57 protein-coding genes and 2 pseudogenes (1 of these 59 cut by a window edge) are annotated in these 56,137 nt (G+C 71.0%); 37 read left to right on the top strand and 22 right to left on the bottom strand.

Translation table 11 applies throughout. The annotated features are described in order from the left end of the window. The 8 genes from rapZ to IF46_RS0129005 form a co-directional block, all read left to right on the top strand. Positions 1-460: the 3' portion of an RNase adapter RapZ gene (gene rapZ / locus IF46_RS0129040; protein WP_051724249.1), read on the top strand. Its footprint begins 443 nt before the window's first position; 460 of the gene's 903 nt are visible here — the last part of the coding sequence; its start codon lies beyond the left edge, outside the window; it ends in the stop codon at positions 458-460. Next, positions 457-1,446 carry a gluconeogenesis factor YvcK family protein gene (locus IF46_RS0129035; protein WP_030491584.1) on the top strand — a complete coding sequence of 330 codons (990 nt, stop codon included), beginning with the start codon at positions 457-459 and terminating at the stop codon, positions 1,444-1,446. Before rapZ ends, IF46_RS0129035 begins: the two co-directional genes overlap by 4 nt. A 54-nt stretch (positions 1,447-1,500) precedes the next feature. Then, complete coding sequence (whiA, locus tag IF46_RS0129030) at positions 1,501-2,481, top strand: DNA-binding protein WhiA (protein WP_030491583.1); 981 nt, start codon at positions 1,501-1,503, stop codon at positions 2,479-2,481. Positions 2,482-2,746: 265 nt separating this feature from the next. Then, the gene (gap, locus tag IF46_RS0129025; protein WP_030491582.1) at positions 2,747-3,751 is read left to right on the top strand and encodes a type I glyceraldehyde-3-phosphate dehydrogenase; all 1,005 of its coding nucleotides are present in this window, start codon (positions 2,747-2,749) and stop codon (positions 3,749-3,751) included. Continuing rightward, a complete protein-coding gene (locus IF46_RS0129020) occupies positions 3,748-4,947 on the top strand; it encodes a phosphoglycerate kinase (protein WP_030491581.1) in 1,200 nt (399 codons plus the stop codon). The genes gap and IF46_RS0129020 overlap by 4 nt, the downstream gene beginning before the upstream one ends. After that, positions 4,948-5,739 carry a triose-phosphate isomerase gene (tpiA, locus tag IF46_RS0129015; protein WP_030491580.1) on the top strand — a complete coding sequence of 264 codons (792 nt, stop codon included), beginning with the start codon at positions 4,948-4,950 and terminating at the stop codon, positions 5,737-5,739. It begins immediately after the preceding gene. A gap of 96 nt (positions 5,740-5,835) precedes the next feature. Beyond that, a complete protein-coding gene (secG, locus tag IF46_RS0129010) occupies positions 5,836-6,096 on the top strand; it encodes a preprotein translocase subunit SecG (protein WP_030491579.1) in 261 nt (86 codons plus the stop codon). 140 nt (positions 6,097-6,236) lie between these two features. Then, positions 6,237-6,578 carry an RNA polymerase-binding protein RbpA gene (locus tag IF46_RS0129005; RefSeq protein WP_030491578.1) on the top strand — a complete coding sequence of 114 codons (342 nt, stop codon included), beginning with the start codon at positions 6,237-6,239 and terminating at the stop codon, positions 6,576-6,578. Between the two features lie 17 nt (positions 6,579-6,595). On the opposite strand, the gene pgl is transcribed toward IF46_RS0129005, so the two are convergent. The 6 genes from pgl to tkt form a co-directional block, all read right to left on the bottom strand. Next, a complete protein-coding gene (pgl, locus tag IF46_RS0129000) occupies positions 6,596-7,366 on the bottom strand; it encodes a 6-phosphogluconolactonase (RefSeq protein WP_030491577.1) in 771 nt (256 codons plus the stop codon). Positions 7,367-7,511: 145 nt separating this feature from the next. Continuing rightward, positions 7,512-8,528, bottom strand: a complete 1,017-nt coding sequence (locus IF46_RS0128995) for a glucose-6-phosphate dehydrogenase assembly protein OpcA (protein WP_030491576.1) — start codon at positions 8,526-8,528, stop codon at positions 7,512-7,514. Further along, positions 8,525-10,078: a glucose-6-phosphate dehydrogenase gene (gene zwf, locus IF46_RS0128990; protein WP_030491575.1), complete on the bottom strand. Its 1,554-nt coding sequence runs from the start codon at positions 10,076-10,078 to the stop codon at positions 8,525-8,527. Before zwf ends, IF46_RS0128995 begins: the two co-directional genes overlap by 4 nt. A 2-nt stretch (positions 10,079-10,080) precedes the next feature. After that, entirely contained in the window at positions 10,081-11,730 is a 1,650-nt protein-coding gene (locus IF46_RS0128985) for a glucose-6-phosphate isomerase (RefSeq protein ID WP_030491574.1), read from the bottom strand. Between the two features lie 76 nt (positions 11,731-11,806). Continuing rightward, on the bottom strand, positions 11,807-12,985 hold the full coding sequence (gene tal / locus IF46_RS0128980) for a transaldolase (RefSeq protein ID WP_030491573.1): 1,179 nt from the start codon (positions 12,983-12,985) through the stop codon (positions 11,807-11,809). A 15-nt stretch (positions 12,986-13,000) separates the two neighbouring features. Then, positions 13,001-15,139 carry a transketolase gene (tkt, locus tag IF46_RS0128975; protein ID WP_030491572.1) on the bottom strand — a complete coding sequence of 713 codons (2,139 nt, stop codon included), beginning with the start codon at positions 15,137-15,139 and terminating at the stop codon, positions 13,001-13,003. Between the two features lie 265 nt (positions 15,140-15,404). Here tkt and IF46_RS0128970 point away from each other — a divergent pair, with 265 nt between their 5' ends. Both IF46_RS0128970 and IF46_RS0128965 read left to right on the top strand, forming a co-directional pair. Then, positions 15,405-16,358 carry a heme o synthase gene (locus tag IF46_RS0128970; RefSeq protein ID WP_030491571.1) on the top strand — a complete coding sequence of 318 codons (954 nt, stop codon included), beginning with the start codon at positions 15,405-15,407 and terminating at the stop codon, positions 16,356-16,358. Between the two features lie 392 nt (positions 16,359-16,750). Beyond that, a complete protein-coding gene (locus IF46_RS0128965; RefSeq protein WP_030491570.1) occupies positions 16,751-17,086 on the top strand; it encodes a hypothetical protein in 336 nt (111 codons plus the stop codon). 259 nt (positions 17,087-17,345) lie between these two features. On the opposite strand, the gene IF46_RS0128960 is transcribed toward IF46_RS0128965, so the two are convergent. Then, positions 17,346-18,311, bottom strand: coding sequence for a COX15/CtaA family protein (locus IF46_RS0128960; protein ID WP_157563622.1), 966 nt, complete (start codon positions 18,309-18,311; stop codon positions 17,346-17,348). A gap of 98 nt (positions 18,312-18,409) precedes the next feature. Here IF46_RS0128960 and IF46_RS0128955 point away from each other — a divergent pair, with 98 nt between their 5' ends. The 12 genes from IF46_RS0128955 (at position 18,410) to IF46_RS0128900 (ending at position 28,003) form a co-directional block, all read left to right on the top strand. After that, positions 18,410-19,210 (top strand): helix-turn-helix transcriptional regulator, encoded by an 801-nt coding sequence (locus tag IF46_RS0128955; RefSeq protein ID WP_420063602.1) that lies wholly within the window; start codon positions 18,410-18,412, stop codon positions 19,208-19,210. Next, positions 19,207-20,637 (top strand): Fe-S cluster assembly protein SufB, encoded by a 1,431-nt coding sequence (gene sufB, locus IF46_RS0128950; RefSeq protein ID WP_030491567.1) that lies wholly within the window; start codon positions 19,207-19,209, stop codon positions 20,635-20,637. Before IF46_RS0128955 ends, sufB begins: the two co-directional genes overlap by 4 nt. A gap of 91 nt (positions 20,638-20,728) precedes the next feature. Further along, positions 20,729-21,871 (top strand): Fe-S cluster assembly protein SufD, encoded by a 1,143-nt coding sequence (sufD, locus tag IF46_RS0128945; protein ID WP_030491566.1) that lies wholly within the window; start codon positions 20,729-20,731, stop codon positions 21,869-21,871. After that, positions 21,871-22,197, top strand: a complete 327-nt coding sequence (locus tag IF46_RS0128940) for a non-heme iron oxygenase ferredoxin subunit (RefSeq protein ID WP_030491565.1) — start codon at positions 21,871-21,873, stop codon at positions 22,195-22,197. Before sufD ends, IF46_RS0128940 begins: the two co-directional genes overlap by 1 nt. Beyond that, a complete protein-coding gene (sufC, locus tag IF46_RS0128935) occupies positions 22,197-22,970 on the top strand; it encodes a Fe-S cluster assembly ATPase SufC (RefSeq protein ID WP_030491564.1) in 774 nt (257 codons plus the stop codon). The genes IF46_RS0128940 and sufC overlap by 1 nt, the downstream gene beginning before the upstream one ends. Positions 22,971-22,990: 20 nt before the next feature. Further along, the gene (locus tag IF46_RS0128930; RefSeq protein WP_030491563.1) at positions 22,991-24,295 is read left to right on the top strand and encodes a cysteine desulfurase; all 1,305 of its coding nucleotides are present in this window, start codon (positions 22,991-22,993) and stop codon (positions 24,293-24,295) included. Then, positions 24,295-24,768: a Fe-S cluster assembly sulfur transfer protein SufU gene (sufU, locus tag IF46_RS0128925; protein WP_030491562.1), complete on the top strand. Its 474-nt coding sequence runs from the start codon at positions 24,295-24,297 to the stop codon at positions 24,766-24,768. The genes IF46_RS0128930 and sufU overlap by 1 nt, the downstream gene beginning before the upstream one ends. Beyond that, complete coding sequence (locus IF46_RS0128920) at positions 24,765-25,202, top strand: metal-sulfur cluster assembly factor (RefSeq protein WP_030491561.1); 438 nt, start codon at positions 24,765-24,767, stop codon at positions 25,200-25,202. The genes sufU and IF46_RS0128920 overlap by 4 nt, the downstream gene beginning before the upstream one ends. Before the next feature lie 187 nt (positions 25,203-25,389). Further along, positions 25,390-25,989 carry a TIGR03086 family metal-binding protein gene (locus IF46_RS0128915; RefSeq protein ID WP_030491560.1) on the top strand — a complete coding sequence of 200 codons (600 nt, stop codon included), beginning with the start codon at positions 25,390-25,392 and terminating at the stop codon, positions 25,987-25,989. Between the two features lie 207 nt (positions 25,990-26,196). Beyond that, a complete protein-coding gene (locus IF46_RS0128910) occupies positions 26,197-26,829 on the top strand; it encodes a LysE family transporter (RefSeq protein WP_030491559.1) in 633 nt (210 codons plus the stop codon). Positions 26,830-26,875: 46 nt separating this feature from the next. Continuing rightward, positions 26,876-27,529 (top strand): acVLRF1 family peptidyl-tRNA hydrolase, encoded by a 654-nt coding sequence (locus tag IF46_RS0128905; RefSeq protein WP_030491558.1) that lies wholly within the window; start codon positions 26,876-26,878, stop codon positions 27,527-27,529. A gap of 114 nt (positions 27,530-27,643) precedes the next feature. After that, positions 27,644-28,003, top strand: a complete 360-nt coding sequence (locus IF46_RS0128900) for a YybH family protein (RefSeq protein ID WP_030491557.1) — start codon at positions 27,644-27,646, stop codon at positions 28,001-28,003. Between the two features lie 141 nt (positions 28,004-28,144). Here the strand turns inward: IF46_RS0128900 and IF46_RS0128895 are convergent, their stop codons facing one another. Continuing rightward, complete coding sequence (locus tag IF46_RS0128895; RefSeq protein ID WP_030491556.1) at positions 28,145-29,065, bottom strand: neutral zinc metallopeptidase; 921 nt, start codon at positions 29,063-29,065, stop codon at positions 28,145-28,147. 264 nt (positions 29,066-29,329) lie between these two features. Here IF46_RS0128895 and IF46_RS0128890 point away from each other — a divergent pair, with 264 nt between their 5' ends. Further along, positions 29,330-30,934, top strand: a complete 1,605-nt coding sequence (locus IF46_RS0128890; protein WP_030491555.1) for an ABC-F family ATP-binding cassette domain-containing protein — start codon at positions 29,330-29,332, stop codon at positions 30,932-30,934. A gap of 39 nt (positions 30,935-30,973) precedes the next feature. On the opposite strand, the gene IF46_RS0128885 is transcribed toward IF46_RS0128890, so the two are convergent. After that, positions 30,974-31,573 (bottom strand): cadmium resistance transporter, encoded by a 600-nt coding sequence (locus IF46_RS0128885; RefSeq protein ID WP_198041563.1) that lies wholly within the window; start codon positions 31,571-31,573, stop codon positions 30,974-30,976. Positions 31,574-31,789: 216 nt separating this feature from the next. On the opposite strand from IF46_RS0128885, the gene IF46_RS0128880 reads away from it, so the two are divergent. The 3 genes from IF46_RS0128880 to IF46_RS0128870 all read left to right on the top strand — a co-directional run bounded on the left by IF46_RS0128880 (position 31,790) and on the right by IF46_RS0128870 (position 34,922). Continuing rightward, entirely contained in the window at positions 31,790-32,017 is a 228-nt protein-coding gene (locus IF46_RS0128880) for a helix-turn-helix domain-containing protein (RefSeq protein ID WP_007462679.1), read from the top strand. A gap of 46 nt (positions 32,018-32,063) precedes the next feature. Beyond that, entirely contained in the window at positions 32,064-32,831 is a 768-nt protein-coding gene (locus IF46_RS0128875) for an enoyl-CoA hydratase/isomerase family protein (protein WP_030491553.1), read from the top strand. Positions 32,832-32,945: 114 nt separating this feature from the next. Further along, positions 32,946-34,922, top strand: coding sequence for an ABC transporter ATP-binding protein (locus tag IF46_RS0128870; RefSeq protein ID WP_030491552.1), 1,977 nt, complete (start codon positions 32,946-32,948; stop codon positions 34,920-34,922). Positions 34,923-34,943: 21 nt separating this feature from the next. Here the strand turns inward: IF46_RS0128870 and mug are convergent, their stop codons facing one another. The 6 genes from mug to IF46_RS0128840 all read right to left on the bottom strand — a co-directional run bounded on the left by mug (position 34,944) and on the right by IF46_RS0128840 (position 39,233). Next, entirely contained in the window at positions 34,944-35,528 is a 585-nt protein-coding gene (mug, locus tag IF46_RS0128865; protein ID WP_420063601.1) for a G/U mismatch-specific DNA glycosylase, read from the bottom strand. Between the two features lie 20 nt (positions 35,529-35,548). After that, positions 35,549-36,310: an SDR family oxidoreductase gene (locus IF46_RS0128860; protein ID WP_030491550.1), complete on the bottom strand. Its 762-nt coding sequence runs from the start codon at positions 36,308-36,310 to the stop codon at positions 35,549-35,551. Continuing rightward, positions 36,295-36,843 (bottom strand): hypothetical protein, encoded by a 549-nt coding sequence (locus IF46_RS0128855; RefSeq protein WP_232234208.1) that lies wholly within the window; start codon positions 36,841-36,843, stop codon positions 36,295-36,297. The genes IF46_RS0128860 and IF46_RS0128855 overlap by 16 nt, the downstream gene beginning before the upstream one ends. Further along, on the bottom strand, positions 36,840-37,658 hold the full coding sequence (locus IF46_RS0128850) for a DUF692 domain-containing protein (RefSeq protein WP_030491548.1): 819 nt from the start codon (positions 37,656-37,658) through the stop codon (positions 36,840-36,842). The genes IF46_RS0128855 and IF46_RS0128850 overlap by 4 nt, the downstream gene beginning before the upstream one ends. Next, positions 37,655-38,578 (bottom strand): TIGR04222 domain-containing membrane protein, encoded by a 924-nt coding sequence (locus IF46_RS0128845; protein ID WP_030491547.1) that lies wholly within the window; start codon positions 38,576-38,578, stop codon positions 37,655-37,657. The genes IF46_RS0128850 and IF46_RS0128845 overlap by 4 nt, the downstream gene beginning before the upstream one ends. 82 nt (positions 38,579-38,660) lie before the next feature. Next, on the bottom strand, positions 38,661-39,233 hold the full coding sequence (locus IF46_RS0128840; RefSeq protein WP_030491546.1) for a TetR/AcrR family transcriptional regulator: 573 nt from the start codon (positions 39,231-39,233) through the stop codon (positions 38,661-38,663). Positions 39,234-39,310: 77 nt separating this feature from the next. On the opposite strand from IF46_RS0128840, the gene IF46_RS0128835 reads away from it, so the two are divergent. The 3 genes from IF46_RS0128835 to IF46_RS0128825 all read left to right on the top strand — a co-directional run bounded on the left by IF46_RS0128835 (position 39,311) and on the right by IF46_RS0128825 (position 41,994). After that, complete coding sequence (locus IF46_RS0128835) at positions 39,311-40,171, top strand: carbon-nitrogen hydrolase family protein (protein ID WP_030491545.1); 861 nt, start codon at positions 39,311-39,313, stop codon at positions 40,169-40,171. 65 nt (positions 40,172-40,236) lie between these two features. Beyond that, entirely contained in the window at positions 40,237-40,881 is a 645-nt protein-coding gene (locus tag IF46_RS0128830; RefSeq protein WP_030491544.1) for an HAD family hydrolase, read from the top strand. 180 nt (positions 40,882-41,061) lie between these two features. After that, positions 41,062-41,994, top strand: a complete 933-nt coding sequence (locus IF46_RS0128825) for a serine protein kinase RIO (protein ID WP_030491543.1) — start codon at positions 41,062-41,064, stop codon at positions 41,992-41,994. 45 nt (positions 41,995-42,039) lie between these two features. On the opposite strand, the gene IF46_RS0128820 is transcribed toward IF46_RS0128825, so the two are convergent. Next, entirely contained in the window at positions 42,040-42,288 is a 249-nt protein-coding gene (locus IF46_RS0128820) for a DUF2630 family protein (RefSeq protein ID WP_030491542.1), read from the bottom strand. Between the two features lie 311 nt (positions 42,289-42,599). On the opposite strand from IF46_RS0128820, the gene IF46_RS0128815 reads away from it, so the two are divergent. The 7 genes from IF46_RS0128815 (at position 42,600) to IF46_RS0128785 (ending at position 50,645) form a co-directional block, all read left to right on the top strand. Next, positions 42,600-43,937, top strand: coding sequence for a cytochrome P450 (locus IF46_RS0128815; protein WP_030491541.1), 1,338 nt, complete (start codon positions 42,600-42,602; stop codon positions 43,935-43,937). Further along, positions 43,934-44,851: a terpene synthase family protein gene (locus IF46_RS0128810; RefSeq protein ID WP_030491540.1), complete on the top strand. Its 918-nt coding sequence runs from the start codon at positions 43,934-43,936 to the stop codon at positions 44,849-44,851. The genes IF46_RS0128815 and IF46_RS0128810 overlap by 4 nt, the downstream gene beginning before the upstream one ends. Continuing rightward, complete coding sequence (locus IF46_RS0128805; protein ID WP_051724245.1) at positions 44,844-46,466, top strand: prenyltransferase/squalene oxidase repeat-containing protein; 1,623 nt, start codon at positions 44,844-44,846, stop codon at positions 46,464-46,466. The genes IF46_RS0128810 and IF46_RS0128805 overlap by 8 nt, the downstream gene beginning before the upstream one ends. Before the next feature lie 124 nt (positions 46,467-46,590). After that, a complete protein-coding gene (locus IF46_RS0128800; protein WP_030491538.1) occupies positions 46,591-49,146 on the top strand; it encodes a nitrate- and nitrite sensing domain-containing protein in 2,556 nt (851 codons plus the stop codon). An 89-nt stretch (positions 49,147-49,235) separates the two neighbouring features. Beyond that, entirely contained in the window at positions 49,236-49,658 is a 423-nt protein-coding gene (locus IF46_RS0128795; protein WP_030491537.1) for a roadblock/LC7 domain-containing protein, read from the top strand. Between the two features lie 8 nt (positions 49,659-49,666). Beyond that, the gene (locus tag IF46_RS0128790) at positions 49,667-50,053 is read left to right on the top strand and encodes a DUF742 domain-containing protein (RefSeq protein WP_030491536.1); all 387 of its coding nucleotides are present in this window, start codon (positions 49,667-49,669) and stop codon (positions 50,051-50,053) included. Then, a complete protein-coding gene (locus tag IF46_RS0128785) occupies positions 50,034-50,645 on the top strand; it encodes a GTP-binding protein (RefSeq protein WP_030491535.1) in 612 nt (203 codons plus the stop codon). Before IF46_RS0128790 ends, IF46_RS0128785 begins: the two co-directional genes overlap by 20 nt. A 59-nt stretch (positions 50,646-50,704) precedes the next feature. Here IF46_RS0128785 and IF46_RS0128780 read toward each other — a convergent pair whose 3' ends face one another. The 5 genes and pseudogenes from IF46_RS0128780 to IF46_RS0128760 all read right to left on the bottom strand — a co-directional run bounded on the left by IF46_RS0128780 (position 50,705) and on the right by IF46_RS0128760 (position 55,045). After that, a complete protein-coding gene (locus IF46_RS0128780; protein ID WP_030491534.1) occupies positions 50,705-50,896 on the bottom strand; it encodes a DUF397 domain-containing protein in 192 nt (63 codons plus the stop codon). Further along, positions 50,887-51,432: pseudogene (locus IF46_RS0128775) on the bottom strand (DUF5753 domain-containing protein); the annotation flags it as partial. The gene IF46_RS0128780 and the pseudogene IF46_RS0128775, both read right to left, overlap by 10 nt. Positions 51,433-51,447: 15 nt before the next feature. Continuing rightward, on the bottom strand, positions 51,448-51,822 hold the full coding sequence (locus tag IF46_RS0128770) for a type II toxin-antitoxin system VapC family toxin (RefSeq protein ID WP_030491532.1): 375 nt from the start codon (positions 51,820-51,822) through the stop codon (positions 51,448-51,450). Next, positions 51,819-52,073 carry a type II toxin-antitoxin system Phd/YefM family antitoxin gene (locus tag IF46_RS0128765; protein ID WP_030491531.1) on the bottom strand — a complete coding sequence of 85 codons (255 nt, stop codon included), beginning with the start codon at positions 52,071-52,073 and terminating at the stop codon, positions 51,819-51,821. Before IF46_RS0128765 ends, IF46_RS0128770 begins: the two co-directional genes overlap by 4 nt. 119 nt (positions 52,074-52,192) lie before the next feature. Beyond that, positions 52,193-55,045, bottom strand: coding sequence for an aconitate hydratase (locus tag IF46_RS0128760; RefSeq protein WP_030491530.1), 2,853 nt, complete (start codon positions 55,043-55,045; stop codon positions 52,193-52,195). 253 nt (positions 55,046-55,298) lie between these two features. On the opposite strand from IF46_RS0128760, the gene IF46_RS0128755 reads away from it, so the two are divergent. Continuing rightward, complete coding sequence (locus tag IF46_RS0128755; RefSeq protein ID WP_051724243.1) at positions 55,299-55,982, top strand: DedA family protein; 684 nt, start codon at positions 55,299-55,301, stop codon at positions 55,980-55,982. A gap of 61 nt (positions 55,983-56,043) precedes the next feature. On the opposite strand, the pseudogene IF46_RS34605 reads toward IF46_RS0128755, so the two are convergent. Continuing rightward, a pseudogene (locus IF46_RS34605) lies at positions 56,044-56,137 on the bottom strand (phytochelatin synthase); the annotation flags it as partial.

The following is a 56,137-nucleotide window of genomic DNA, read 5'->3' as shown; positions in this document are numbered from 1 at the left end:
CGACGTGATCATCGACACCAGCCACCTGAACGTCAACCAGCTCCGGCGGCGCATCGAGGAGCTGTTCGGCGGCGAGGACGCCCGCCGGCTGCGGGTGACCGTGCTGTCGTTCGGCTTCAAGTACGGCCTGCCGCCGGACGCCGATTTCGTGCTGGACGCCCGCTTCCTGCCCAACCCGTACTGGGTGCCGGAGCTGCGTGAGCACACCGGGCGGGAGGAGGCGGTCAGCGCGTACGTGCTGGGCCAGGAGGGCGCGGACGCCTTCGTCGCCTCGTACGCCGACCTGGTCAACGCCACCACGACCGGCTTCGAGCGGGAGGGCAAGCGGTACCTGACCGTCGCCGTGGGCTGCACCGGCGGCAAGCACCGCAGTGTGGCCATCTCCGAGGAGTTGGCCAGCCGACTGCGCCACTCCGGGCTGGCGGCGAACGCCCAGCACCGCGATCTGGGGCGGGAATGACGGCCCGGCGGGTGGTGGCGTTCGGAGGCGGGCACGGCCTCTCCGCCTCGCTGCGCGCGCTGCGCCACTGCGCTCCGGAACTCGACCTCGACATCACCGCAGTGGTGACGGTGGGTGACGACGGGGGCTCCAGTGGTCGACTGCGAGCTGAGCGGGGTGGCCTGCCCCCGGGGGATCTACGTCAGGCGCTGGTGGCGTTGGCCGGGGATCACCCGGCCACCCGGCGTAGCGCCGCGCTGTTCCAACATCGCTTCGCCGACGCCCGGCGCGGCACCGACGGGGCGTCAGCCGGCGTCGACGGTCTGACCGGGCACGCGGTGGGCAACCTGGTGCTCTGCGGTCTCATGGAGCTGCTCGGTGACCCGGTGGCCGCGCTGGAGCACGCCGGCGCGATGCTCGGCACGGTGGGCCGGGTGTTGCCGATGTCCCGCCAGCCGGTCGGCATCGAGGCGCGGGTACGCGGTGTCGACCCGGCCGCCCCCGACGAGGTGCGCACGGTGAGTGGCCAGCACCAGGTGGCCGTCACCACCGGGCGGGTCGAGTCGCTGCGCCTCACCCCGGGCGCCCCGCCGGCCTGCGCCGAGGCCATCGAGGCGATCCGGGCGGCCGATTGGTTGATCTTCGGGCCGGGCAGCTGGTACACCAGCGTGCTGCCGCACCTGCTGGTGCCGCAGTTGGCCGACGCGATCGTGTCCACCTCGGCTCGGCGGCTGGTCACGTTGAACCTCGCCGCCGAGAAGGAGACCCTCGGGCTCTCCGTGGCCGACCATCTCGCGGCTCTGCACTGGTACCTGCCCGAGCTCAAGGTGGATCTTGTGCTCGCCGATGCCAAGGCGGTGGGTGACCCCGAACCGGTCGAACGTGCGGCAGAATCGCTGGGTGCCCGCCTGGTCCTCGCCCCCGTCGCCGTCGTCGACGGCACTCCCCGCCATGATCCGGCTGCCCTGGGCGCCGCGCTGGTGCCTGTCCTGGGCTCCGATCGTTAGACACGTACGTAATCTCCGGCGACACGCCGGAACAGGTCCGTGAGGGGACGCACAATGGCGATGACGGCCGCGGTCAAGGACGAGCTGAGTCGGGTCGACGTGCCCAAGCCCTGCTGTCGGCGGGCGGAGATGGCCGCGCTGCTGCGCTTCGCTGGTGGGCTGCACATCGTCTCCGGCCGCGTGGTGGTGGAGGCCGAACTGGACACCGGGGCGGTGGCCCGGCGGTTGCGCCGGGAGATCGCCGAGGTCTACGGGTACCCCAGCGAGATCCACGTGCTGGCCTCCGGCGGGCTGCGCAAGGGCAGCCACTTCATCGTGCGCGTGGTCAAGGACGGCGAGGCCCTCGCGCGGCAGACCGGCCTGCTCGACGTGCGGGGCCGCCCGGTGCGGGGGCTGCCCCCGCACGTGGTGGCGGCCAACGTCTGCTGCGCGGTCTCCGCGTGGCGGGGCGCGTTCATGGCGCACGGCTCGCTCACCGAGCCCGGCCGCTCCAGCGCCCTGGAGATCACCTGCCCGGGGCCGGAGTCGGCGCTGGCGCTGGTCGGCGCGGCCCGGCGCATCGGCATCACCGCCAAGAACCGCGAGGTACGCGGGGTGGACCGGGTGGTCGTCAAGGACGGCGACGCGATCGCCGCGCTGCTCACCCGGATCGGCGCGCACTCCAGCGTGCTGGCGTGGGAGGAGCGTCGGGTACGCCGCGAGGTGCGGGCCACCGCCAACCGGCTCGCCAACTTCGACGACGCCAACCTGCGCCGCTCGGCGCGCGCGGCGGTCGCCGCCGCCGCCCGGGTCACCCGTGCGCTGGAGATCCTCGCCGAGGAGGCGCCCAACCACCTGACCGACGCCGGGCGGCTGCGCCTGGAGCACCGGCAGGCGTCGTTGGAGGAGTTGGGCGCGCTGGCCGACCCCCCGCTGACCAAGGACGCCATCGCCGGCCGGATCCGCCGACTGCTGGCGTTGGCCGACAAGCGAGCCCGCGACCTCGGCATCCCGGATACGGAAGCGGCAGTCACGCCCGACATGCTCGTGGTCTGATAGGACGGTGGGGCCGCACGGTGCGTCCGGGGCACGACCCGGCGCGGCGTGGTCTCGCACGCTCGGATATGGTCGCTGAGTACGGCAAGGGGGCCGACACCGGCACTTCTCGTCGTGCCCACCGCCTCGGGCGGTCAGGTCCTCAGACCGCGCGGCGGGGTGGCCGAGATGAACCGTCGACGGCCGGCTCCAACGGTCGGCGCACACCATTCCCGCCGGCCCGTTGTCTGAAGCCGGCGGACCAGAACGCGAGGAGATGGGACCTGTGACCATCCGGGTTGGCATCAACGGCTTTGGCCGAATCGGCCGTAACTTCTTCCGGGCAGTGCTGGCGTCTGACGCCGACATCGAGGTCGTGGCGGTGAACGACCTGACCGACAACGCCACGCTCGCCCACCTGCTCAAGTACGACAGCATCCTCGGTCGCCTGCCGTACGAGGTCAAGGCCACCGCCGACGAGATCACCGTCGGTGGCAAGACCATCAAGGCGTACGCCGAGAAGGACCCGTCGAAGCTGCCGTGGGGCGAGGTCGGCGCCGACGTCGTCATCGAGTCGACCGGCTTCTTCACCGACGCCACCAAGGCCAAGGCGCACGTCGACGGCGGGGCCAAGAAGGTCATCATCTCCGCCCCGGCGAAGAACGAGGACGTCACCGTCGTAATGGGTGTCAACCACGACACCTACGACCCGGCGAAGCACACCATCATCTCCAACGCTTCGTGCACCACCAACTGCCTCGCCCCGATGGCGAAGGTTCTGCACGACACGTTCGGCATCCAGCACGGTCTGATGACGACGATCCACGCGTACACCCAGGACCAGAACCTGCAGGACGCGCCGCACTCGGATCTGCGTCGGGCCCGCGCCGCCGCGCTGAACATCGTGCCGACCTCGACCGGTGCCGCCAAGGCGATCGGCCTGGTCCTGCCGGACCTCAAGGGCAAGCTCGACGGGTACGCCCTGCGGGTGCCGATCCCGACCGGCTCGGTCACCGACCTCACCGTGAACGTGGCTCGTGAGACCACCGTGGACGAGGTCAACGCCGCGCTGAAGGCCGCTGCGGATGGCCCGCTCAAGGGCATCCTGGTCTACAACGAGGACCCGATCGTCTCCTCGGACATCGTGACCGACCCGGCGTCGTGCATCTTCGACGCGCCGCTGACCAAGGTCGTCGGCAACCAGGTCAAGGTCGTCGGCTGGTACGACAACGAGTGGGGCTACTCCAACCGCCTGGTCGACCTCGTCAAGCTGGTCGGTTCGTCGCTGTGAGCATCCGGACCCTCGACGACCTGCTCGCCGAGGGGGTGTCGGGTCGGCGCGTGCTGGTGCGCGCCGACCTGAACGTCCCGCTCGACAAGCAGACCGGTGCCATCACCGATGATGGCCGGATCCGCGCGGTGCTGCCGACGCTCGGCGCGCTGGTCGAGGCCGGCGCGAAGGTTGTCGTCTGCTCGCACCTGGGCCGCCCGAAGGGCGCTCCGGACCCGCAGTTCAGCCTGGGCCCGGTCGCCGGGCGGCTCGGTGAGCTGCTCGGCGCGCCGGTGCGCTTCGCCACCGACACCGTCGGTGATTCCGCCCGCTCCACCGTCGCTGACCTGGCCGACGGCCAGGTCGCCCTGTTGGAGAACCTGCGCTTCAACGCCGGTGAGACCAGCAAGGACGAGGCCGAGCGGGGCGCGTTCGCCGACCAGCTCGCCGCGTTCGGCGACGCGTATGTGGACGACGCGTTCGGTGCGGTGCACCGCAAGCACGCGAGCGTCTTCGACGTGCCGGCCCGGCTGCCGCACGTCGCGGGTCGGCTGGTGCTGCGTGAGGTCGAGGTCCTCTCCAAGCTCACCGGTAACCCGGAGCGCCCGTACGTGGTGGTGCTCGGTGGGTCGAAGGTGTCCGACAAGCTTGCCGTGATCGAGGCGTTGCTGCCCACTGTCGATCGGCTGCTCATCGGCGGCGGCATGTGCTTCACCTTCCTCAAGGCCCAGGGCCTGGAGGTGGGCACCTCGCTGCTGGAGAAGGACATGGTCGAGACCTGCCGCAACCTGCTGGAGCGGGCCAACGGCAAGATCATGCTCCCGGTCGACGTGGTCGTCGCGGACGCGTTCGCTCCGGACGCCGCGCACGACACGGTCCGGGTCGACGGCATCCCGAGCCACCGGCTCGGCCTCGACGTCGGGCCGGAGACGGTGGCTGGCTTCAGCGCCGCGCTGTCCCAGGCTAAGACGATCTTCTGGAACGGCCCGATGGGCGTGTTCGAGATGCCGGCCTTCGCGGCGGGCACCCGGGGGATCGCCGAGGCGATCACCAAGGCCGACGCGTTCAGCGTCGTCGGCGGCGGTGACAGTGCAGCGGCGGTCCGTGCGTTGCGGCTGGACGAGACTGATTTCAATCACATCTCCACCGGCGGTGGCGCCTCCCTGGAATATCTCGAGGGCAAGACCCTCCCCGGTATCGCGGCCCTGGAGAACTGAATGTCGAGCACCACCCGCCGGCCGTTGATGGCCGGCAACTGGAAGATGAACCTCAACCACCTCGAGGCCAACCTGCTGGTGCAGAAGCTGGCGGCGAGCCTCACCGAGAAGCAGCTCACCGCCGTCGAGACGGTCGTGCTGCCGCCCTTCACCGACCTGCGCACCGTGCAGACCGCGGTGGACGGGGACAAGCTGCTGATCGGCTACGGCGGGCAGGACCTCTCCCCGCACGCGTCTGGCGCGTACACCGGGGATATCTCCGGGCCGCTGCTGGCGAAGCTCGGCTGCACGTACGTGGTGGTCGGGCACTCCGAGCGGCGGGCCTACCACAACGAGGACGACGCGCTGGTCAACGCCAAGGTCAAGGCGGCGTTGACGCACGGCCTGACGCCGATCCTGTGCGTGGGGGAGGGGCTGGACGTCCGCGAGCAGGGCACCCACGTGGCGCACTGCGCCGACCAGCTCGACGGGGGCCTCGCCGGGCTCACCGCGGAGCAGGTGCGGCAGGTCGTGATCGCGTACGAGCCGGTCTGGGCGATCGGCACGGGCAAGACCGCGACCCCGGAGGACGCCCAGGAGGTCTGTGGGGCGGTGCGCCAGCGACTGGCGGAGCGCTTCGACCAGGAGACCGCCGACCAGGTCCGGGTCCTCTACGGCGGCTCGGTCAAGGCGTCCAACGTCGCCTCGATCATGGCCCAGCCGGACGTCGACGGGGGCCTGGTGGGGGGCGCCAGCCTGGACGCGGAGGAATTCGCTCAGATCTGCCGGTTCCCGGAGCACCTCGCCCGCTGATCGCTCGGTATCCTTGACACCGCCCGTCCACCGGTCGGTGCCGCCGTGCCCGATCAGACCGGGCGAGGATCGCTACGAGAGGAACTGACCCCAGCCATGCCGATCTGGTTCGCATACACGTTGATCGTGTTGCTGGTCATCACGAGCATTCTGCTCACCATGCTGATCCTGCTGCACCGCGGCAAGGGCGGCGGTTTGTCGAGCATGTTCGGCGGTGGCGTCAGCTCCAGCCTCGCCGGCTCCTCGGTCGCGGAGAAAAACCTGGACCGCTACACCATTCTGGTGAGCGTCGTCTGGTTCGCCGCCATCATCGGGCTCGGGCTCTGGCTGCGCCTCCAAATGAACAGCGGCACCTGAGCAGGCTCAGTAAGTCGTACAATCTGCGCGCGGTTCGTCACTCGACGGGCCGCGCGCAGGCTTTTCTCCGCTGCACCGCGTCGCCCGCCGCTCCACCCCCGAAGACGGCGGGTCCCCTCCGACGACAGGAGCGAGCAGCCGTGCCGAATGGCAACGTTATCCGGGGAGCCCGAGTCGGGTCCGCACCAATGCGCCCGGACGAGCGGCACCAACCCGCCCCCCGACAGGACGTCACCTACTGGTGCCGCAACGACCACCGGATCGACATCCGGATCGCTGCGGACGTCGAGCCGCCGCCCCTGTGGGACTGCACCCGCTGCGGCCTGCCCGCCGGCCGGGACGCCCAGAACCCGCCGGGCCGGGTCCGCGCCGAACCGTTCAAGAGCCACCTGGCGTACGTGAAGGAGCGGCGCACCGCCGAGGAGGGGGAAGCCCTGCTCGCCGAGGCGCTCGCCGCGCTACGCCGTCGGCGCGGCGAGTAGCGGGCTCCTCCGCACGCTCAGCGCAGGCTGCGCAGCCGGGCCGGCACGTCCACTGCCGCCGCCCGGTCCAGCAACCAGCGGGTGCGGTCCACGCCGCGTACACCGGCGGCCGGCAACTGCACCGGCCCGGCGCCGGCCAACGCCATACCCACCGCGCGAGCCTTGTCGGCGCCGGCGGCCACCAGCCAGACCTCCTCGGCGGTGTTGATCGCCGCCAGGGTGAGGGTGGTCCGCGTCGGCGGCGGCTTGGGGCTGCCCCGCACCGCGCTGACCGGCCGGGTCTCGTAGCTCACCGGGTGCTCGGGGAAGACCGAGGCCACGTGGCCGTCCTCGCCGACGCCCAGCATCAGCACGTCGAAGTGCGGCAGCGTGGCGTGCCCGGGTCGAGCGGCGCGCGCCAACTCCTGCGCGTACGCGGCGGCCGCCGCCTCGGGGTCGTTGCCGGCCGGGCCGTCCGACGCTGGCATCGCGTGCACCCGGGCCGGGTCCAGCGGCACCACGTCGAGCAGGGCGGCTCGGGCCTGGGTCTCGTTGCGGTCCGGATCACCGGCGGGCAGGAACCGTTCGTCGCCCCACCACACGTCGACCCGGGACCAGTCCACCGCGTCGCGCGCCGGCAGCGTCGCCACCGCCCGGTACACGGCCGCGGCAACCCGACCTCCGGTGAGCACCACCGAGGCTTCACCCCGGTCGGCCTGGGCGTCGAGCAGCTTCACCAGCAGCCGGGCCGCCACCGCCTGCGCCAGCAGATCGGCGTCGGCGTGGACGGCGACACTCGCCTCACTCATGGGTTGCGCCTTCGTTTCCCGACCGCCCGGCGGTCGCTGATCGTGCCCGGGCCGGTCTGCCCGAGGTGGTGGGGCGAAAACCCCGGAGGTTGCGGGGCAGGGCCGGTGCGTGCCGGCCCTGCCCGACGTGGTGACTTGGCTGTGCTCAGCCCTGGCCGCTGGTGCCGGCGTGTGCGGTGACCCCGGCCTCGGCGCGCTTCGCGGTGGCCGGATCCTTCCAGACGTGGACCCGCTGCGGGGGGCGCTGCTCCAGCCCCCGCAGCCCGACCGTCGCGCCCAGCGCCTCCGCGTACACCTGGTCGGCGTCCAGACGGCGCAGCTCCTCGGCCAATTCGTCACCGAGCGGGCGACGAACCAGCGGCAGGGCCCGGTCGTCCTGACCCGTCCGCCGGAACACCGCCATGCTGTCCTCGCGGGTCAGCGTCAGCTGGTCGCCGTTGGCGCAGTTGAGCTGCACCTCCCGCATCCGAGGGAACTCGTCGCTGTCCACCCGACGGGGGGTGATGCCGAGCCGGCTGGACAGCCAACCGGCCATCAGCGCCGCCGTCGGGTCGGTGGGCGGCGCGACGATTGTCGCCTCGGTGACCTGGGCGCTGGTGGTGTCGAACGCCCCCGCGACCAGGGTGCGCCACGGGGTGATCCGGGTCCACGCCAGGTCGGTGTCGCCCGGGGCGTAGTCCCGGGCACGCTGCCGCAGCGCCTCCACCGGGTCGGCGGCCTGCGCGGAGTCGGTGATCCTCCGGTCGGCCACCACCCCGAGGAAGTCGGTGGCGATCTCCGCCGGCGGCTCGCCGTGCCACCAGGTGACCACCGGCACGTCGGGAACGAGCAGCGGCATCACGACCGACTCGGCGTGCAGGGCCAGCCGGCCGTACATCCGGGTGACCACCGCCTCGCACGGGCCGAGCCGGCCACCGACCACGATCTCGGCGTCCAGACGGTTGCGGTCCCGCTCGATCTCCGAGCGCACCACCACCACGAGCCGGCACGGGTGCGCGGCGGCGGCGATCGTCGCCGCCGCCTCCGCCTCCCGGACCCGCTTCTCGTCCACGACCACGATGAGGGTGAGCGCCATGCCGCTGGCCACCCCACCGGCGCTGCGCCGTTCGGCGGCGAGCGCCTTGACGACCTCGTTGCCGGTGGTGTCCCACAGCCCGATCATGCTCGTCTCCAAGCGCGGCCCTCGCGGGCCAGCATCTCGTCGGAGGCCCGTGGGCCCCACTCGCCGGCCCGGTACGGCTCCGGCGTGGTGCCCACCCAGGCGTGCTCCAGCGGGTCGATCACCTGCCAGCTCTGCTCGACCTCGGCCGCGTCCGGGAACAGGGTGCGGTCGCCGATCAGCACGTCCAGCACCAGACGCTCGTACGCCTCGGGGCTGGACTCGGTGAACGCCTCGCCGTACTGGAAGTCCATCGCGATGTCGCGGACCTCCATGGTGGTGCCCGGCACCTTCGAGCCGAACTTGAGCACCACGCCCTCGTCCGGCTGTACCCGGATGACCAGCTGGTTGTTGCCCAGCGACTCCATGTCGGCGTCGTTGAACGGCAGGTGCGGCGCCTTCTTGAACATGATGGCGACCTCGGTGACCCGCCGGGGCAGCCGCTTGCCGGCCCGGATGTAGAACGGCACCTCCGCCCAGCGGCGGTTCTGGATGCCCAGCCGCACCGCCACGTACGTCTCGGTGGTGGAGTCGGTGGGGACGTCCCGCTCGTCCAGGTAACCGACGGCGCGTTCGCCGCCGACCCAGCCGGGCAGGTACTGACCGCGCACGGTGTCCCGGGCGACGTCCTTGGGCAGGGTGATGGCCTTGAGTACCTTCAGCTTCTCGGCCCGGATCTCGTCGGCGTCGAAGCTGGTCGGCTCCTCCATCGCCACCAGGGCGAGAAGTTGCAGGAGGTGGTTCTGCAGGACGTCACGAGCGGTGCCGACGGTGTCGTAGAAGCCGGCACGGGTGCCGATGCCGACGTCCTCGGCCATGGTGATCTGCACCGAGTCGACGTACTTGGAGTTCCACAGCGGCTCGAACAGGTTGTTGGCGAACCGCAGGGCGAGGATGTTCTGGACCGTCTCCTTGCCCAGGTAGTGGTCGATCCGGAAGACGTCCTGCCGGGTGAACACGTCGTCGACGAGGTCGTTGAGCGCCTTCGCCGAGGGCAGGTCGTTGCCGAACGGCTTCTCCACCACCACCCGACGCCAGCCGCCGGACTTGTTGTTGTCGGCCATTCCGGTGCGGGCCAGCTGCTTGAGCACCACGGGGAACGCGGCCGGCGGGATGGAGAAGTAGAACGCCGCGTTGCCGGCGATGCCGTGCGTCTGGCGCAGGTCGTCAAGCGTCGCGGCGAGGGTGTCGAAGGCGGCGTCGTCGTCGAACGACCCAGGAACGAACTTGATGTTGCCGGCCAGCCGCGCCCACACCTCGTCCCGCCAGGGGGTGCGGGCGTGTTTGCGGGCAGCCTCGCAGGCCAACGTCTCGAAGTCGCCGTCGCCCCAGTCGCGGCGTGCGAAGCCGAGCACCACGAAGCCGGGCGGCAGCAGACCCCGGTTGGCCAGGTCGTAGACCGCGGGGAGCAGCTTCTTGCGGGCCAGGTCGCCGGTCACCCCGAAGATCACCAGAGCACAGGGCTCCGGGATCCGGGGCAACCGGCGGTCCTGCGGATCGCGCAGCGGGTTCACCGCAGCCACGTCGCTTCGCGCTTCAGTCACGTCGTCCATCCTCACGCCCGCAGATCACCGGCTGCGTCGAGCAGTTGGGCGACACCGGCGGCCCGGTCGGTCAGGTGCAACCGGAGCACCGGCCGCTCCCGCCCGGCGAGGGCCTGCCGGTCACCGGCGGCCTGCGCCGCCTGCAACTCACCGAAGGTGTACGGCTTGCCCGGCACCGCCAGGTCCTCGGCGACCGCGCCGGTCACCTGAAGGTAGCTGCCCACCTGCGGGCCGCCCTTGTGGTACTGGCCCGTCGAGTGCAGGAACCGGGGACCCCAGCCGAAGGTGACCGGCCGCCCACCCGCCTGGGCCAGCAGCGGCCGCAGCCGGGCCGCGTCGGCGTCGGCGAACCGGTCGAGGTACGCCATCACCGCGAGGTAACCGTCGTCGCCCAGCCCGTCGAGCAGCCAGCGCAGCACGCCGGCCAGATCCCCGGGGGCGCCCTGCGGGGCGTACACCTCGATCGCACCCTCGGTGAACGTCGGCGTCTCCGCCGGCAGGCCCGAGGCCAGGATCTTGTTGGTGTTCTCCTTGGACTCGGTGACGTTCGGCTGGTTGAACGGGTCGATGCCGAGCACCACGCCGGCCACCGCGGTGGCGTACTCCCAGGCCAGGAAGTGCGCGCCCAGCGGGCCGTTGACAGCCACGTCTGGCTCGGCGCCGCCGCCCGGAACGGCATCGGGGGCCAGCGCGCCGCCGTAGCTGACGGTCAGCACGTCCGCGCCAGAGGCGCCGGGGCTCTGCGGGGACTCCACGACCACCGGGAGGATGCCCACCCCGGCCTTGCCGGTCGACTCGGCGATCAACTGCTCGGCCCAGTCGCCGAGCCCGTCGATGCCGGTGCCGTCGGAGACCAGGGCGACCTTGTCACGGGCCAGCGTGGCCGCCGCGCCCAGGGCGGCGCCCAACGCCAGCGCCGGGTTGTTCTGGTCCGCGCCGAGCGACGCGGCCAGCGCGTCGGCCTGGTCGAGCAACTCCGCGACCTCGACCCCGGCCAGCGCCGAGGGCACCAGACCGAACGCGGTGAGCGCCGAGTACCGACCGCCGACGTTCGGGTCGGCGAGCACGGTGAACGCGCCCATCTCGGCCGCGGTGGCCTCCAGCGGCGAACCCGGGTCGGTGACGATGACGAAGTGCCGGCCTGCTTCCGCCTCGGTCATCCCGGCGTCCAGGAACGCCTGCCAGTAGGCGCGCCGGTGGCTGTCGGTCTCCACCGTCGACCCGGACTTGCTGGCCACCACCACGACGGTGCGCTCCAGCCGGTCACCGAGCGCCGCCCGGACCTGGCCCGGGTCGGTGGTGTCCAGCACGGTCAGCGGGCGACCCAGCGTCCGGGTGATCACCTCGGGGGCCAGCGACGAGCCACCCATTCCGGCGAGCACCACGTGGTCCAGGTCGGCCAACTCCGCGGTCAGCTCGGCCAACTGCACGAGCAGCTCACGGCTGCGCCGGTGGGTGTCCACCCAGCCCAGCCGGATCTTCGCCTCGGCCTCGGCGTCCGGACCCCAGAGGCTCGCGTCCTTGCCCGCCAACTTGCCCGGGACGCCGGCCTTGACCAGCGCGTCCCGGGTCGAGGCCGGCGCGGACTTGTCGACCGCGTCCGCGCCGTACACGGCGAGCCCGGCGGCTGCCTCCACCGGCCCACTAAGTAGGTCGCTCATGCCGTCACTCCGCTTCGCTGCGTGTCGTCATGAGGCACCTTCGCACTGAGCTTGCTGATTCGCTCGCTGCGCTCACTCATGCGTTGCCACCGGCCTTCTCGGCGGCCTTCGCGTTGCCCTTGGCGGCCTTGTTCGGCGAGCCCTTGCCCTTCGCCGCCGCCTCCAGGGACTTGCGAACGCCGTCGAGCAGCTCCTGCCAGCTGGCCTCGAACTTCTCCACGCCCTCGCGCTCCAGGGTGGCGATCACGTCGTCCATGTCCACCCCGACCGACTCCAGGTCCGCGAAGACCTTGCGGGCCGCGTCGTACGCGCCGGTGATGGTGTCGCCACGGGTCTCGCCATGATCGGCGTACGCGTGGATGACCGACTCCGGCATGGTGTTGACAGTGCCGGGGGCGATCAGCTCCTCGACGTAGATGACGTCCCGGTAGTCCGGGTTCTTCGTCGAGGTGGACGCCCACAGCGGCCGCTGCGGGTGCGCGCCGGCGGCGGCGAGCGCCTTCCAGCGGTCCGAGGAGAAAATTTCGGTGTAGCGCTCGTACGCCAGCTGCGCGTTCGCGATGGCGGCCTTGCCCTTCAGGGCCTTGGCCTGGTCGGACCCGATCTTCTCGAGCCGCTTGTCGACCTCGGAGTCGACCCGGGAGACGAAGAACGACGCGACCGAGCCGATCTTCGACAGGTCGTGGCCGTTCGCCTTGGCCTGCTCCAGCCCGGCGAGGAACGCCTCCATGACCGCCGAGTAGCGGTCCAGACCGAAGATCAGCGTGACGTTGACGCTGATCCCCTCGGCCAGGGTGGCGGTGATCGCCGGGAGGCCCGCCTCGGTGGCCGGGATCTTGATGAAGAGGTTGGGACGGTCGACAAGCCACCACAGCGCCTTGGCCTCGGCCACGGTCTTGTCGCTGTCGTGTGCCAGCCGGGGGTCCACCTCGATGGAGACCCGGCCGTCGACGCCGGCGCTGCCGTCGTAAGACGGGCGCATCACGTCGCAGGCCCACCGTACGTCGTACGTGGTGAGCATGCGCACCGACTCCTCGACCTCGATGCCACGGGTGGCGAGGTCGCGCAGCTGCCAGTTGTACTCGTCGGCGTCGCTCAGCGCCTTGGCGAAGATCGTCGGGTTGGTGGTGACGCCGGCCACGTGCTTCTCGCGGCGCAGCTGGTCCAGCCCGCCAGAGCTCAAACGCACCCGGGAAAGATCATCGAGCCAGACCGCCACACCCGCGGCGGTGAGCTCATTCAGCTTGTCCGTCATGCCATCCACGCTCCCTCAGTTGCCGGTCGTGAAACCGGTGATGTCGCCCACCCGGGCCAGCGAGGCGTGTGCTGCCGCCACGATCCGGTCGGGGGTGAACCCGAACTGCTCGAAGAGCACGGTGTGCGGGGCGCTCGCCCCGTAGTGCTCCAGGCTGACGCTCTCGCCCAGGTCACCGACGACACCGCGCCAGGACATCGCGATGCCCGCTTCCACGCTCACCCGTGCCTTTACCCCGCGTGGGAGCACCGACTCCCGGTACGCCTCGTCCTGCTCGTAGAACCACTCCTGGCAGGGCATCGAGACGACCCGGGTCGGGGTGCCGTCGGCCTCCAGCCGCTCCCGGGCGGTCAGGCAGAGCTGCACCTCGGAACCGGTGCCGACGATGATCACCTGAGGCTTGCCGTTGGACGCCTCGGCCAGCACGTACCCGCCCTTGGCCACGCCCTCCGCGCCACCCAGGACGTCGCGGTCCATGGTCGGCAGCGGCTGACGGCTCAGCGCCAACGCGGTGGGCCGGTCGGTGTGCTCCAGCGCCTGCCGCCAGGCCCAGGCCGTCTCGTTGGCGTCGGCCGGACGGACCACGTCCAGGCCCGGGATGGCGCGCAGCGCGGTCAGGTGCTCCACCGGCTGGTGGGTCGGGCCGTCCTCGCCGAGGCCGATCGAGTCGTGCGTCCACACGTAGGTCACCGGCAGCTTCATCAACGCGGCCAGCCGCACCGACGGACGCATGTAGTCGCTGAACACCAGGAACGTGCCGCCGTACGGGCGGGTGCCGCCGTGCAGGGCGATGCCGTTGAGGATCGCGCCCATGGCGTGCTCACGGATGCCGAAGTGCAGCGTGCGGCCGTACTCGTGACCGGGGAAGTCCTTGGTGGCGTGGGTGGCCGGGATGAACGACGGCTCGCCCTTCATGGTGGTGTTGTTGCTCTCGGCCAGGTCGGCCGAGCCGCCCCACAGCTCCGGGAGCACCGGCGCGAGCGCCTCCAGCACCTTGCCGGAGGCGGCCCGGGTGGCCACCCCCTTGGCGTCCGCCGGGAAGACCGGCAACGCGTTGGTCCAGCCATCGGGGAGTACGTGGCCAGCCAACCGCTCGTAGAGCGCGGTGCGCTCCGGGTTGGCCTTCTTCCAGGCGTCGAACCCGGTGGTCCACTCCTGCTGCGCCTCGGAGCCGCGGCTCATCACCGTGCGGGCGTGGCTGAGCACGTCCTCGTCGACCTGGAAGGTCTGCTCCGGGTCGAAGTCGAGGATCCGCTTGGTGGCCTTCACCTCGTCGGCGCCGAGCGCCGAGCCGTGGATCTTGCCGGTGTTCTGCTTGTTGGGCGCAGGCCATCCGATGATGGTGCGCAGCGCGATGAAGGAGGGGCGGCCGGTCTCCGCCTTGGCGGCCAGCAGCGCCGCGTACAGCGCCTCGGCGTCCTCGTGGTAGTCGCCCTGGTCGGCGTCGCCACTGCGCCAGTCGACGGTCTGCACGTGCCAGCCGTACGCCTCGTAACGGGCCGCCACGTCCTCGCTCTTGGCGATGCGGGTGTCGTCCTCGATGGAGATCTCGTTGTCGTCGTAGATCACCGTGAGGTTGCCCAGCTGCTGGTGCCCGGCGAGGGCGCTGGCCTCGTGGCTGATGCCCTCCTCGATGTCACCGTCGGAGACGATGCACCAGATGTCGTGGTCGAAGACCGACGCGCCCAGCTCGGCCTCGGGGTCGAACAGGCCGCGCTCGCGGCGGGCCGCCATGGCCATGCCGACCGCGTTGCCCAGACCCTGCCCGAGCGGGCCGGTGGTGGTCTCCACGCCCGGCGTGTGCCCGTGCTCCGGGTGACCCGGCGTCTGCGAGCCCCACTGCCGCAGCGACTTGAGGTCTTCCAGGCTCAGCGGGTAACCCGACAGGAACAGCTGGATGTAGAGCGTCAGGCTGGAGTGCCCGGCGGAGAGGACGAACCGGTCCCGACCGGGCCAGTTCGGATCGGCCGGGTTGTGCCGCATGACGCGGTTGAAGAGGAGGTACGCCGCGGGCGCGAGGCTCATCGCGGTGCCCGGGTGGCCGTTGCCGGATTTCTCTACGGCGTCCATGGCCAGCACGCGGACGGTATCTACGGCCCGGCGATCGAGGTCGGACCAGTTCAGTGCGGAGTGCTCGGGTCGTTTGGCAGCCACGATGGTTGTGCTCCTCGGCAGATGGGCGGAACCCTCACCGATGACCTTATCGAGCGTCCCTAAACGTGCGCCCAGGGATCTGTGCATGGTGTGCGCTACGTGACGATCTGGCTGCTCGGTTCAACCCGGTGGTGTGACGGCCCGCACCGTTGTCGGGTCGGCCGGGCAGCCAAAACGACGACGCGTAGTGTGTGGGTCGGTGTGCGGACCCAATCGGGCCCGGCCAATCCGATCTCCCCGTGCCGATGCCGGAAGGTGGCAATCCGTGAGCATGATCACCGAGCGCCCCGCGAGCAACCCGGCCGGGCAGCACCCGGCGCGGGCGGCCGAGGGCCCGGTGGCCCGGCGGGACGTGCGCGGCGTCATCTCGGCGTACGTGGCGCTCACCAAGCCACGGATCGTCGAGCTGCTGCTGGTCACCACCGTCCCGGCGATGATGCTCGCCGAGGGTGGGCTGCCGTCGCTGTGGCTGATGGCCATCGTGCTGATCGGCGGCTCGCTCGCCGCCGGGGCAGCCAGCGTCCTCAACTGCTACATCGACCGCGACATCGACCAGCTGATGCGGCGTACCAAGCGTCGGCCGCTGCCGGCGCACACCGTGTCGCCGCGAAGCGCGCTGATCTTCGGCCTGGTGCTGGCGGCGGTGTCGGTGGCCCTGATGGCGACCTTCACCAACCTGCTGGCCGCCGGCCTGACCCTCGCGGCGATCGCCTACTACGACCTCGTCTACACCCTGTGGCTCAAGCGCTCCACCCCGACGAACACCTTCTGGGGTGGCGCCTGCGGGGCGGCCCCGGTGCTGATCGGCTGGGCTGCGGTGACCGGCTCGCTGGCGCCGGCGGCCTGGGGGCTCTTCGCGGTGGTCTTCTTCTGGCAGATGCCGCACTTCTACCCGCTCGCCATGAAGTACAAGGACGACTACGCCCGCGCCGGCATCCCGATGTTGCCGGTGGTGGCCTCGGTCCGCCGGGTGAACGCCGAAATCCTGATCTTCGCGTGGCTCACCGTGCTTACCTCCCTGGCTGTCTGGCCGCTGGGGCTCAGCGCGATCTACGGGGTGCCGACCCTGGTGGTGGGCGCCATCTTCGTGGTCGAGGCGCACCGGCTCTGCCGGCGGGCGACGCGCGGCGAGGCGGTCAAGCCGATGCGGCTGTTCCACTGGTCGACGACGTACCTGACGATCGTCTTCGTGGCCGTCGCGCTCGACGCGCTGATCTGAGGCGTTCCCCGGCTCTGCCCTGCGGGGTTTGCCGCGGTGCTTTGTGTCGGTCGAATCGCGCAGCGCTGCTCTGCCGGTCGTCTTCGTGGTTCTGGTCGGCCGCCGCGCTGCGCTCTGCGCCGCTGGCGATGGGCGTCGATGATCTGCTGACTAATGATGGACGTGGATGAGTTGTCCGGCTTTAAGGTCACATCAGAGTAACTTTCGGCATGAGTCGGATCGGCTCAACCTAGGGCGGTTGGGTGGCGGTTTGCCGACGTGCTTTGAGCGCAAAAGTCCGCATATAATCGGACAGGAAACCTGTGCTCATCCTTAAACCTCTAGGTAATTGGCATCACAAAAGCTTCATGGTTCTCGCCCGACGGAGTGCAACTCTGCTTAGGCTTCGCGTCATGGCAGATGGTTCCGATACGACGCTGACGGCCGAGCAGACCGCTGGCGAGCAGGCGCCCCACGGCCTGGTCGCCGGCCTCAAGGCGTTCGCCGCCGGACACGGCGGCGCGAAGGCGGTCATCGAGTACGTCGGCAAGCGTGGCGCGCGAATCGTCCTGGTGGGTTCCGACGGTGAGTGGGGCGACCAGTTCGCCGACGACACCGTCACCGCCCGGGAGGCGTGCGCCAAGGCGGGAGTCACCGTCGAGAACGCCTGGGAGCGTGAACTGATGGACCAGATGCGTCCGAGCAACGACCTGTGGCGGTCGATGGCCCGGCGCACGATGGCCCGCTGAGATAGCAGTTGAACTGACCGACCACTACCAGTCGACCCGGGGGAAACCCCGGGTCGCTCTTGTTATCTGCGCCGAGCTGGTCGACCTCGACCCGGACGACGGCAGTTGCTCTACGCGCCGCGTCCGCGCCGTCAAGATCGCGCAATATCCCAGTTGTAGTGGTGTCGGCGCGCTGCGAAGCCACTACTTCCTGGTTCGAGCACGATCTCCGGCGCGGGTGCGATCTCGGCGCGGTAGCGGTAGCGGTCGCGGGCGTGGGTTAGGCGGTGACCGGCACGGGGGTGGGGGCTTCGGTCTGGGTGCCCTGCGGTGCCGGCGCCACCGAGTGGCGTTCCCGGGTCGACCACTGCACCGACAGGGTGGCCAGCAGCACCAGGCAGGAGCCGAGCATGTGCGCGCCGACCAGGAGCGCCGGCACGTGGGTGAAGTACTGCACGAAGCCGATCAGGCCCTGACCCAACTCCACGGCGACCAGCACGATCGCGGCACGGGTGGCCCGCTGCGCGCCGACGGCGCGGAACGCGAAGATCAGCGCCACCGACAGCCCGATCAGCAGGAAGACCCCGTCCGCGTGCACCTGCGAGATCGACTCCGGGTCGAGCCCGTTGCGGGCGGCGCCGTGGTCGCCGGCGTGCGGGCCGCTGCCGGTGACCCAGGTGCCGACGACCAGCACGGCGACGGTGACGCCGGTGGTGACCCGGGCCAGCGCGCGCAGCGGTGCGGGCACCACGGCCACGGTCGGGCCGTCGGGGTCGCCGACGCGCCGCCAGAGGGCGTACGCGGCGGCGATCACCCCCATCGAGGCGAGGAAGTGCAGCCCGACCACCCACGGGTTGAGGTTGGTGAGCACGGTGAAACCGCCGATCACCGCCTGGGCGGGAATGCCCAGGAACACCGCGACGGCCAGTGCGAGGAGCCCGGGTCGGCGGGGCCGGTGGGCCAGCACGCCCAGCACGGTGGCCAACGCGATCAGCGCCACCGCGAAGGTCAACATGCGGTTGCTGAACTCGATCACCCCGTAGACGCCCATTTCGGGCGTCGTGACGTACGAGTCGTCGGTGCACCGGGGCCAGGTGGGGCAGCCGAGGCCTGAGGCGGTCAGCCGGACGGCCCCGCCGGTGACGACGATGCCCACGTTCGCAATGATCGAGGCGAGCGCGAGGCGGCGCAGCAGGATGCCGGAGACCGGGGGGACGAATCGGTTCACGGCGCAAATCCTACGCACCGTAGTGATCGAGGTTCGTCCGACTCCGTTGGCGCGGTGGTTCGGATCACCGGGGCCACAGTTTGCGACCCTCCGGGTAATTACGTAACGTTGGCGTTGTGAAAAACGCGGCGGCGCTCTCTGGGCACCAACCGACGGCCGTACCGGCCCTCGGTGCGCCAGTGTCCGCGCCCGTCGTGACCACTGCGGCCGCCCTCGCCGGTGCGGCGGCGGCCGAGATCTCCACCCGCGACCGGGTCACCCAGCTGCTGCTGGAGCGGGGTGCCACCACCGCCGCACAGCTCGGCGTGGCCCTCGGGCTCAGCCCGGCGGCGATCCGCCGGCACCTGGACGCGATGCTCGCGGACGGTGACGTGTACGCCCGCGAGCAGACCGTGCAGGGCAGCCGTGGTCGGGGCCGTCCGGCCAAGGTGTTCCTGCTGACCGAGGCCGCCCGGGTCCGCTGTGGCACACACCACTACGACAACATGGCCACCGCCGCGTTGCGTTGGATCGCCCGCAGCGGCGGTTCGGACGCAGTCGAGGCGTTCGCCACCGAGCAGGTGTCGGCTCTCGAGTCCCGTTGTCGGGCGGCCATGGAGGACGCCGGCGACGACCCTCTCGCACGAGCCGAGGCACTCGCCGCGGCTCTCACCGCCGAGGGTTACGCTGCCAACGCGACCACGATCGCCTCCGGCGGCCAGCTCTGTCAGCACCACTGCCCGGTGGCGCACGTGGCCGCCGAGTTTCCCCAGCTGTGCGAGGCCGAGACCGCGGTTATCTCCCGTCTGGTCGGCACCCACGTGCAGCGTCTGGCCACCATCGCGCACGGCGACGGGGTGTGCACCACGCACATCCCGACTCAGCCGGGCCGCGCTCAATCCGGTAATCCCGTCACCACTGTGAGGACAGATAGATGACCGAGCAGATCGTCCAGCCCCTGACCCAGGAAGAGCAGCTCGCCGCCCTGGGCCGGTACGAGTACGGCTGGTCCGACCCGGACGCCGCCGGGGCGGTCGCCCAGCGCGGCATCAACGAGGCGGTGGTGCGGGACATCTCGGCCAAGAAGAGTGAGCCGGCGTGGATGCTCGACCTGCGGCTGAAGGGCCTGCGGCTGTTCGGCCGTAAGCCGATGCCGGCCTGGGGAGCGGACCTCACCGGGATCGACTTCGACAACATCAAGTACTTCGTGCGGTCGACCGAGAAGCAGGCCACCAGCTGGGAGGACCTGCCCGAGGACATCAAGAACACCTACGACCGGCTGGGCATCCCGGAGGCGGAGAAGCAGCGCCTGGTCGCCGGTGTCGCGGCGCAGTACGAGTCGGAGGTCGTCTACCACAAGATCCGTGAGGACCTTGAGGAGCAGGGCGTGCTCTTCCTGGACACCGACACGGCGCTGCGCGAGCACGAGGACGTCTTCAAGGAGTACTTCGGCACGGTGATCCCGGTCGGCGACAACAAGTTCGCCGCCCTGAACACCTCCGTGTGGTCCGGTGGCTCGTTCATCTACGTGCCGAAGGGCGTGCACGTGGAGATTCCGCTGCAGGCCTACTTCCGGATCAACACGGAGAACATGGGCCAGTTCGAGCGGACGCTGATCATCGTCGACGAGGGCGCGTACGTGCACTACGTCGAGGGCTGCACCGCGCCGCTCTACTCCTCCGACTCGCTGCACAGCGCGGTCGTGGAGATCATCGTCAAGAAGAACGCGCGCTGCCGCTACACGACCATCCAGAACTGGTCGAACAACGTCTACAACCTGGTCACCAAGCGCGCTGTGTGCCACGAGGGCGCGACCATGGAGTGGGTCGACGGCAACATCGGCTCCAAGGTGACCATGAAGTACCCGGCGGTCTACATGACCGGCGAGCACGCCAAGGGCGAGGTGCTCTCGGTGGCGATGGCCGGCGAGGGTCAGCACCAGGACGCCGGCGCCAAGATGGTGCACGCCGCGCCGCACACCTCCTCGACCATCGTGTCGAAGTCGATCGCCCGTGGCGGCGGCCGCACCTCGTACCGGGGTCTGGTGCAGGTGCTGGAGGGGTCGCACCACAGCCGGAGCACGGTCAAGTGCGACGCGCTGCTGGTCGACACCATCTCCCGCTCGGACACCTACCCGTACGTCGACATCCGCGAGGACGACGTGTCGATGGGGCACGAGGCGACCGTCTCCAAGATCAGCGACGACCAGCTCTTCTACCTGATGAGCCGGGGTCTGAGCGAGGACGAGGCGATGGCCATGATCGTGCGCGGCTTCATCGAGCCGATCGCCAAGGAGCTCCCGATGGAGTACGCCCTGGAACTCAACCGCCTGATCGAGCTTCAGATGGAGGGCGCGGTCGGCTGACGCCGCCGCTCCCGCGGGGCGGGCCGGAACGTCGGCCCGCCCGCACCCGGCCCCAACCTCGTCGTCACGGAACAGACAGACCAAGGAAGAAATGACTACCCAGGCTTCCGCGCCGCCCAGCACCAAGTCGCAGGCGCTGCGTTCGTACGACGTCGCCGACTTCCCGGCCCTCACCGGCCTGGAAGAGGAGTGGCGCTTCACCCCGCTCAAGCGCCTGCGCGGCCTGACTGCCGACGTGCCGGCCGCGACCGGCGCGGTCCGGCACGAGTACGGTGACCTGCCCGAGGGCGTCGCCATCACCCGTGTCGGCCGCGACGACGAGCGCATCGGCAGTGTGCTGACGCCGGTCGACCGGGTCAGCGCGCTGGCCTACGGCGCCGCCGCCGATGCCCTGCTGGTGCGGGTGGCCCAAGACGTGGTGCTCGGCGAGCCGCTGCGCCTGCGGGTGGTCGGCGAGGGCATCGAGCAGCCGGCGTTCGGTCACACCTTCGTCGAGGTGGGCCGGTTCGCCGAGGCGACTCTGGTGCTGGAGCACGTCGGGTCGGCCACGCTGGCCGACAACGTCGAGGTCGCCGTGGCCGACGGCGCGAAGTTGACGCTGGTCACGGTCGCCGACTGGGCCGACGACGCGGTCCAGGCCCAGCACCTGAAGATCAAGCTGGGTAGGGACGCCAAGATCATCCACATCCAGGTCTCCCTCGGTGGCGACCTGGTGCGGCAGTTCACCAGCGTGGAATACACCGGTCGGGGTGGCGAGGCCGAGCTGTACGGCGTCTACTTCGCCGACTCCGGCCAGCACCTGGAGCACCGGCAGTTGGTCGACCACACCGTCGCGGACTGCCGCAGCTACGTCGGCTACCGAGGCGCCCTGCAGGGTGCCGACGCGCACACCGTCTGGGTGGGCGACGTGCTGATCCGGGCCGAGGCGACCGGCACCGACACGTACGAGATCAACCGGAACCTGCTGCTCACCGACGGCGCGCGTGCGGACTCCGTACCCAATCTGGAGATCGAGACCGGCGAGATCGCCGGCGCCGGCCACGCCAGCGCGACCGGCCGCTTCGACGACGAGCAGTTGTTCTACCTGATGGCCCGGGGCATCCCGGAGAGTGAGGCCCGCCGTCTGGTGGTCCGTGGTTTCTTCGCCGAGCTGATCAACAAGATCCCGGTGGAGTCGCTGCGCGAGCGCCTCGGCGACGCGATCGAGGCCCGCCTGACCAAGGCGGGCGCTTGATGATCCGACTCTGCTCCACCGAGGACGTGCCGAAGGGCACCGCGATCAGCGCGGACGTCGACGGCACTCCGATCGCCCTGGTGCACGGCGAGGACGGCAACTTCTACGCCGCGTACGACGAGTGCTCGCACGCCGCGGTCGCGCTCTCCGAGGGCGAGGTCGACGGCTGCACCCTGGAGTGCTGGCTGCACGGCTCGCGCTTCGACCTGCGCACCGGGCAGCCCTCCGGCCTGCCCGCCACCGAACCCGTCCCCGTCTACCCCGTCGAAGTCCGCGACGGCGACATCTACCTCAGCCTGACGCCGAGTAATGGAGTGACCCGATAATGAGCACCCTGGAGATCCGCGACCTGAAGGTGTCGGTCAAGCTGCCCGAGGGTGAGCTCAAGCCGATCCTGGCCGGCGTCGACCTGACCGTGAAGTCGGGCGAGACTCACGCGATCATGGGCCCGAACGGCTCCGGCAAGTCCACCCTGGCGTACTCGATCGCCGGTCACCCCAAGTACGAGATCACCGGCGGTTCGGTGACCCTCGACGGTGAAGACGTGCTGGCCATGACTGTCGACGAGCGTGCCCGCGCCGGCCTCTTCCTGGCCATGCAGTACCCGGTCGAGGTGCCCGGCGTCTCGGTGGCCAACTTCCTGCGCACCGCGAAGACCGCCATCGACGGCGAGGCGCCGAAGCTTCGCACCTGGGGCGGCGAGCTGCGCGGTGCGATGGAGCGCCTGCAGATGGACCCGGCGTTCGCCCAGCGCAACGTCAACGAGGGCTTCTCCGGTGGTGAGAAGAAGCGGCACGAGATCGTCCAGCTGGAGCTGCTCAAGCCGAAGATCGCCATCCTCGACGAGACCGACTCGGGTCTCGACGTGGACGCGCTGCGCGTGGTCAGCGAGGGCGTCAACCGGGTCCGCGACAACGGCGACACCGGCATGCTGCTGATCACCCACTACACCCGGATCCTGCGCTACATCAAGCCGGACTTCGTGCACGTCTTCGTGGCCGGCCGGATCGTCGAGCAGGGCGGCCCGGAGCTGGCCGACAAGCTTGAGGCCGAGGGCTACGAGCGGTACGCCGCCGGGGCCGGCACGGCCAAGGCCTGAGTGGGAGAGGCGCTGCCGAGATGACCAGCATCGTGATCCCTGCGGGGATGCCGCAGTACGACGACGTGCCGCGTTTCGACGTGGCCCGGGTGCGCGCCGACTTCCCGATCCTCGGTCGGGAGGTCAACGGACACCCGCTGGTCTACCTCGACAGCGCCAACACCTCGCACAAACCGCGCCAGGTGCTCGACGTGCTCGACGAGCACTACGCGCGGCACAACGCCAACGTGTCGCGTTCGGTGCACACCCTTGGCACCGAGGCCACCGAGGCGTACGAGGGCGCGCGGGCGAAGATCGCCGCGTTCATCAATGCCCCCAGCACCGACGAGGTGGTGTTCACGAAGAACTCCACCGAGGCGATCAACATCGTGGCGTACGCCTTCTCGAACGCCTCGCTGCGCCCGGATGCCGACCCCCGTTTCCGGCTCGGCCCGGGCGACGAGGTGGTGATCTCCGAGATGGAGCATCACTCGAACATCGTCCCGTGGCAGCTGCTCTGCGAGCGGACCGGCGCGACCCTGCGCTGGTTCCCGGTCACCGACCAGGGCCGGTTGGACGAGTCGGGCCTGGAGGATCTGGTCACCGAACGGACGAAGATCGTCTCGCTGGTGCACATGTCCAACATCCTCGGCACCGTCAACGCCACCTCCCGGATCACCGCGCGGGTGCGCGAGGTGGGCGCGCTGCTGTTGCTGGACTGCTCGCAGTCGGTGCCGCACCTGCCCATCGACGTGGTCGACCTGGACGCCGACTACATCGTCTTCACCGGGCACAAGATGTGCGGCCCGACCGGGATCGGCGTGCTCTGGGGTCGAGGCGAACTGCTGGCGGCCATGCCGCCGGTCTTCGGCGGCGGCTCGATGATCGAGACGGTCACCATGGCCCGCTCGACGTTCGCCGCGCCGCCGGCCCGTTTCGAGGCGGGCACCCCGCCGATCGCCGAGGCGGTCGCGCTCGGTGCGGCGGTCGACTACCTGACCGGCATCGGAATGCAGGCCATCCAGTGGCACGAGAAGGAGCTGACGGCGTACGCGCTGGATGCCTTCGGCTCGGTGCCGGACCTGCGGATCTTCGGCCCGACCGTGCCGGTGGGCCGGGGCGGCACCATCTCGTTCGCGCTGGGTGACGTGCACCCGCACGACGTGGGTCAGGTGCTCGACTCGCTCGGCGTGCAGGTGCGGGTGGGCCACCACTGTGCCAAGCCGGTGTGCAGCCGGTTCGGCGTCCCGGCGATGACCCGGGCCTCGTTCTACCTCTACACCACCACCGAGGAGATCGACGCTCTGGTGGCCGGTCTGGAGCAGGTGCGGAAGGTGTTCGACTGATGCAGCTCGACCAGCTCTACCAGGAGATCATCCTGGACCACTACAAGCGCCCACACGGGCGTGGCCTACGCGACGCCGACGACCCGGGTGACCAGGTCGCGGAGGCGCACCACGTCAACCCGACCTGCGGTGACGAGGTCACCGTCCGGGTGGCCACCAACGGCGACGTGCTGCACGACATTTCGTACGACGGGATGGGCTGCTCGATCAGCCAGGCCTCGGCGAGCGTGCTGCACGAGTTGCTGCGTGGCCGCGGCGCTGGGGAAGCATTCGAGGTGCACGAGGCGTTCGTGGAGTTGATGTCCGGACGTGGCCAGGTCACGCCGGACGAGGACGTGCTCGGTGACGGGGTTGCTTTCGCGGGTGTGGCCCGTTACCCCGCCCGGGTCAAGTGCGCGCTGCTGCCGTGGATGGCGTTCAAGGACGCCGCGGCACGCGCCGGTGTGGGCGTGAGCCCGGAGGTGAAGGCATGAGCGAAAATACGGCTACTGAGGCGACGCCGGAGGCCGGTGACACCACAGTGGTGCCGCAGACCGACGCCGCGACGACCGGTGACGCCGCTGCCCCTGCGGGCGGCGTCAGCAAGGCCGTGATCGCCGACATCGAGGAGGCGATGAAGGACGTCGTCGACCCGGAGCTCGGCATCAACGTGGTCGACCTCGGCCTCGTGTACGGCGTACACGTCGACGACGAGAACGTCGCCACCCTGGACATGACGCTCACCTCGGCGGCCTGCCCGCTGACCGACGTGATCGAGGACCAGACCCGGCAGGCGTTGACCACCGGCCCCGGCGGCGGCCTGGTCAACGACATCCGGATCAACTGGGTGTGGCTCCCGCCGTGGGGCCCGGACAAGATCACTGACGAGGGTCGCGACCAGCTCCGCTCGCTGGGCTTCAACGTCTGACCCGATTCCACTTCGTCGAGCGCGGTACCCATCCGGGTGCCGCGCTCGACGTGTTTCCAGGCAGCGCGGGAAGGTAGTGGAACGGATCGTTCCGGTCTGCTAAGCTGGTCTTACTGAGCGGAGCGGAACATTCCGATCCGGCAGCGGGTGGGGTAGCTCGCTGAAGGCCGGCAGAGAGGGCAGGACGATGAGCGAGATGGCAGCGGGGCAGTGGCGGATCGTGCTCGAAGAGGCGCACGAGGCGCTTCGGACGGCCGTCGAGGGGGTTCCGGCCGACGCCTGGGAGCAGCCCACCCCGTGCGAGCGGTGGAACGTCACCCAGGTGCTTCAGCACGCGGTCGGCGACCAGCTCGCCTTCGCGGCGGCGATCGACGGCGGGCCGGGGCCGGCGGAGGACCCGTTCACGCCCTCGGGTCGGGTCGACGGTGACAAGTTGGCCAGCCTGCGCGCTGCCCTCGACGCGTCCGCTCGGGCCTGGCAGGGTGTCGCCGACGACGACGCGGAGGTGCCCACGCCGCTGCCTCAGGGCAAGCTGCCGGCCAAGGTCGGCGCCGTAGCGTGCGCCCTGGATGCGGCGGTGCACGCCTGGGACATCGCGGTGGCCACCGGCCAGTCGTCCCCGCTCGGCGTCGAACTTGCCCGCCCCCTGCTGGTGGTGGCCCGGCAGATCGTCGAGCCGCTGCGGGCCTATGGCGCGTACGCCCCGGCGATCGACTCCGCTCCGGAGGCCGACGAGGTCGCCGCCCTGCTCTCCTACCTCGGTCGCGACCCCCGACTGACCGCCTGAAAGCCGCGGCTCGGCCCCGAGATCGTGCATGCCCCCAACGCGGGCGACGCGCGTGGGGCGGGAAATCCGATGGCGCGGGTGCGGCTTCGGCGGTCAGGATGACGGGGTGATTGAGGCGTACCCGAAGCAGGTTCCTGTCCGTGCGGCCGCAGCCGTGCGTCGACAGCGCACCGTGCCCGGGCCCGCCTCGATCCCTCGCCCGCCGTCGTGAGCGGCGCGTTCCTCGCCGGTCTCGTGGCCGGCTACGGCGTCGCCATACCCGTCGGCGCGATCGCGATTCTCATTCTGGGGCTCAGCGCCCGTACCTCGTTTCGGGTTGGTGCGGCCGCAGCGCTCGCCGTGGCGACGGCCGACGGGCTCTACGCGGCGGTGGCCGTGCTCGGCGGCGCCGGCCTGGCCGGGGTCATCGCGCCGGTCGCCGGGCCACTGCGGGTCGTCGCCGCCGTGGTCCTGCTGGGTCTCGCCGCGCACGGTCTGCACCGGGCCTGGGCCGCCCATCGCTCGCGACGTGCTCCGACGACGCATGCCGGTCGGGGTCTGAGCACTCCCGGTCGGGCCTACGCGGCGTTGCTCGGGCTGACCCTGTTGAACCCGACAACGGTGCTCTACTTCGCCGCGCTGGTGCTCGGCCGCCGGGACACCGCCGACGCCGACGCGGTCTCCGCGGCGCTGTTCGTGGTGGGCGTGTTGCTGGCGTCGGCGAGCTGGCAACTGCTCATCGCCGGTGGCGGCACCGTGGTCGGCCAGGCACTGACCGGGCCGCGCGGCCGGCTTGTCACCGGCGTGGTCTCCAGCGTGCTCATCGCCGCGCTGGCGGTGGCCGCGCTGCGGCAGACCTGACCGGCCCGGGGGCCCGGACGGGCTCGCGGTGCCGTACGGTCGGGCGGTGACCAGTCGACCCGCAGCCGGCGGAGGCCGGTGGGTCGAGGTCGACCCGGCCCGCGTCGGCCGCTGGGTCGAGGGCTTCGCCGACCGGCACGGCCCGCCCATCACCAGCACCCGGGAGTACGGCCTGCTGCTCGCCGCCCCGGACGGAGCAACCGCCGAGCTGTACGCCCCGCCGGGTTCGCCGGCCAGCGACGAGGTGGCCGGGTTCGTGGCCGGCGCCGTCCTGCCCCGCCGGATCGGCCTGCTGCTGGCCCGCAAGGGTGCGGTGGCGATCGGAGTGGCCGAGGGCACCGACCTCGTCGTCTCCAAGGTGGACACCCGGTACGTCCAGGGGCGCACCGCGGCGGGCGGTTGGTCGCAGCATCGGTTCGCCCGGCGTCGCGACAACCAGGCCAAGGCGGCGCTGGGTGACGCGGCGGATCTGGCCGTACGGCTGCTGTTGCCGCAGGCGGCGACGCTCGACGCGGTGGTCTGCGGCGGTGACCGGCGGGCGGTGGACACCGTGCTGGCCGACCGACGGTTGGCCCCGCTCGTGCCGCTGCGAGCGGAGCGGTTGCTCGACGTGCCGGAGCCCCGGCACGCGGTGCTGGTCGCGGCGGTGGGCGCGGCCCGTGCGGTACGGATCCGATTGCGCGACCCGGCACCCGACTGACCGTGGCGCTCGACGGAGGGAGATCGGCGTTCCCGGTGTGCTGCCGTGCTGACGGTCCGAGGATGGGCGCATCGCCCCGGTAACCGTGGCCGCAACACTCCCAGGGAGATCATCATGTCCGAGGCGCAGATCCTGCGTACCGTCCTCGACCGGTGGAAGTCGGCGGTCGACGCCCACGAGCCGGACCGGGTCGCGTCGTACTTCACCGATGACGCGATCTTTCAGGGGCTGTACCCGTACACCGTCGGCCGTGCCGGGGTTGCCGCGTACTACGCCGCCCAGCCGCTCGGCCTGACCGCCGCCTACGAGATCCGGGAGACCCGGCGTCTCGCCGACGACCTGGTCCTCGGCTACCTGGAGGTGGAGTTCGGCTTCACCGACCGCCCGTCGCTGACGGTCCACCTGGGCGTGCTGCTAAGCCGGATCGACGAAGACTGGCTCATCAGTCACTACCAGGTCTCCAAGCCGAACTAACCCGCCCCGCTCCGCCCGCTCCGCCCCGCTCCGCCCCGCCCGGGTCGATCATGGAGTTGTGGTGGTGGACGAAAGTTGCTCGTCGACCCATACCGGGCACCACAACTCCATGATCGGCGGGGACGGCGACCGAGGCTAGTTTCAGAGCTGGTCGGTGCCGAAGGTGTCGCAGGTCTTCGGGTCGCCGCCGTCGTAGCCCTGGGTGAACCAGCGCTTGCGCTGCTCGGACGTGCCGTGGGTGAACTGGTCGGGGTTGACCTGCCCGCCGGAGCGTTCCTGGATGCTGTCGTCGCCGATCGCCTCGGCGGCCTGCACGGCCTCGCTGATGTCGGCCGGGGTGATCGATTTGAACAGCGGCTCCTGGCCGGTCTTGTCCTTGCTCTCGGTGGCGTGCTTGGCCCAGGCGCCGGCGTAGCAGTCGGCCTGCAACTCCAGCCGTACGGAGGCGGAGCGGGGGCCGCTCTGGTCGCCCTGGCCGGCCTTCGCGTTGGTGCCGAGCAGGTTCTGGATGTGGTGGCCGTATTCGTGCGCGAGGACGTACGGCTGGGCGAACTCACCCTTGGCCCCGAACCGGGACGCCAGCTCGTCGTAGAAGCTCAGGTCGATGTACACGTGCTTGTCGGCGGGGCAGTAGAACGGGCCGACGCCCGAGTCGGCCTGCCCGCAGCCGGTGTTCACGGCGGCCTGGAAGAAGTTGGTGTCGGTCGGCTCGTACTTCCCGCTGCCCAGCTCCGGGTACGCCTTCTGCCAGTAGCCCTGGATGCTGTTGACGTAGAGCGCGTTGCGGCAGCGCGCGTCGTCGAGACGTTCGGGGTTCTCGGTGGAGCAGAGCTGCTCCAGGTCGGTGCCGCCGGCCTGGGGGCCCTCGTCGCCGTTGGTCATGGCGTTGAGGCCGAAACCGCCGCCGAGCAGCGCGATGAGCACGGCCACCACGATGCCGATGATGCCGCCTCGACCGCCGCCACCGGGGATCGGGATGCCGATGCCGCCGCCGGATCCGCCACCGCGGCCCACGTCGTTGACCTGGGAGGTGTCGATTTCGGCCCGCTCGTTGAGTTCCATGGGTGACCCCGATCGCCGTGTACCGATGAATGTCGTTTGTGTGCCTTTTCGTCTCTTCAGTGCCGGACGGGGTCCGGACAGGCGTTCCGGTACCCGATGATCTTGATCGGTAATCCGGGTAGGGCGTCCGACAGCGCCCGGTACACTTGTCGGGTGCTGCGCTGCGAAGGCTGAACCGCCCCGCGCCGTCGGGCCCCTTGAGCCCGCCGGCCGTTTCGCGTGCCCCGAGTCAGCCTTCCAGACCCCGAGAGCGAGCCCGAATACATGATCACTGCCACCGGCCTGGAACTGCGTGCCGGTTCCCGGATCCTGCTGTCCGACACCACCCTGCGCGTGCAGCCCGGTGATCGGATCGGCCTGGTCGGTCGCAACGGCGCCGGCAAGACCACCACGCTGAAGGTGCTCGCCGGCGAGGGGCAGCCGTACGCCGGCCAGATCGACACCCGCAGCGCCATCGGCTACCTCCCGCAGGACCCGCGCACGGGCGACCTGGAGGTGACCGGCCGCGACCGGGTGCTCTCGGCGCGCGGCCTGGACGTGCTGATGTCGCAGATGCAGGAGGTCGAGGCCCGCCTCGCCGGGGACCCCAGCGAGAAGCTGGTCCGTCGCTACGGCGCGCTGGAGGACCAGTTCGCCGCCCTGGGCGGGTACGCGGCCGAGGCCGAGGCCGCGCGGATCTGCGCCAACCTCGGCCTGCCGGACCGGGCGCTCGCGCAGACCATCGGCACTCTCTCCGGCGGTCAGCGTCGGCGCATCGAGCTGGCCCGGATCCTGTTCCGCGACGCGGGCGAGAACGGCGGCGGCATCCTGCTGCTCGACGAGCCGACCAACCACCTCGACGCCGACTCGATCACCTGGCTGCGCGGCTTCCTCGCCAACCACAAGGGCGGCCTGATCGTGATCTCCCACGACGGCGCGCTGCTGGAGTCGGTGGTCAACAAGGTCTGGTTCCTCGACGCCACCCGCTCGGTCGTCGACGTCTACAACCTGGGCTGGAAGGCATACCTGGAGGCGCGCGAGACCGACGAGCGGCGTCGCCGCCGGGAACGGGCCAACGCGGAGAAGAAGGCCGGCGCGCTGATGGCGCAGGCCGACAAGATGCGGGCCAAGGCCACCAAGACCGTGGCCGCGCAGAACATGGCCCGTCGGGCCGAGAAGCTGATCTCCGGCCTGGAGGAGGTGCGGGTCTCCGACCGGGTGGCCAAGGTGCGCTTCCCCAACCCCGCGCCGTGCGGCAAGACCCCGCTCACCGCGACCGGCCTGTCCAAGTCGTACGGCTCGCTGGAGATCTTCACCGACGTCAACGTGGCGGTGGACCGCGGCTCCCGGGTGGCCATCCTCGGCCTCAACGGCGCCGGAAAGACGACCCTGCTGCGGATGCTCGGCGGGCTGCTCACCCCGGACACCGGCGAGGTGCACGCGGGGCACGGCCTGCGGCTGGGCTACTACGCCCAGGAGCACGAGACGCTTGACGTGGAGCGCACGGTGCTGGAGAACATGCGCGCCGCCGCCGTCGAACAGTCCGACACCGACCTGCGCAAGATCCTCGGCGCGTTCCTCTTCTCCGGTGACGACGTGAACAAGCCGGCCGGGGTGCTCTCCGGCGGCGAGAAGACCCGGCTGGCCCTGTCCACCCTGGTCTGTTCCGGCGCCAACGTGCTGCTGCTCGACGAGCCGACGAACAACCTCGACCCGGTCAGCCGGGAGCAGGTGCTCGACGCCATCGCCAACTACCCGGGTGCGATCGTCCTGGTCACCCACGACCCAGGTGCGGTGCTGGCGCTCAAGCCGGACCGGGCGATCCTGCTGCCCGACGGCGACGAGGACGCCTGGAGCGACGACCTGCTCGAGCTGGTCGAGCTGGCCTGACCGACGCCGGCCCGGACCGCGCTGAGGCCCGGCCTGCGCTCAACCGAGCAGGTCGGCCAGTCGGCCGAGCACGCCGGAGCTGACCAGGATCACCACCCCGATGGCGATGAAGATCGTCGGCACCAGCCAGGCCCCGGCGCGCTCGACCAGGCGGACCACCCTCCGGTGCCCGCCCAACCAGGCCCCGGCGGCGCACCACACCGCGATGAGCAGCACGAAGACCAGCAGGAAGACCGCGCTGTCGGCGACGCCGAGAGCCCGGAAGACGGGTACGTAGACGGCCACGTTGTCGGCGCCGTTCGCGATCGTCACCCCGGCCACGCCAAGCGCTCCGGTGACCACCACGGGCGCCTCGTCGTCGCCGGAGCCCCGCAGCGCGCGCACGCCCAGCGCGATCGGCAGCAGGCCGAGCAGCCCCGTCCACGGGTCCGGAACCACCAGGAGCCCACCCGCGATCACCGCACTGGCCAGCGCGAGCGCGCCGATGCCGAGGTATTGCCCGGCGACAATTTCCCATCGGCGGGGTCGGCCGGTGGTGCGGGCCGCGACGAAGAACAGCGTCAGGATGACGATGTCGTCGATGTCGGTGGCCGCGAAGACCACGGCCGCGCCGGCCGCGGTGCTCAACAGGTCGATCACGACCGCAGGCTACGGGTCGTCGGCAGCCGCCAACACCCTGCGGTGGTACGCCCGGACGAGGCGGCGGGCCCGATCGCCAGGATCACGCTATCGGGAAGCTGACATTGCATAGCGTGTCGGTTGGCGAAGAGTTGATATCTGGCGCATGATCGTTCGAGGCGGTCTAATAGGTGGGACCGTATCCGAACCGCACAGTCTGGGACGTGAGGACACAGCATGGCAGCCACTGGCACAGCCACCAGCACTGAGAAAGGTCGCCGGATCGTCGGAGCCGAGCGTCAGACGCTCGCCAAGGACCTGGTAAAGCGGTACACCTCGGGGGAGAGCATCCGCGCGTTGGCGGCCTCGACCGGCCGTTCCTACGGGTTCATCCACCGAGTGCTCACCGAGTCCGGCGTGCAGCTGCGTCAGCGCGGTGGTGCCCGGCGCCGCAAGAAGGCGTGACCCGCCCCTCAGCGTCGTCCACCAGCGCCGCTCCCCGGGACGTCCGGTGACCGCCGAGGCTACCGGGGTTCGGCTGACTTGCGACGGGCCGGTCGCCACGGTGACGTTGTGCCGGCCCGACGTGCTCAATGCCCAGACGCCCGCGATGTGGCGAGCGATGAGCGACTTCTCTCGTGAGCTGCCCGGCGACGTGCGGGTGGTGGTGGTCCGGGGTGAGGGTCGCGCGTTCTCCGCCGGCCTCGATCTCGCGGTGGCTGGTGCCTCCGGGCCGGGGTCGTTCGCTGAGCTGGCCACGCTGCCCGAGCAGGAGTGCGCCGAGCGCATCGCGGAGTTTCAGGCCGGCTTCACCTGGCTGCATCGGCCGGATGTCGTCTCCGTGGCGGCCGTGCAGGGTCACGCGATCGGTGCTGGCTTCCAGCTTGCGCTCGCCTGTGACCTGCGCGTGCTCTCCGCGGACGCGAAGTTCTCGATGGCCGAGGTGACGCTCGGCCTGGTGCCCGACCTGGCCGGCACGAAACGCCTCGTCGAGTTGGTCGGCTATGCGCGGGCGCTGGAGATCTGTGCCACCGGCCGTCGGTTGGACGCGGCCGAGGCGGACCGGATCGGGCTAGCCACCCTGGTCGTGCCCCCGGCCGAGTTGGACGGCGCGGTGCGGGACCTGACCGCCGGCCTGCTCTCCGGGGCCCGTGACGCGGTGGTGGAGATCAAGGCGTTGCTCGCCGGTGCGGCCGGGCGGTCGCACGCCGACCAGCAGCGCGCCGAGCGGGAGGCACAGACCCGTCGGCTGCGGGACCTCGCCGGCAGGGGAGAATAGGTAAGGACCGCACGGGAAGATCCGGGTTACGACCGAGGTTGTCACACTCGTCGGGAGAATCGACCTGACGGCGCGGTCTGCCCGACAACCCGGAGGTGAGCGATGTCCAACCCGATGTCCGGCGGTGGCATGGCCGGGTGGAGCATGCTCCGGTCGATGCGCAACCGCGACGAGGTCTCCGCCCACCGGCTCCAGCGTGGGGTGGCCCGCCGCATCGTCGCCTTCGCCCAGCCCTACCGGCGCGACATCATCGTCTTCCTGATCACCGTGGTGCTCGCCGCGATCATCGGCGTGGCCACCCCGGTGCTCGCGGGCGATGTGATCAACGCGATCAACCGGGGCGGCACCGAGGCCGGCCGGCTGGTGGTGCGGCTGGCTCTGTTCATCGCCGCGCTGGCGGTCGCCGACGCGCTGCTCTCGCTGGCCCAGCGGTGGTATTCGGCCCGCATCGGCGAGGGCATCATCTTCAACCTGCGCACCCGGGTCTACGACCACGTGCAGCGGATGCCGTTGCAGTTCTTCACCCGTACCCAGACCGGCGCCCTGGTCAGCAGGCTCAACAACGACGTGCTCGGCGCCCAGCGGGCGTTCACCTCCACGCTCTCCGGTGTGGTCAGCAACGTCATTCAGTTGGTGCTCACCGCGGCGGTGATGTTCACCCTCTCCTGGCAGATCACCGCGCTCTCGCTGGTGCTGTTGCCGATCTTCATCATTCCGGCCCGTCGGGTGGGTCGACGGCTGGCGGACATCACCCGCGAGGCGTACAACCTCGACGCCAAGATGAACGCGACAATGACCGAGCGGTTCGGGGTGGCCGGTGCGCTGCTGGTGAAGCTCTTCGGCCAGCCCGAGATCGAGGCTCGCCGGTTCGCCGGCCGGGCCGAGCGGGTCCGCGACATCGGCATCCAGTCCGCGATGTACTCCCGCACGTTCTTCGTGGCGATGCTGCTGGTCGCCTCCCTGGCGCAGGCGCTGACCTACGGTCTCGGTGGCTGGCTCGCGGTGACCGGCGGCGTCAGCGCCGGCACCGTGGTGACGCTCGCGCTGCTGCTCACCCGCCTGTACGGGCCGCTCACCGCGCTCTCCAACGTCCGGGTGGACGTGATGAGCGCGCTGGTCTCCTTCGACCGGGTCTTCGAGGTGCTCGACCTGCAGCCGGGCATCGTGGAGAAGCCCGACGCGGTGCCGGTGCCCCGGGGCGCCGGCCGGGTGGACTTCCGGGACGTGCGATTCCGCTACCCGAGCGCCGCCGAGATCTCCCTCGCCTCCCTGGAGGAGGTCGCCACGCTCGACCGGACCGTCAACGAGCCGGTGCTCAAGGGGGTCTCGTTCAGCGTCGAGCCGGGGCAGATGGTCGCGCTTGTCGGCCCGTCCGGGGCGGGCAAGTCGACGCTGTCGATGCTCATCTCCCGGGTCTACGACGTCAGCGACGGGCAGGTGTTCGTCGGCGGGGTGGACGTGCGCGACGCCACGCTCGCTTCCCTGCGTGACGAGATCGGTGTGGTCACCCAGGATTCGCACCTGTTCCACGAGACGATTGCCGAGAACCTCCGCTACGCCAAGCCGGACGCCACCGACGACGAGATCTGGGCCGCACTGGCCGGCGCGCAGGTGGCCGACCTGGTGCGGGCGCTGCCCGATGGTCTGGACACCACAGTGGGGGAGCGCGGCTACCGCTTCTCCGGCGGCGAGAAGCAGCGCATCGCGATCGCGCGACTGCTGCTCAAGGCCCCGTCGATCGTGATCCTCGACGAGGCGACCGCACACCTGGATTCGGAGAGTGAGGCGGCGGTGCAGCGGGCGCTGTCGGTGGCGCTGGCCGGGCGTACCGCCCTGGTGATCGCGCACCGGCTCTCCACCGTGCGCGACGCCGACCAGATCCTGGTCCTGGACGGCGGGCGGATCGTCGAGCGGGGGCGGCACGACGAGTTGGTCGCGGTCGGCGGGCTCTACGCCGAGCTGTACCGGACCCAGTTCGCGGTCGCCGACTCGCCCCGGCCCTTCGTGGATGCGACCGGCCCCGAGCCGGTGGTCATGCCGCTGGGCACGTACGTCGCCGACGAGGCGATGCCGCCCGCCGCCGCGAATTGAGCTGGTCGAGGGGCCTAGGCATCAGGTGGGGCGGCGGTCCGGCAAACCGGTGGCCACCCGTAGTTCCGCGAACGCGGCGCCCAGCGTGACCGGCGTGAAGTGTGCGTTCAGGCCACTCGGATTCGGCAGCACCCACAGCCGGGCCCCGGCCAGCGACTCCGGCTGCGGCCCGAAGGTGGCTTTCGGCCGCTGAAAACCGATCCGGTACGCGGTCACCCCCACCACGGCCACCCAGCGCGGCCGGTACCGGTCCACCTTGTCGGTCAGGATCGCCGCGCCGGCGAGAAGTTCCTCGGCGCTCAGCTCGTCAGCGCGGGCGCTGGCCCGGGCAGCCATGTTGGAGATGCCGAGCCCGAGAGCTGGCAGCTCGTCCTGTTCGCTGGGGTGCAGCAGTCGGGGGGTGAACCCGCCTGTGTGCAACGCCGGCCAGAACCGGTTGCCGGGCCGGGCGAAGTGCCACCCGGTCGCGGCCGACCACAGGCCGGGGTTGATACCGACGAAGAGCACCGCCAGCCGTGGTGCGAGGACGTCGGGGATGGTCCGGTCCGCGGCAGCCGCCAAGTCCGCGCGGGTCGGCCGTGCCGTCCCGGGGGTCACCGCGCGCACAGCTCGGGCACTGGCGGGCGTCACAGCCCGCGCAGCGCGCCGCCGTCGACCGGCAGGGTGATCCCGGTGAGGTAGCTCGCGGCGGGGGAGAGCACGAACGCGGCCACCCGGCCGAACTCGGCGGGGTCGCCGATGCGGCGCAGTGGGATGCCGGCCTCCGCCTCGGTGCGGGCCTGCTCCGGGTCGCCGGCTGCGGAGAGGAGTTCCCGGTTGCGGTCGGTCATGATCCGGCCGGGCAGCAGGCCGACCACTCTGACCCCGCGCGGGCCGTAGTCGTCGGCGACGTCCTTGGCGGCGCCGACCAGGCCGGGCCGGAGAGCGTTGGAGATGCCGAGGCCGGGCACCGGGCCGCGGGCCGAGGTGGAGAGCACCAGCCCGATCGCACCACCCTCGGGCAGTGCGTTGGCGACCGTGCGGACCGCGCGGACGGTGCCCAGGAAGACGGTCTCGAAGGAGATCCGCCACTGCTCGTCGGTGACCGCCGCGGCGTTGCCCGGCGGTGGCCCGCCGACCGAGATCAGGGCGCCGTCGAGCCGGCCGAAGTGCTCCTGGGCGGCGGCGACGAGTTGTGTCGGGGTCTCCGGGTCGCTCAGGTCGCCGGTCAGCCCGACGGCGTGCTCCGGGCCACCCAGCTGCTTGGCGGCGGCAGCCACCGCATCCGGATCCCGGGCCGAGAGCACCACCCTCGCCCCATCGGCGACGAGGCACTGCGCGGTCGCGTAACCCAGGCCGCGGGAGGCGCCGGTGAGGACGTACACGCGGTCGGTCAGTCCGAGATCCATGAGGCCGATCCTGCCGTATCCGGCGCACCCTCGCCATGAAAGCTGGGTGCTGTCGATGGCCGTGGGGCGGGGCGCAGCAGGCGTACCCGGCCGGCGATCTGCACCGCGACGGCGCCGCCGGCGCGGCCCACCGCCGGCACCCGGCGCGGACGCGGCGCCCGGAGCCCGTCGTAGCGCAGGCGTGCCTCCCGGACGGCCAACTCCTCGGCGGCAGCCGGGGGGAGCGTGTGCTGGTCGTGCATTGCACGGGCCAGGTCCCAACCATCGCGTAGTGACCCGACGGTGGGTCGCCGGGCGGCCCAGTTGGCGAAGGTCGTCGACCACCCGGCACCGAGGCTGGCGGCGAGCAGCGGCCAGTGCCGGGCCACCTCGCCGGCCCGCTTGCGCAGCAGGGCCGCCCGGGTGGCGGCCAGCGGTCCCGGCGCGAACCCCGCCGGCGGTTCACCCCCGGCGACCAGCGCGGCGACCAGCGCGGCCTGTCGCTCGGCAAGCCCGGCCCGGGGCGGGGTCTCGCCGTCGGGTGCGCCCGTCATGTGACGGCCGGGTAGCCCGCGGCGGCGGCCAGGGCGTCCAGCTCGGCGCGGAGTTCGGCTGCCGGTGGGTAGTGGCCGTCTCGTTCCAGCAGCAGCGCCGGTGGGCGCTGCCGGGCACAGAGCGCGCCGACCAGCTCCAGCACCGCCGCCGGCACCGGGTCGGTGTGGGTGTCGTGGTAGTAGCCGCCGTGCTCCGCGCCGCCGGCCACGTGGGCGTACGCGACCCGCTCCAGCGGCAGACGGTCCAGCAGCGCGAGCGGGTCGGCACCCCGGTTGCGGGCGTTGGCGTGCACGTTGGCCACGTCCAGCAGCAGCAGTGCCCCGGTCCGGTCGAGGATCTCGGTGAGGAAGTCCGCCTCGTCGAGTTCGTCGTCGGGCCAGTCGACAAGCGCGGCGATCGGTTCCAGCGCGATCGGCACCGGCAACTCGGCCTGTGCCCGGGCCACGTTGGCGCAGACCGCGTCGACCGCTTCCCGGCTGCGCGGCAGCGGCAGCAGGTGACCGGCCTCCAGGCCGCCGGCCCGGACGAACGCGATGTGCTCGCTGACCAGCGGGGCGTCCAGGCGTTGCGCCACCGAGGCCAGGTGGGCGACCCGGGCCGGGTCGACCGGCTCGGCGCCGCCGAGGGAGAGCCGCACCCCATGCGGTACGACAGTCACCGCGCGTTCCCGCAGCTGTGCCAGCCCGTGCGGGAGCGGCCCGGACGACGGCACCCCCTCGGCCACCACCTCGACGAAGCGCAGGCCGGGCAGCTCGGCCACGAAGCCGGCGATCTCCGGACGCCAGCCGATGCCGACCCCGGACGGGCCGGTCATCCGCCGCACCCTCCGCCGCCGCCGCAGCCCCCACCACCGCCGCAGGAGCTGCCGCCGTCTCCACCGGAGCTACCTCCGTCGCTGTACGAGCCGTCGGAGCCGCCCGTCCAGCCGCTGCTGGACGCGGCCTGGCGCTGAATCTCGGCCTGCTCGGCGAAGCCCGGGTCGAGCGCCCAGAGCGAGGCGGTGCCGAACAGGGCCACGCCCATCGCCGCGCCGGTCGCTCCGTAGGTGGCGTAGGCCGGCGCGGAGGCCGGCGCGAGGTGGGTGTACTCCTGGCGGATGCCGCGCAGCGCGGCCCGGCCGGCCCGGGTGCGCAGGGGCACCCGGCGCAGCACCAGTACGGCGATCAGGAGCGGGACGAGGGTCAGCAGCAGGTAACCGACCGGGTGACCGCTGAACAGGCCGGAGACCAACCGGAGCACACCGATTCCCAGCAGGGCGATCATGATCGTCGCCCAGAAGCGGACGCGGGCCCGCTGCGTGTCGTTCGCCAGCAGCCCGCGCTGCTCCAGACCGTTGCGGAGTTGGTCCAGCGCGGTGCGTACCCGCTCGTCCTGTGGCAGATCCTTGACTCGCGAGTGCTGGTGGGCGGCCCAGTGGATGGCCTGGTCCAGCGGGGTGAGGCCGGTCGGCGCGGCACCGACGGTGGTCAACCGGCGGTCCGGTCGTACGCCGATCGCGCCGCTGCCGCGCAGCCCGCCGAGCGCGGCGTGCACGGCGAGCTCAGGTCCACCGTTGAGGTACGCGACCTGCTGCGGGCCGAGCGGGTCGGCCGTGGCAGCCGTGGGTCCGGCCGTAGGACGGAACCGTTGGTACACCGCGATCGCCACCACCACGACGGCGGTCAGGATGTAGTACCGGATGAAGGTCGGACCGGGGATGCCCCAGGTGTCGCCCGACGCGGCGTGGACGATCATCGACTGCTCCTGTCACCGAAGGGGAACGGCGGCCCCATTGTGGAGCAGCCCCGCCAGGGTCGGCGTACCGGTGTCGGCGCGGTCAGTGGCGGCGGACCGCCTCCTCGACGAGGTCGAGCACCGGGCCCAGGTCACCGGCCGGTCGGCCCATGGCCAGGTGCAGCACCAGGCCGTCGTAGGCCAACTCCAGGAACTGGGCCAGCACGTCGATCGGCACGTCCTCGCGCAGCACCCCGGCGTCGCGCTGGCGGGCCAGCCGGTCCCGGGTCGCCTCAGCGATCGCGGCGGACCGCTCCGCCCAGCGTTGGGCGAACGCCGGGTCGGTGCGCAGCCGCCGGGAGACCTCCAGTTGGCTGCCCAGCCAGCCGGTGGTGTCCGGGGAGACGGCGCGGGCGAGCAGGTCGCGCATCACCTGCACCAGACCGTTGCGCGCCACCGTCTCGACCATGGCCGCTGCGTCGTCCTCGGCGACGGCCAGGAAGAGCGAGTCCTTGTCGCGGAAGTGGTGGAAGATCGCGCCACGGGACAGGCCGGTGGCCTCTTCAAGGCGACGTACGGTCGCCCCCTCGTAGCCGAGCCGGGCGAAACACGCCCGGGCTGCGGCGAGGATCTCCTGCCGGCGCGCGTCGAGCTGGTCCTGACTTACTCTGGGCACACGTCGATCGTTGCAGGTCACCTCGGGCCATGCAAACCGTACGTACGGCTTGCTATGTCGCCGACTACCATCGCCCGGTGACCCAGCCCCGCCCCCTGCCCAACTCCCCGCTGACCGTGGCCACCGTTCAGGCCACCCCCACGCCGGGCGACGTCGCCGGCAACGCGGTCGTCGCCGCCGACCTGGTCCGCCAGGCTGCTGAGCTGGGCGCCCAGGTGGCCGTCCTGCCGGAGCTGTTCCTCTGCGCGTACCACCCGCCGACCCTCGCCGCCGACCCGGCCGGCACGGACGTCACGGCCGACCTCGCCGGTGCGGTCGCGGATCCCCGGCTCGACCCGCTGCGCGCCGCGGCGCGCGAGGCCGGCGTCACCGCGCTGGTCGGCGCGGCAGTCCGGCACTCCGACGGCCGGCGGACCATCGCCGCGCTGGTGGTCGACCGGGCCGGCGCGGTCCGGGTCGGGTACGACAAGCAGCAACTGTGGAGCGGCGAACGCGAGCTGTTCACCCCCGGCGATCGGGGTGCCACGCTCGTCGTCGACGACTGGCGACTCGGGCTGGGCATCTGCTACGACGGCTGTTTCCCCGAGCACGGCCGGGCCGCAGCCCTGGACGGCGCGCACGGTTACCTGTGCCCCAGCGGATATCTGGCCGGCTCCGAGCACCGCCGGGATCTCTACTACGCCGCGCGTGCCCTGGACAACACGATGTTCGTGGTCTTTGCCAACGCGGTCGGCGGCGTCGACCCGTGGCGGTTCAACGGCGGCGCGGCCATCTACGACCCCGAGGGGCGGGTGCTGGTTCGCGGCGCCGACGACGGTACGGCGGTGCTCGTGGCGACGCTGGACCCCGCCGCGCTCGCGGCCACCAGGGCGGCCCACTCGATGCTCGCCGATCTACTGCCGGACCAGGGCGGGCCTCGGGCGTCGATGCCTTGCTGAGCTCGTCGTCAGGTCGATACCTGCCGGATCTGTTGGCGGACACTTCGGTCCCGTAGGGTGCCCGAGTGCCACTGCTCCTGCTGGACCTGGACAACACCCTGCTGGACCGGGCCGGGCCGTTCCGCCGGTGGGGTGAGCGCTTCCTGGACAGCATCGGCGCCCCCCACACCGACATCGACTGGCTGGTCTCCATCGACGCCGACGGGCTGACCGATCGCTGGGATCTCGCCGACGCCATCCGGGACCGCTATGAGCTGCGCATACCCTCGATCGACCTGGTGGAGGAGCTGCACGACGGGGTGGTGGAGCAGACCCGGCTCGACCCGCTGACCGCCTGCGCGCTGCGGATCGCCGACGACGCCGGCTGGGTGCCGGTGGTGGTCTGCAACGGCACGGTACGCCTCGAGGACGCCAAGATTCGCCGGACCGGGCTGGACCAGTACGTCGCGGACTGGGTCATCTCCGAGGAGGCCGGCGTCAGCAAGCCCAACCCGCGAATCTTCGCGCTCGCCGCCCAGCGGGTCCGGATGCCGCTGCGCGGGGCGTGGGTGATCGGCGACAGCCCGGAGGCGGACATCGGTGGGGCCGCCGCCGTCGGGCTGCCCAGCGTCTGGCTGCACCGGGGGCGCACCTGGTCGGACGTCCGGTTCGCGCCGAGCCGCACGGTGGACGGGCTGATCGCCGCGGTCGCCACCGTCCTCGCCCGCTGAGGGTTCATCAGATCTTGCTGCGGTAATTCGGTTGACCGTCAGTCGCAGTGCCACGAACATTGTCCGCGCATCGTGCATCCCGGGCGTGCGCCCGGTCGAGGAGAGGGGGTCGGTCATGGCCGTCTTCGCAGGTCGCTTCCAGCCGCCTATCTCAGCCTCGACCAAGGGACCTTCACCACAGTGCGCGATCATGACCTTCCGGCGCTGGAGCGCCGGAGCCGCGGCAAGAGCCGCTTCGACGACGACGAACCGCAGTTTCTGAAGCGCGGGCGGCAGACCGAGCCGCCCGCAGACCTGGACAGCGAGCCCGACCCGGACACCGGCGAGCGCTGGTCGTCCTGGGACGACGCGGTGCACGGGCCGCAGCCGTACCCGGCCTGGCTGGTCACCGAGTTGGCCGCCAAGGACACCGAGCTTGGTGTGCTGAAGACCGGCAAGGAGGCGGACGTCCACCTGGTCCGTCGGGCGGTGCCTGACACCGACCGGTCCTGCCTGCTCGCGGCGAAGCGCTATCGCGACCCCGAGCACCGGCTCTTCCACCGGGACGCCGGCTATCTGGAGGGCCGTCGGGTGCGCCGGTCCCGGGAGAACCGGGCAATGGCCAGCCGGACGGCATTCGGCCGGCAGATGATCGCCGGGCAGTGGGCCGCAGCCGAGTTCGCCGCCCTCTCCCGGCTCTGGGAGATCGGCGCTGGGCACGACCGGATCGCCGTGCCGTACCCGGTGCAGTTGCGGGGCACCGAGCTGATGCTGGAGTTCGTCGGCGACGCCGAGTCGGGGGAGGCGGCGCCCCGGCTGGCCCAGTTGCGACCCGACCCGGTCGAGCTGCGTGACCTGTGGGCGCAGATGGTGGAGGCGCTGCGGGTGCTGGCTCGGGCCGGCTACGCACACGGCGACCTGTCGCCGTACAACCTGCTGGTGCACCAGGGTCGGCTGGTCGTGATCGACCTGCCGCAGGTGGTCGACGTCGTAGCCAACCCGCAGGGACCGGAGTTTCTGGCCCGCGACGTGCGGGTGGTCGGCACCTGGTTCGCGGCCCGTGGTCTGCCCACCGAGCAGGTCGACCCCGCCACGTTGACGGGGGAACTGCTGCGCGAGGCGGGCATCCGCTGACCGGAGCGGGTCGGGCGGCCACACCGCCCGACCCGCCCACACCGGCTACTGCAGGTAGCGCTCCACCTCGGGCTTGGGGCGTTCGCCCTGTGCGTCCGGGTCGCCGTGGGTGTCCCGGGCGGCCCGTCGGCGGCGCAGCAGGTCCCAGCACTGGTCGAGGGACTCCTCCAGGGCGCGCAGTCGCTCGCTGGTCTCGCCCTCGGTGCCCGACTCATGGGCCTGGGCGTCGGCACGCAGCTTGTGCTCCTCGTCGACCAGCTCGGAGATCCGGTTCAGGATGGTCTTGTCGTCCATGCCACAGAGCCTGGCACAGGGTGCCGGGCGTCGCCCGGATTCGGGGGTACCGGTGCGTCCCAGGTCACCGGCCGCACCGACCTGGGATATCGATGAGTGTGCCTGGGCGTGGATAGAAATTGCACCGTCCGCAAGTCTAGAGGTGCCTCGCGTTTGGTGAGATGCTTCCCGTCGGCCCAGAAGGTGAAAGTTTCATCAAACCTGTCCGACCGAAGTGGAGCGCTGCGGTCGCCGGGACGACGAGGAGACGTGGTTCGATGTCGCAGGTGTCCGAGGCGGGCCCCGCCACTGTCAGCACCGAACCCCGGACGATCCCACTGCGACGCGCACTGCCCGCACTGGTCCGCGATCCGCTCGGCGCCCTCGTCGACTTCGCGCAGGCCGCCGACGGCGAGGTCATCCGGCTGAACCTCGGCTCGTTCCGCCCCTATCTGGTCAGCCATCCTGAGCACCTGCAACGCGTCCTGCGGGACAACGTTGCCAACTACACCCGCGACGGCGACGGGTTGCTCTGGCGACCGGTGCGGCGGATCGTCGGGGACGCGATCCTGGTCGCCGAGGGTGAGATCTGGGAGTCCAGCCGAGGCGCTCTGCAACCGCTGTTCACCGCCAAGCGGGCCGAGACACTCGTCGACAAGATGGCCGAGGCGATCAACGAGGCGGTCGACGAGTGGCTCGAACCGGCCCGCGACGGCCGCCCGATCGACGGTGGCGCCGAGCTGACCCGGATCGTCCTGCGCACCACCATGCGAGTGCTCTTCGCCGACCGGATCTCGGTCCCCGACGCCTTGCGGATCAGCGCCGCGCTGAACGTCCTCACCACCGCGATGCTTCCCCGACTGCTGCTGCCCGCCGTGCCGTACGCGGTGCCGGTGCCGGGCGACCGGCGCTTCCGCGAGGCGGTGCGCACCATCGACGAGGTGGTGCTGCCGATCATCCGGGAGGCTCGGGCCCACCCCACCGATGGTGACGACATCATCTCCACCCTCTGCCGGCCGCGCGCCGACGGCAGCGAACCCGACGAGTACGCGATCCGCGGCGACGTGGTCGCGATGTTCTCCACCGCCACCGAGACCACCATCGCCCTGCTCTCCTGGCTCTGGCCGGTGCTGGCGTCCCGGCCCGACGTGGCCGAGCGGATGACCGACGAGATCGAGCGGGTGGTCGGCGCCGAACGGGTCGGCCGCGAACACCTGCCCCAGCTGCGCTACGGCCGGATGGTGCTCGACGAGATGCTGCGGCTCTACCCGGCCGGCTGGATGATCCCGCGTACCGCGGTCGGCGACGACGTGCTGGGTGGGGTGCGGATCAAGGCCGGTGGCACCGTGCTGGTCAGCCCGTACGTCACCCAGCGGATGTCGATGTTCTGGAACGACCCGGCGCTCTTCGACCCGGAGCGGTTCGCGCCGGAGCTGCCGCGGCGGCGCTACCGCTACTCCTACTTCCCGTTCGGCGGTGGCCCGCACCAGTGCCTCGGGCAGTACCTGTTCCTGCTGGAGGCGCAGCTCATCGTCAGCACCGTGCTGAGCCGCTACCGCTTCCGGCTGCGCGAACCGGCCGACCTCACCCCTCGGGTGGGCGCCTCGCTGCAACCCAGGCAGCGAGCCGAGCTGATCCTCACCCCGGTCGAGCGTCCGGTCGCATCATGACGGAGACCCCGCCACCGGCACGGGCCGGTCAGGACGCGGTCGCCGAGCAGGGCCGGGTGTGCGCACTCGCCGTGCGGGGCGTACGCGACCTGCAGGATGTCACCGCCGCCCACCCGGAGCTGTTCGACGCCGCGCCGTTCGACCCGGCGCTGCTCAGCTCGGTGGCCACCGTGGTCGCCTTCATCGCGCCTTGGCACACCGCCGCCGAACTGCGGATCACCACCCGTACCGTGCTCTGGGTCTTCGCGGCCGACTGGCAGGTCGACTACCTCGCCCAGTCCGTTGACGACGTCCGGCAGGTAGTGACCGACTGCCTGGCGGTGGCCGACGGCGCGGCGCCGCCACCGGGGCGACACCTGGCACGGCTGCTGGCCGACGTGCGCGACGAGCTGACCACCGTGCCGGCTTTCGCCCGGCTGCGCCCAATCTGGCGCGACGAGTTGGCCCGGATGCTCGCCGCCGCGGCTCGGGAGTGGGACTGGAAGAACCTGCCGACCGACCCGACCACCGGGCGACGGCTGCCGGACCTGGACCGCTACCTGGAGAACGCCGACAACTCTGGCAGCTCCTTCGTCAACGTCACCCACTGGATCGCCACCGGCGACGAGAAGACCCTCGCCCAGCTGACCGACCTGCTCGACGCCGGACGTGGCGTGCAGCGGGTGCTGCGGCTGGTCAACGACCTCGCCACCCAGGCGCGCGACGCCGAGTGGGGTGACCTGAACGCCCTTGCGCTGGTCGACGACCCGGCGCAGGTGCACGAACGGCTGGCCGAGCTGACCGCCCGGTCCCGGGGCGACCTGGCTGCCCTCGCCCAGCGGTGCCCCCGCCAGGCGGACTACCTCAACCGGCAGATCTCCTTCACCGGCGGCTTCTACCAGCTGTCGGACTTCTGGGGGGCCCGCGATGAGTGACGGCGCCACCCGGCTGCTCGCCAACGCGGCGACCGTCGGCGACCCGGCCGCCGACGCCGCCCGCGAGCTGGTCGCCGGCCTTGCCCTGCGGCCGTGGGGGCAGGTCGCGGCATCGGTGTACGAGACCGGACGGCTGGTCGCCGACGCCCCCTGGCTGGCCGGGCATCACAGGCGGATCGCGTTCCTGTTGCGCAGCCAGCGCCCGGACGGGGCGTGGGGCCCACCCGAGGGGTACGCCCTGGTGCCGACGTTGAGCGCCACCGACGCGCTGCTGGCCGCGCTGGCCGCCGGTGCGGCCGGGACGGACCTGCTCGCCCCGGTGGCTCGGGGGCTCGGCGCGCTCGTCGGCACGCTGCTCCCCGTCGACGCACGAAGACTGCCGGACACCCCCGCGCTGGACCTCATCGTCCCGGCGCTTGTCGACACGATCAACGACCGGCTCGCCGGGCTGGATCGGGCCACCGCCGACCGGCTGCCCCGCCCGCCGTTGCCGCTGCCCGCCGGTCTCAACCCGGGCCGGCTGCGCGCGGTGCGGTCCGCGGTTGCCGCCGGGGCGGCGCTGCCACCGAAGCTGGCCCACTTCTACGAGATCCTGGACGCGGCACCCGCCGATGCCGGCCCCACGCTGACCGCGGTCGGCGCCTCGCCGGCCGCGACCGCGGCCTGGCTGACCGCGGCCGGCCCGGCCGCCGGCCCCACCGCGCACGCGTTCCTGCGGACGTTGATCCGCGACGGAGGTGGCCCGGTGCCCTGCCCGGCCCCGATCACCGTCTTCGAGCGCGCCTGGGTGTTGAGCGGCCTGCGCCGTGCCGGGATCACGGTCAGCCCACCGAACTCCGTCCTGGAGAGTCTGACCGCTGCCACCACCGGCCAGGGCATCGCCACCGGCGACGGCCTGCCGACCGACGCCGACACCACCTCGGTCTCGCTCGACGCGCTGGCCCGACTCGGCCATCCGGCCGACCCGGCCAGCCTGTGGGCGTACGAGACGGCCGACGGCTTCTGCACCTGGCCGGGGGAGGACGAGGACGGCTTCTCGGTCACCACAAACGCCCATGTGTTGGACGCCTTCGGTCAGCACCTGACCCGGCATCCGGACGCGGACGCGCGCTATCACCGAACGGTTGACAAGCAGAGCGTGGTGCTGCCCGGGCATCAGCGCGCGGACGGGGCCTGGCAGGACCGCTGGCACGCCTCGCCGTACTACGCCACCGCCTGCTGCGTGCTGGCACTGGCGGAGTTCGGCCGGGGTGCCGCTGCCGCCGAGGCGGTGGATCGGGCGGCCGGTTGGGTGCTGAACAGCCAGCGCCCGGACGGCTCGTGGGGGCGGTGGGGCGGCACCGTCGAGGAGACCGCGTACGCCCTGCAGGTGCTGTTGGCGGTGCCGACGACGGTGCCACGGGTCGACGACGCGGTGGCCCGTGGGCACGCCTACCTGCACGAGTCGGCCACCGGGGAGCACCCTCCACTGTGGTACGGCAAGGAGCTGTACTGTCCGACAAACATCGTTCGCGCCGCCGTGCTCGCCGCCTGCCGTCTAGCCGGCAATCGTGCCTCCGACGTCGACCGATCGGTCATGGATTGCGGTGACCAGGCAACAAAAACAGCAACTTGAGGGGTTGTGTGGACACTGCTAGCGTACGCAGAGCCTCAGCCCCGGATGCCCCGCTGCGGTGGGACGTCGCCCCCTCTGATCACCCGTTGATGAGCTGAGTCAACGCCCGGCCTGGGACGGTTCAATGCGTTCTCGCGGTACGAGTATCCGCACCAAGGTTGTCGCCCTGCTGCTCTCCCTGGTCGCGCTCTGGATGTTCGCGGCATGGGTGACCCTGCGCGATGGCTTCAACCTGCTCGGCGTCCAGCTGATCAACAGCAAGGTCTACACGCCGAGCGAGCCGCTGTTGCAGGAGCTCCAGTTGGAGCGACGGTTGACCCAGACGTACCTGAGCAGCCCCGAGGCCGCGCAGCGGACGGCACTCGAAGCCGAACAGCGCAAGGCCGCGGAGTTGGCCGCCGACTTCGCCGCCTCGGTGCGCAACTGGCAGGTCGGCATCGCCGGCAGCTCCGATCTGGACACCCAGCTCGACCTGACGATCGCCCAGATCAACGCGTTGGAGCAGACCCGCGCCGAGGTGCTGGACCGCAAAATCGACCGGATCGGCGCCGCCGAGGCGTACACCGACGCGATCGAGTCGATCTTCCAGATCTACGACGTGACGGGCAGCCTGGACGACAAGCAGATCGCCGGCGAGGCGGCAGCCCTGATCCAGCTCAACCGGATGAAGGAGCTGGTCTCCCAGGAGGACGCGCTGCTCAGTGGCCTGTTCGGCAACGGTCGGATGAGTGGGCCGGAGTACGCCCGCTACGTCAGCCTGGTCGCCGCCGAGCGGTTCCTCGGCGAGGAGGTCCAGGCCCGCCTCGCCGACGCCGACAAGCGCCGTTACCAGCAGCTCGTCGAGGGGGAGACGTTCACCCGCCTGCGCGCCGTGCAGGACAGCATCATCCGCGAGGGTCGGCCGTCGACCCAGCTGCCGCTCGGCGCCGAGCAGTGGCGGGGCACGGTAGAGCCAGCGCTGGCCGAGGTGAACGACGCGGTCACCGCCGGCGGCGAGGGCATCGTGGACCGGGCTACCGGCGTGGCCGTGATGGTCGTCGTCCGACTGGTGCTCGCCACCGGTCTGGGTCTGCTCGCCGTCATCGCCTCCGTCGTCGTCTCGATCACCACCGCGCGGAACCTGCTCCGCCAGTTGGACCGGCTGCGTGAGGCCGCCTGGCAGCTCGCCGACGAGCGGCTGCCCCGGGTGGTGGAGCGGCTCGGGCGCGGCGAGGAGGTCGACGTGGCCACCGAGGCGCCCCCGCTGGAGTTCGGCACCGACGAGATCGGCCAGGTCGGCAAGGCGTTCAACGCCGTTCAGGAGACCGCCCTGCGGACCGCCGTCGAGCAGGCCGACCTGCGTCGCAACGTTCGCGAGGTCTTCCTGAGCCTGGCCCGACGTACGCAGGCACTCGTGCACCGTCAGCTCACCCTGCTCGACGCGATGGAGCGCCGCGAACACGACGCGGAGGAGCTGGAGGACCTGTTCCGGGTCGACCACCTGGCCACCCGGATGCGGCGTAACGCGGAGAACCTGATCGTGCTCTCCGGCTCCACCCCCGGTCGGGCCTGGCGACGCAACGTCCCGATGGTCGACGTGGTGCGCGGTGCCGTGGCCGAGGTGGAGGACTACACCCGGGTCAACGTGCTGCCGCTCGGGCCGGTCTCGCTGGCCGGCCGTGCGGTCGGTGACATCATCCACCTGCTGGCCGAGCTGATCGAGAACGGCCTGTCGTTCTCGCCGCCACACACGACGGTCGAGGTCCGCGGTCAGCTGGTCTCCAACGGCTTCGCCATCGAGATCGAGGACCGGGGCCTCGGCATGAGCGAGGAGGACCTGGCCGCGGCGAACCACCGGATCGTCGACCAGTCCGAGCTGAACCTCGCCAACGCCGCCCGCCTCGGGCTGTACGTGGTGAGCCGGCTGACCGAACGGCACGGCGTGCGGGTACGGCTCAAGGAGTCCGCGTACGGCGGCACCACCGCTGTCGTGCTGATCCCGCTGGAGCTGGTCACCGAGGTCGGGGCGTCTCCGGAGGACTCCGGCTCGTTCCGGGCCGGTTCGGCCATCCCGGTCCCGTCGGCGCCCGCAATCGACGCCGGCCGTCCGGCTTTCCTCGCACCGCTCGCGCTCGCCGCACCGACGGCCACCGCTGCGGACGCGCCGGTCACCTCGGCGGCGGTGGTGTCGGCCGACACCAGCACCGCGACGGACGAGGAGGTCGAGGTGGATGCCGTCCTCCCCACCCGACAGCGGACCACCCCGGGCAGCGGCACACCCGAGCTGCCCACCCGCACGCGACGTGGCCCAGGTCAGCCAGCCCTGGAGGCCCCGACCGTGCCCACCGGCCTGCCCGCCGTCGAGCGCACCCGACCGGACAGCCGGGACGCAGAGCCGGCCGTGGCCGGCGACGGTGGTCCGGTGCCAGCCCGCGCCGAGGCGGAGCGGACCGACTCCGGCCTGCCCGTCCGGGTCCGACAGGCGAACATCGTTCCGGAGTTGCGAGACGACCCGGCGGTGTCGGAGACCGATGACGAGGATGTGGTGCGCCCACCGGAGCAGGTCCGCCGGATGATGAGCTCCTACCAGACCGGCACGCGACGTGGGCGGACCGACGCGGCTCGGCTGGTCGGTGGCGCCTCCGGCGCCCCGGCGGCGGAGTCGACCGAGCCGACCGACGACGATCCACAAGCGACCTGACCGAACACCGAGGACGCGGGTTCCCGCGTGGTGTGACGGTCAAGCCCAGACGAACGCGGCGCAGAGCCGGGCGAGAAGAGGACGACGAAGTGACCCAGAAGACGGCTTCGAGCGCCGACCTGACGTGGTTGCTGGATGACCTGGTAGGTCGGGTGAAGCAGGCCGAACACGCGGTCGCGCTCTCCACCGACGGCCTGATGATGGCCTCCTCCCAGGGGTTGAGCCGGGACGACGGCGAGCACCTGGCGGCGATGGCGGCCGGCATCCAGAGCCTCGCCCGAGGCGCTGGCAAGCGTTTCGGTGGCGGGCAGGTGCAGCAGACCATCATCGAGATGCAGTCGTCGTTCCTGTTCGTCACAGCGGCCGGCCGCAACGCCTGCCTGGCGGTGCTGGCCACCGAGGACGCCGACGTCGGCCTGATCGCCTACGAGATGGCGATGCTTGTCACCCGCGTCGGCAAGTACGTCGCTTCACCATCGCGCGGCACCGAGCAGCAGGTCGGCGAGAGGTAGCGGCGGCGATGACGGTCCAGGGAGAGTCCGCAGAACATCAGTGGGTGGATGACCATGCGGGTCCGGTGGTGCGTCCATACGCGGTGACGCGCGGCCGGGCCCGCCCGGTCACCGGCACATTCGACCTGATCTCCCTGGTCACGGCGACCCGAGCCGAGGTCACGCCCGAGGTCGGTCTCGGTCCTGAGCATTTGGCGATCGTCGGGCTGTGCCAACGCATACAGTCCGTCGCCGAGATCGCCGCCCATCTTGACCTGCCGGTGGGCACCATCCGGGTGCTCCTCGGCGATCTGGCGGCCCGCAGCCTGGTGCAGGTCCGCGAGCCGCAGACCACGGCCGGTCTTCCCGACAACAGCATCTTCGAGGCGGTAATCAATGGACTACGGGCACTCTGACCGGCCGGCGGGAGCGACCCCACTGCCCACCGCGATCAAGATCCTCGTCGCGGGCGGCTTCGGCGTGGGCAAGACGACCATGGTTGGCGCGGTCAGCGAAACCCGGCCGTTGCGCACCGAGGAGGTGCTGACCGAGACGGGGGTCGGCATCGACGACCTGTCCGGGGTGGAGGGTAAGACCACCACGACCGTGGCAATGGACTTCGGCCGGATCACCATCAGCGACGACCTGGTGCTCTACCTGTTCGGTACGCCGGGGCAGGACCGGTTCTGGTTCGTCTGGGACGAGCTGGCGTTGGGTGCGATCGGCGCCGTGGTGCTGGCCGACACCCGCCGGCTCGCCGACTGCTTCCCGTCGATCGACTACTTCGAGGGCCGGGGTACGCCCTTCGTGGTGGCGGTGAACTGCTTCCAGGACGCCCGGCAGTACCGGCTCGACGAGGTGCAGGCCGCCCTGAACCTGGACCCGGGCGTGCCCGTGCTGCTCTGCGACGCTCGGCAGCGGGAGTCCAGCAAGGAGGTGCTCGTCACGCTTATGGAGCACGCCATGAAGACCCGCGAGGCCCGCCGCCGCGCCGCCAGCGGGGACTGACCAAAGCTCTGACCTCAACGGCCCTCGGCGAATCGCCGAGGGCCGTATGAGTGCAACGGTCAGCCCTGCTGCTTGGCCATCGCCAGGAATCGGGCCCAGGCCGCCGGGTCGAAGGCGAGCGCCGGACCGGCCGGGTCCTTGGAGTCACGTACGCCGATGACGCCGACGAGGTTGTCGGCCACCTCGACGCAGTCACCGCCGTTGTTGCCACTCTTGCTGCTCTTGCGCCACCGAGCGCCGGTCAGGTCCATGATGCTGCCGCTTCTCTGAGGAGATTGCGGGACTGTGCACGCGACAGGGCTCCGTCGCGAATGCGTTCCCACCGTCGATCGAGCGTAGCAACGTCGGCCGCCTTGTCGATGAGCTGCGCTTGCGCCTGGCTGTCGACATGCGCGACCCGTGCCCCGTCCGGCATCTCGGCCACGGTGAACGGCCCGCCGAGGCCCGGATACATGCCGACGTCGGCGGGCACCACGAACAGCGACACGTTCGGCAGCGCGGCCTGCTCGGCCAGCCGCTCGCACTGCTCCCGCATCATGGCCCGGTCGCCGTCGAGGGTGCGCCGGAGGACTCCCTCGTCGAGGACGGCGACGAGCAGCGGCGGGCGCTCCCGGCGCAGAATGGCCTGTCGACTCAGCCGGGCCTCGGCGAGATCGTCGGCCTCGGCCGGCGTCAACGCCTCGCCGACAAGCGTCGCCAGCGCGTACGCCTTCGTCTGAAGGAGGCCAGGTATCCACGCGAGCTGAAACGACCGCAGCGACAGCGCCTCGCGCTCGATCTCGGCCCAGCGAGCGGATGAGGTTCACGCCACCAGGATCGGTACGTCGTACTTCTGGATGCGGTCGTCCCGGGTGACCAGGGTCAGCCCTTCGTGCAGGGCCTGCGCGACCAACATCCGGTCGAAAGGATCCCGGTGGATCAGCGGCAGCCGACCAGCCGCGATGGCGTGATCGTGGTGGATCGGGAGTTCCCGCAGTTCGGCGTCACGGAGCCGTTCGGCGAGGTCGGCCGGGCCGGCCAACTTGCCCAGCGACTGTTTGATCGCGACCTCCCACAGCGTGACCGGGCTTAGGTACACATCGGGTTCGGTGTCGATGCGGTCCTTGATGTCCGTGGCGAGGACCGGGTCGTCGGTCAGCCACCAGAGCACCACGTGCGTGTCGAGTAAGAGCCTCATCCGGACAGCCCGAAGTCGCGAGCGACCTCGTCGTTGACCTCGTCGGAATCCCAGTCACCGGTGAGATCCAGCGCACCGCGCAGCGACCCGCGACCGGTGCGTGTCGTACGACGAAGAGGAATGACCTTGGCGACCGGGTTACCAGCCCGGCTGATCACGATCTCCTCGCCGTGCTCGACCCGTTCGATGATGCGTGACAGGTTCGTCTTCGCATCGTGGATGTTGAACTGCGCCGCAGCTTCACCGGCCACCGTGGCACCCCCTTAGCTAAGAGGTTAGCCCGTGGCAGGGCCCGGCACGAGGAATGACCCGGGAACGACGCAGGCTCCCTCCCGCCGAGGGCGGGAAGGAGCCTGCGGACGTCGGTACGTCAGTTGGCGATCATGCGGCGCAGCACGTACTGCAGGATGCCGCCGTGCCGGTAGTAGTCCGCCTCACCGGGGGTGTCGATCCGCACCACGGCGTCGAACTCGACGCCGGTGTCGGTGCTGACCTGCACGGTACGCGGGGTCTCACCATCGTTCAGGGCGGTCACCCCGGTGATGGTGAACGTCTCGGTGCCGGTCAGGCCGAGCGACTCGGCGGTGACGTCCACCGGGAACTGCAGCGGCAGCACGCCCATCCCGATGAGGTTGGAGCGGTGGATCCGCTCGTACGACTCGGCGATGACCGCCCGGACGCCCAGCAGCATCGTGCCCTTGGCCGCCCAGTCCCGCGACGAGCCCGAGCCGTACTCCTTGCCGGCCAGCACGACCAGCGGGATGCCGGCCTCCTGGTAGGCCACGGAGGCGTCGTAGATCGAGGTCTGCTCGCCGGTGAGGTGGTTGACGGTGAAGCCGCCCTCCACCCCGGGCACCAGCTGGTTGCGCAGCCGGATGTTGGCGAAGGTGCCCCGGATCATCACCTCGTGGTTACCCCGGCGGGAACCGTACGAGTTGAACTCGTGGCGCGGCACACCGTGCTCGGCCAGGTACGAGCCGGCGGGGGAGTCCGCCTTGATCGCGCCAGCCGGCGAGATGTGGTCGGTGGTCACCGAGTCACCCAGCTTGGCCAGCACCCGGGCAGCGGCGATGTCGACGACCGGGCTCGGCTCCTGCTGCATGCCCTCGAAGTACGGGGGCTTACGCACGTAGGTGGAGTCGTTCTCCCAGGCGAAGGTGTCGCCGGTCGGGGTCGGCAGCGACTGCCACCGCTCGTCGCCGGCGAAGACATCGGCGTACGCGGCACTGAACCCGGTGGCGCCGATCGCCTGGGCGATGACGTCCTGGATCTCGGTGCTGTTCGGCCAGATCTCGCGCAGGTAGACGGGGTTGCCCTCGGTGTCCTCACCGATCGGCTCGTTGGCCAGGTCGATGTCCATCGTGCCGGCCAGGGCGTAGGCGACCACCAGCGGCGGGGACGCCAGGTAGTTCATCTTGACGTCCGGGTTGATCCGGCCCTCGAAGTTCCGGTTGCCGGAGAGCACCGAGACCACCGACAGGTCGTGCTCGTTGACCGCGGCGGACACCTCCTCGGGCAGCGGGCCCGAGTTGCCGATGCACGTGGTGCAGCCGTAGCCGACCAGGTTGAAGCCGAGCTTGTCCAGGTACGGCGTGAGGCCGGCCCGCTCGTAGTAGTCCATGACGACCTTGGAGCCCGGGGCCAGGGTGGTCTTCACCCACGGCTTGCGGGTCAGGCCCTTCTCCACGGCGTTACGGGCCAGCAGCGCGGCACCGATCATCACCTGCGGGTTGGACGTGTTGGTGCAGGAGGTGATCGCGGCGATCACCACGGCGCCGTGGTCCAGCTCGTACTCCACGCCGTCGGCACCCGTGACCCGGATCGGGTTGCTGGCCCGGCCGCCCGCGCCGACCGCCGCGGTCTCCAGGTCACGCGGCTCGTCGGCCGGGTCACTGAACTCGTTGGCCGGCGGGTCGCTGGCCGGGAACGACTCGGCGCTGGCCTCGTCGGCCGGGCCGTTGGCGCCGCGCGGCAGCTCCTCGCGGGGCACACCCGGCTTGAGGTCGCGCTCACCGACGGAGTCGTCGGCCACGTAGTCGGTCAACGCCGAGCGGAACAGCGTCTTCGCGGCGCCCAGCGGCACCCGGTCCTGCGGGCGCTTCGGGCCGGCGAGCGACGGCTCGATGGTGCCCAGATCCAGCTCCAGGCGCTCCGAGTACTCCGGCTCGGCCGCCGGGTCGTGCCAGAGGCCCTGCTCCTTGGCGTACGCCTCGACGAGCGCGACCTGCGCGGCGTCGCGGCCGGTCAGCTCCAGGTAGCGGATCGTCTCCGCGTCGATCGGGAAGATCGCCACGGTGGAGCCGTACTCCGGGGACATGTTGCCGATGGTGGCCCGGTTGGCCAGCGGCACGGCGCTCACGCCGGGGCCGTAGAACTCGACGAACTTGCCGACCACACCGTGCTTGCGCAGCATCTCGGTGATGGTCAGCACCAGGTCGGTGGCGGTGGTGCCGGCCGGCATCTCGCCGGAGAGCTTGAAGCCCACCACCCGGGGGATCAGCATGCTGACCGGCTGGCCGAGCATCGCGGCCTCGGCCTCGATGCCGCCGACGCCCCAGCCCAGCACGCCCAGGCCGTTGACCATCGTGGTGTGCGAGTCGGTGCCGACCACGGTGTCCGGGTACGCCTGGCCGCCCCGCTCCATGATGGTGCGGGCCAGGTACTCGATGTTGACCTGGTGCACGATGCCGGTGCCCGGCGGCACGACCTTGAACTCGTTGAACGCGGTCTGACCCCAGCGCAGGAACTGGTAGCGCTCCTTGTTGCGCTCGTACTCCAGCTCGACGTTGCGGGCGAACGCGTCCTCGCGGCCGAACAGGTCGGCGATCACCGAGTGGTCGATGACCAGCTCGGCCGGGGCGAGGGGGTTGACCTTGCTGGCGTCGCCGCCGAGGTCACGCACGGCCTCGCGCATGGTGGCCAGGTCGACCACGCAGGGCACGCCGGTGAAGTCCTGCATCAGGACCCGCGCCGGGGTGAACTGGATCTCCACGCTCGGGGCGGCGGTGGAGTCCCACGCGCCGAGCTGGCGGATGTGGTCGGCGGTGATGTTCGCGCCGTCCTCGGTCCGCAGCAGGTTCTCCAGCAGGATCTTCAGGCTGTACGGCAACCGGGCGTGGCCGTCCACCTTGTCGATCTTGAAAATCTCGTAGCTCGCGTCTCCGACGCGTAGCTGGGTCTTCGCACCGAAGGTGTCGAGGCTCGCCACGTCGTACTCCTTCACACCAGCGACCGTGAGTAGTCCTGAGCAGTCTGTCGCACCGGTCGGGGTGCCGCCGAGGTTAGGTGACACTTACCGCCGATATCCGTTCTCAACAAAACCGTACGTCCGTCTTGCTATCTGCGCAACCTGACGCCACGGTTCGGGACCCCGCTGTCTTCCTGCTTCCTTTCCGCGCGGCTGGACGCGGTCCACGGCCACCCCGCGTCGTCCGGTCGGCGCGGTAGGGTCGGGGTCGATTTGGAAGGGGTGCCGAGTGATCGACGTTCAGCACTGGCTCTCGGCGCTGCCTCCGGGCGTGGTCTATCTGATCGTCGCCGGGGTGATCGGCGTGGAGAGCATGGGCGTCCCGCTGCCAGGCGAGATCGTCCTGGTCAGCTCTTCCCTGCTCGCCGCCGCCGGGGTGGTGGAGCCGGAGTGGGTGGCCAGCGCGGCGGCGTTCGGCGCCATCGTCGGCGACTCCATCGGGTACGCCATTGGCCGCCGCGGCGGTCGTCCGCTGCTCGCCCGGTTGGGCAAGCGGTTCCCCAAGCACCTGGGCCCGGCGCAGCTCGCCCGTGCCGAGCAGAGCTTCGCGCGGCACGGCGTCTGGGCGGTGTTCTTCGGCCGGTTCGTGGCACTGCTGCGCATCCTGGCCGGGCCGCTCGCCGGCGCGCTGCACGTGCCGTACCGCCGCTTCCTGGTGGCGAACGCGGCCGGCGGATTGGTCTGGGCCTTCGGTACGACGTACCTGCTCTACTCGGTTGGTCGGGCAGCCGAACACTGGCTCAAGGACATCTCCTGGGCCGGGCTGGTCCTCGCGGTGCTCGCCGGGCTCGGCAGCACCTGGTGGCTGCGCCGACGTGCTCACCGCATGGAGTCGGCCGAGGTGACTCCCGACGTCGAACCGGCTGCGTCGGCTCCCGACGCCGAGTCGGTCCGCGTGGGCGGCGAGCACTGACTTAGTCACACCGAAGGGCCGCCCCGTGGGGCGGCCCTTCGGTGTGTGTTGTGGCCGTGGGTCAGCTGGTGGAGTAGCCGCGGGTGGCGATCCAGTCGGCGAGGTGCTCGACGCTGATCCAGTAGGAGGCCATGTTGGGGTCGGCGGAGTCGGCG

This window comes from Micromonospora chokoriensis (assembly GCF_000718555.1).
In the GTDB taxonomy this organism is placed as follows: Bacteria; Actinomycetota; Actinomycetes; order Mycobacteriales; family Micromonosporaceae; genus Micromonospora; species Micromonospora chokoriensis_B.
Note: the sequence above shows the minus strand (reverse complement) of the source record. Positions and strands in the feature narration are given on the sequence as shown.

Bases quoted from the DNA above. Each gene is read 5' to 3' on its own strand.
- IF46_RS0129035 (WP_030491584.1), top strand. From the start codon at position 457: ATGACGGCCCGGCGGGTGGTGGCGTTCGGAGGCGGGCACGGCCTCTCC.
- whiA (WP_030491583.1), top strand. From the start codon at position 1,501: ATGGCGATGACGGCCGCGGTCAAGGACGAGCTGAGTCGGGTCGACGTG.
- tpiA (WP_030491580.1), top strand. From the start codon at position 4,948: ATGTCGAGCACCACCCGCCGGCCGTTGATGGCCGGCAACTGGAAGATG.
- secG (WP_030491579.1), top strand. From the start codon at position 5,836: ATGCCGATCTGGTTCGCATACACGTTGATCGTGTTGCTGGTCATCACG.
- pgl (WP_030491577.1), bottom strand. From the start codon at position 7,366: ATGAGTGAGGCGAGTGTCGCCGTCCACGCCGACGCCGATCTGCTGGCG.
- IF46_RS0128995 (WP_030491576.1), bottom strand. From the start codon at position 8,528: ATGATCGGGCTGTGGGACACCACCGGCAACGAGGTCGTCAAGGCGCTC.
- zwf (WP_030491575.1), bottom strand. From the start codon at position 10,078: ATGGACGACGTGACTGAAGCGCGAAGCGACGTGGCTGCGGTGAACCCG.
- IF46_RS0128985 (WP_030491574.1), bottom strand. From the start codon at position 11,730: ATGAGCGACCTACTTAGTGGGCCGGTGGAGGCAGCCGCCGGGCTCGCC.
- tal (WP_030491573.1), bottom strand. From the start codon at position 12,985: ATGACGGACAAGCTGAATGAGCTCACCGCCGCGGGTGTGGCGGTCTGG.
- IF46_RS0128965 (WP_030491570.1), top strand. From the start codon at position 16,751: ATGGCAGATGGTTCCGATACGACGCTGACGGCCGAGCAGACCGCTGGC.
- sufB (WP_030491567.1), top strand. From the start codon at position 19,207: ATGACCGAGCAGATCGTCCAGCCCCTGACCCAGGAAGAGCAGCTCGCC.
- sufD (WP_030491566.1), top strand. From the start codon at position 20,729: ATGACTACCCAGGCTTCCGCGCCGCCCAGCACCAAGTCGCAGGCGCTG.
- IF46_RS0128940 (WP_030491565.1), top strand. From the start codon at position 21,871: ATGATCCGACTCTGCTCCACCGAGGACGTGCCGAAGGGCACCGCGATC.
- sufC (WP_030491564.1), top strand. From the start codon at position 22,197: ATGAGCACCCTGGAGATCCGCGACCTGAAGGTGTCGGTCAAGCTGCCC.
- IF46_RS0128930 (WP_030491563.1), top strand. From the start codon at position 22,991: ATGACCAGCATCGTGATCCCTGCGGGGATGCCGCAGTACGACGACGTG.
- sufU (WP_030491562.1), top strand. From the start codon at position 24,295: ATGCAGCTCGACCAGCTCTACCAGGAGATCATCCTGGACCACTACAAG.
- IF46_RS0128920 (WP_030491561.1), top strand. From the start codon at position 24,765: ATGAGCGAAAATACGGCTACTGAGGCGACGCCGGAGGCCGGTGACACC.
- IF46_RS0128915 (WP_030491560.1), top strand. From the start codon at position 25,390: ATGAGCGAGATGGCAGCGGGGCAGTGGCGGATCGTGCTCGAAGAGGCG.
- IF46_RS0128900 (WP_030491557.1), top strand. From the start codon at position 27,644: ATGTCCGAGGCGCAGATCCTGCGTACCGTCCTCGACCGGTGGAAGTCG.
- IF46_RS0128895 (WP_030491556.1), bottom strand. From the start codon at position 29,065: ATGGAACTCAACGAGCGGGCCGAAATCGACACCTCCCAGGTCAACGAC.
- IF46_RS0128890 (WP_030491555.1), top strand. From the start codon at position 29,330: ATGATCACTGCCACCGGCCTGGAACTGCGTGCCGGTTCCCGGATCCTG.
- IF46_RS0128880 (WP_007462679.1), top strand. From the start codon at position 31,790: ATGGCAGCCACTGGCACAGCCACCAGCACTGAGAAAGGTCGCCGGATC.
- IF46_RS0128870 (WP_030491552.1), top strand. From the start codon at position 32,946: ATGTCCGGCGGTGGCATGGCCGGGTGGAGCATGCTCCGGTCGATGCGC.
- IF46_RS0128860 (WP_030491550.1), bottom strand. From the start codon at position 36,310: ATGGATCTCGGACTGACCGACCGCGTGTACGTCCTCACCGGCGCCTCC.
- IF46_RS0128855 (WP_232234208.1), bottom strand. From the start codon at position 36,843: ATGACGGGCGCACCCGACGGCGAGACCCCGCCCCGGGCCGGGCTTGCC.
- IF46_RS0128850 (WP_030491548.1), bottom strand. From the start codon at position 37,658: ATGACCGGCCCGTCCGGGGTCGGCATCGGCTGGCGTCCGGAGATCGCC.
- IF46_RS0128845 (WP_030491547.1), bottom strand. From the start codon at position 38,578: ATGATCGTCCACGCCGCGTCGGGCGACACCTGGGGCATCCCCGGTCCG.
- IF46_RS0128820 (WP_030491542.1), bottom strand. From the start codon at position 42,288: ATGGACGACAAGACCATCCTGAACCGGATCTCCGAGCTGGTCGACGAG.
- IF46_RS0128810 (WP_030491540.1), top strand. From the start codon at position 43,934: ATGACGGAGACCCCGCCACCGGCACGGGCCGGTCAGGACGCGGTCGCC.
- IF46_RS0128805 (WP_051724245.1), top strand. From the start codon at position 44,844: ATGAGTGACGGCGCCACCCGGCTGCTCGCCAACGCGGCGACCGTCGGC.
- IF46_RS0128800 (WP_030491538.1), top strand. From the start codon at position 46,591: ATGCGTTCTCGCGGTACGAGTATCCGCACCAAGGTTGTCGCCCTGCTG.
- IF46_RS0128790 (WP_030491536.1), top strand. From the start codon at position 49,667: ATGACGGTCCAGGGAGAGTCCGCAGAACATCAGTGGGTGGATGACCAT.
- IF46_RS0128785 (WP_030491535.1), top strand. From the start codon at position 50,034: ATGGACTACGGGCACTCTGACCGGCCGGCGGGAGCGACCCCACTGCCC.
- IF46_RS0128780 (WP_030491534.1), bottom strand. From the start codon at position 50,896: ATGGACCTGACCGGCGCTCGGTGGCGCAAGAGCAGCAAGAGTGGCAAC.
- IF46_RS0128770 (WP_030491532.1), bottom strand. From the start codon at position 51,822: ATGAGGCTCTTACTCGACACGCACGTGGTGCTCTGGTGGCTGACCGAC.